We start from the raw sequence: 54835 nt of genomic DNA, 5'->3' as shown, positions 1-54835 counted from the left end.
GGCATCTACGTGGGCAAGCAGGCCTTCACCCACTACGACTTCGACAACTACGAGGACTACGACCGCGACTACGCGTTCGTCACCGTCTACAACGGCATCCAGTTCGACGGCGTGAAGCAGGTGGACCGCAAGGACTTCGAGCGCTTCAGCGGCCCGAAGCGCGCCTGGGGCGGCCACTACTACATCCTGCTGTCCAAGGACGCCGGCCGGCTCGGCGACGCCGTGGGCGGCCAGGGCTTCGCCTGGAACCAGCCGACGGGCAAGTTCGTCCGCACCTTCGGCTACCCGGCGGCCCCGCACCCCGACGGCAACAAGCCGTACAGCGGTGTCACGCCGAAGCACTGCTACGGCAAGACGACGGCCAAGACCGTGGGCGCGTCCTGGCTCAAGATCGAGGAGCACGTCGGCCTGAAGTGTGCCGTCACCCCCGGCTACGACGGCGGGCCGTGGCTGCTGAACTACAGCAACGCCAAGCGCCTCGGCTACGTGAACGGTGTCACCAGCACCTTCGCCGACCAGGACGGCAACGACCGCATCGACTACATCACCTCGCCCTACTTCGACGGCGAGACGGCGGCCGTGTACAAGGCGGCCACCAACTTCCCGTCGGGGAAGATCGTGGGGCCTAACGGGGAGCTCTACAAGTAAGCCCTCACCAGGGGAAAGAGGGCCCCGGCGTTGCTCCTTGCCGCCGGGGCCCTCACCTGTCCGCCCCCCGAATCGGCTTCCCAGGGAAGGCGCTCCGCGCCCACAAGGGCTCAGCCCCTTCCCGATCAGGCGCCTACCGGCGCACCCCACGCGCCTTCGGCGCCATGAAACTCCCGCGGTCACCGCTCACCCCACCGCGGACGGAATGCCCCACCCGCGTTCCTGACACTCCCACTGGAAGCTCGCTGGGCATCCGTCGCCGGCAGGGCTTCTTGGGAGCCCATGCCCGATGAACCCGCCCCGGCCACAACCGTCCTTGTGCTGCCTGTCGAATCTGCAGCGTTTCGGGGCGTGATTCGCCAGCCCTTGTGGCGCAAGATGTCGGTATGACCGAGGATCAGGACGAGCCCGCGACCGCTCCCGCCACGACGGCCCCGGAGGTCACGATCACCCTCGACCCCCACGTCAAGGCGTACGTCGACCGAGCGGTCGAGGACGGTGAGTTCGCATCCGTGTCCGCGGCCTTCAACGAGGCGATGCTGGAACGCATGCGCCGCCGCCCCCGCGTCCGCAGCTGGTGACCAGGCAAGGTAGAACGAGCGGGCCGCACGCACGGCCGGCCCGCTGACTACCGGACGGCGACGCGATCGCCCGCCGGGGCCGTCACCGGCAAACGAGCGGCCAGATAGCCCGCCAGCGTCCCCGTGTCGTCCGGCCCGCCGGTGTACGTGAGCACCCCCTCCGCTTTGACGTCGCCCGTAGCAGCGCGCGGTGGACGATCAGACGCTTGACGGGCACGACGAGTGTCTTCCCCTCCCGGCGCCACCGAGGCGGCGGTCTGCGTCCCCGGAGCGAGCACCCCAGCGCCAAGCCCCCCTACGCGGACCCGCGCGACACGAACGTCCCCCGTCCATGGACGACGACCAGCAGGCCGCGCTCCGCCAGATCCTTGACCGCGCGCCGGACCGTCACCCGGGAGACGCCGTACTGGCTCGCCAGCTCCAGCTCGGCGGGCAGCTTGGCGCCGGGGGCCAGCAGGCCGGAGGCGATGTCGGCCTCGACGTCCTCGGCCAGTTGCCGCCACACCAGGTTCGGCCCGACATGGTCGATGCGGTCGCTTTTGTCCACCAAGGCCATAGAAAAACGCTAAGGGATGCAGAACCTACGAGGACAAATGACTACCTCATTTGAGGTATGGAGAGGTCCTATCATGTCTAGTGCTTGTATCTTCCAAGCGATCCCCCCGCGGGCCGCTGACGAGACGAAAGGAAGCACTCATGACAGACCTGTACCGCGGCAACCTCGATGACGTGCCCTTCACCCAACTTCGCGGCGGCGGCCCACCGGGCGACCACGTGGAGACCTGCGTCCTGATCGCGCAGATCCCCGGCATCGACGACGCCTACGCACTCCGCGACTCCAAGAACCCCGACGCCGGAACGCTCCGCTTCACCGGCACCGAGCTGCGCGCCGCGGGAATCGCCACCATCTAGCAGAGACCGAGACAGCCGCCCCTGCCCGAAATCAAGGCCCAAGGACCGAAACGAGCAGGGGCGGCCCCGCCGACCACAGGGGAGCACCATGCACTGGCACGCCTACCTGTGGACCGGCAACGGCGCCGAGCGCGGGAGAGAGGCCGAACGCCGCCCCGGCTCCCCCGACTTCCCCACCTCGCCGCTTCCCCCGATGCGTACGGGCGACTGGCTGGCCAAGCAGGCGGCGCGCGTCGCGGCCACGTTCGAGGTCCCCGAACCGGCACGTCTCCCATCCATGCCCGATCAACCGCCCCCACGGACGAAGGCCCCCTTCAGCCCCATAGCACCCGATGTCTAGCATGGGCCCCATGCTGATCGACGCGGTGACCGAGATCCTTCGCGAGACCGCCGAGATCGCGATCCTTCCCCGGTTCCGCGCCCTCGCCGCCGGTGACGTCTCGGAGAAGACACCGGGCGAAGTGGTCACCGTGGCCGACCGCGAGGCCGAGGAGCTGATCAGCCGCCGCCTCCGCGACCTCCTGGACGCCCCCGTGGTCGGCGAGGAGGCGGCCTCCGCCGACCCCGCGCTCCTGTCCGCCCTGCACGACGCCCCCACCGCCTGGCTGGTCGACCCCCTGGACGGCACGGCCAACTTCGTCGCGGGCCGCCCCGAGTACGCGGTGATGGCAGCCCTGGTCCGGTCGGGCGAGACGGTCGCGTCCTGGATCGTGCGGCCGGCCGAGGACGACGTCTACGTCGCCGAGCTCGGCTCCGGAGCCTGGCGGAACGGCATCCCCGTCCACCGCGCCGCGCCTCCCGCCGACCCCGCCCGGCTGCGCGGCGCCGTCCTCACCCGCTTCCTGGACGATGACGCCAAGGCCCACGTGGCGGCGGCCGAACCCCGCTTCGCCGCCCTCACCCCGGGGACGAAGTGCGCCGGCGTGGACTATCCCCGCCTCCTGAACGGCGACCAGGACTTCCTGCTGTTCCACCGGACGCTTCCCTGGGACCACGCGCCGGGCGTCCTGCTGCTGACGGAGGCCGGCGGCGCCGCCCGCCACCTCGACGCCACCCCGTACAGCCCGTCCGTCCCCAAACTGGGCCTGCTCAACGCAGCCGACGCAGCCTCCTGGCGGACGGTCCGCACCATCCTTCTCCCCTGACGCTTCAGGGTCGCGGCTGCCGCCGCCCCTCGCTTCGCCATGCCCAAAAGCGACAAACACCCCAAAGAGCCGCATAGCACGCAGGGCATGTTGGGTCCGAACCCCCTACGAAAACGGGCAGATTGTCGAAACCTGAGGGTTCCTGAGTCGAACCTGAAGATCACCTGTGAGCGGCGGGCCGATTTAGACGGATGGGGCCCCAATCTGGTTCCTGTGATCTGGATCACATTCATCCGGTCACACAGCGCAACGAGCCGCTAACGGAACTTTCGTCCCGACCGCCGAATCCCCTACAGGTCCAGCGAAAACATCACCTTCCGGTAACGTCACGCCGAAGCCTCTGACAGATAACAGCACGATAACGGCGAAAAGGCCCCTTACCGATCCCCTCAGAACGGCTTTCACCTGCGGAGATCACTGGCTATGTTCCTTGCTATCCCTTTACTGACGCATGGGACGCATGTTGCGACCCACGACAGACCAAGGAGCAGTTCCCTTGAAGCGCATCCTCATCCCCGCCGGTGGCGCCATCCTGGCTACCGGCCTCCTGGCCGCCGGCCTCGCCGGTACGGCCTCGGCCGACAGCGACATCTCCACCGACGCGATGGCGGCGAGCGCGGCCAACGCGAAGGCGATCGCCGGTTTCTGGGCCGAGAACAACGGTGCCGCCCTCCGGGCCGCCACCGAGTCCAACGTCTGGGACAAGGCGGACGTCGCCAAGCTGCAGAGCAAGGGCGGCTACAGCGCCGACACCAAGCCGGGCACCACTGCCCCGATTGGTGAGGAGAAGAAGACCACCGCCAAGACGCAGAACGTCAACATGCCGAAGACCATCGGCAAGGTGTTCTTCGTCAACGGCAAGGGCGAGAAGAAGTGGTGCTCCGCCACCTCGCTCCAGTCGAAGTACCGCAACCTGGTCGCCACGGCCGGTCACTGCGTCTACGACACCGGCGCCAACGCCGACGTCATGTCCAAGTGGGTCTTCGTCCCCGGTTACTACCAGGGCAAGGCTCCGTGGGGCATCTACGTGGGCAAGCAGGCCTTCACCCACTACGACTTCGACGTGTACGAGGACTACGACCGCGACTACGCGTTCGTGACCGTGTACAACGGCGTCTCCCTCTCGACCAGCGCGGTCCAGGAGAAGCAGGTCCTCAAGTCGGAGTTCGACAAGTACGAGGGCAAGAAGGACGTCAAGTCCACCGAGCTCAAGGACATCCCCGGCGGCAAGACCGCCGAGCAGCAGTACAAGGAGGGCCTGGACAAGTACGGCCCCAACGGTGGCTTCCGCGCCGAGACCACCACGACCGAGGAGGCCTCCGGCGGTAACTTCACCGACGCGATCCCCACGGTCGACAAGGTCGAGGTGACCGAGGGCCAGTACAACGCCGCCCCCGCCGCCAACGAGAACCCCCGCCTGTGGAAGAACGGCGACAAGGGTGCCATCAAGAACACCCCGCTCACCGAGGCTCAGTACAAGCAGAAGCTTGACGAGAAGGCTGCGGGCAAGGTTCTCGGCAAGGTCTACAAGGACAGCCAGGGCGACTACTGGCTGACCCAGTACTACGTCGTCCAGTGGTACAAGGTCACCAAGACGACCCGGTACTACCACGACTCGTTCTTCATCTACACCGGTGGAGACGTCGCGGCCAAGGACGCCGGTCGCCTCGGCGACAACGTCGGCGGCCAGGGCTTCGCCTGGAACCAGCCCACGGGCAAGTACGTCCGCGTGTTCGGCTACCCGGCCGCCCCGCACCCCGACGGCCACAAGAACTACACCGGCATCACGCCGAAGTGGTGCTACGGCAAGACCACCAAGAAGCTGGTCGGTTCGGCCGCCAAGAAGATCGAGGAGCACGTGGCGCTCAAGTGCGCCATGACCGAGGGCGCCGACGGTGGTCCTTGGCTCCTCAACTACAGCAACTCCAAGCGCCTCGGTTACGTGAACGGTGTCACCAGCACCTTCAACGACCAGGACGGCAACAACCGCGTGGACTACATCTCCTCGCCGTACTTCGACGGTGAGACGAACGTCGTCTACAAGGCCGCTGCCAACGTTTGGTCCGGCAAGATCGTCTGATTGACGGCTTCCGACGGGCGGTCCTGACCGCTCGTACGAACCGTCAGCAACCGAAGGGCTCGGCATCCGCCGGGCCCTTCGGCCTTTCCGGGCCGGAAAGTGAAGGCGTTTGGACGCATGCGACGCCGAAACGGTGCCATCAGGCCGATGTGATCTGCGTCACACCGCTATCGCGGACCCGATCAAGGCCGAGCGGCGACCCCGCAACCGCCACCCACCCCTCGTTCATGTTGATCAGGGCAAACGCCCTCAAGCTCGACTTCCCCTGACTCCTGCGCCACAACGCCCTAAACATCACAGAACGATAACGCCCGGCTTGTCGCATCTTTTCCTCTCAAAGCGGCTACCCGACTTCAAGATCGACACTGTATGTTCCTGGCTATCCCTTTACTGACGCATGGGACGCAAGAGGCGTTCCACGACAGCGCAAGGAGTTACCTTGAAGCGCATCCTCCTCCCCGCCGGTGGCGCCATTCTGGCCACTGGTCTGCTGGCCGCCGGCCTCGCCGGTGCCGCTCAGGCCGACCCGGACGTCGACGCCGCCGCTCTGGCTGCCAGCCAGCAGAAGGCTGCTGAGATCATCAACTTCTGGACCAAGTCCGACAACGCTGCCCTGCGGCAGGCCACGGCCTACTACTGGGACAACAAGGACGTCAAGAAGATCGTGCAGAAGGGCGGGTACGTCGCTGACGGCAAGCCCGGCTCCACCCCGCCGATCGGCGCCGAGAAGACCGTCACGGTCAAGTCCCAGAACGTGAACCTGCCGAAGTCCATCGGCAAGGTCTTCTTCGAGGGTCGCGACGGCAAGCTGTACTGGTGCTCCGGCACCTCCATCCAGTCGAACTACCGCAACCTGGTTGCGACGGCTGGTCACTGCGTGTACGACATCGCCGCCAACGACGAGGTCGTCTCCCGCTGGGTGTTCGTCCCGGGTTACTACCAGGGCAAGACCCCGTGGGGCATCTACGTGGGCAAGCAGGCCTTCACGCACTACGACTTCTCGAACTACGAGGACTTCGACCGCGACTACGCGTTCGTCACCGTTTACAACGGTGTCAACCTCAACTACAGCAAGGTTGAGTCGCACCAGGTCACCAAGGCCGAGTACGACAAGTTCGAGGGCAAGAAGGAAGTCAAGTCCACCGAGCTCAAGGACATCCCCGGTGGGAAGACCGCTGAGCAGCAGTACAAGGAGGGCCTGGACAAGTACGGCCCCAACGGTGGCTTCCGCGCCGAGAACGTGACCTCCAAGGAGCCGGCTGGCGGCAACTTCGAGGACTCCGTTCCCACCGTGGACGAGGTCGAGGTGACGGAGGGCCAGTACGCTGCCGCCCCCGCCGCCAACGAGAACCCCGGCCTGTGGAAGAACGGCGACAAGGGCGCCACCAAGAACACCCCGCTCACCGAGGCTCAGTACAAGCAGAAGCTTGACGAGAAGGCTCAGGGCAAGGTGCTCGGCAAGGTCTGGAAGGACAACCTGGGCGACTACTGGCTGACCCAGTACTACGTCATCCAGTGGTACAAGGTCAGCAGCGCGACCAAGTACTTCCACGACTCGTTCTTCATCTACCCGGGTGGGGACCTGTCCCTGACCGACACGGGTCGCCTCGGCGACAACGTCGGTGGCCAGGGCTTCGCGTGGAACCAGCCCACCGGTAAGTACGTCCGTACCTTCGGCTACCCCTACGCCAAGCACCCCGACGGCTCGAAGCCCTACTCCGGCGTTACGCCGAAGTGGTGCTACGGCAAGACCGGCGCGAAGGCGACCAAGGTCCCGAGCCTGAAGATCGAAGAGCACATCTCGCTGAAGTGCGCCGTCACCGGCGGCTACAACGGCGCCCCGTGGCTCCTCAAGTACAGCAACGCCAAGCGCATGGGCTACGTCAACGGCGTGACCAGCGTTCTGTACGACACGGACAACAACGACCGCTGGGACTACATGTCCTCGCCGTACTTCGACGGTGAGACCAACTCGGTCTACGCCGCCGCGGCGAACGTGTGGTCGGGCACCATCCTTCCGAAGGCCGACAGCTGATCTTCGGACGGATACCGGGCTGAGGGTCCAAACCTCCGCTCAACCTAGCTTCACCCGAAGGGCTCGGCATTTGCCGGGCCCTTCGGCCTTTTCTGGCGAAAACTGAGACGATCCCTTACCAGAGTGACAAGAGGGTCGATAGGGTTTTGACGCCCTTCTTGACAACTTCGTGGAGCCTCCCTTGAAGCGCCTGCTCATCCCCCTCGCCGCCGCCGGCTTGAGCGCCGCACTCCTTGCCCAGCCGTCCAGTGCCGCCCCTGACTGGGTCACCGACAACCTGATGCCCAAGCCCGCCGACGCGTACGGCACCGCCAAGTTCTGGCTGGGCGCGAACGGCGCGGCCCTGCGCAAGGCGACGCAGTACAACTGGGACGCCAAGAACGTCTCCAAGCTGGTCGCCACGCAGAGCAAGGACGGCGTCCCCGACGGCAAGCCCGGCCTGACCGCTCCCACCGGCACGCCGAAGCCCACGGCCAGCAAGAACGTCAACCTGCCCAAGACCATCGGCAAGGTGTTCTTCGTCGACCACGCGGGCCGCTACCGCTGGTGCTCGGCCACCTCCATCCAGGCTCGCAACCGCAACCTCGTGGCGACCGCCGGCCACTGCGTGTACGAGACCGGCAAGGACGTCTACGCCAAGTGGATCTTCGTGCCCGGCTACTACCAGGGCAAGGCTCCTTGGGGCGTCTACGTCGGCGCCTACGCCTTCACGTCCTACGACCTCGACACCTACGACGACTACGACGGCGACTTCGCCTTCGTCGCGGTCCACAACGGCTTCTCCCTGGTCGCCGAACAGGCCGAGGGCAAGCAGGTGCTGAAGTCGGAGTTCGACAAGTTCGACGGCAAGAAGGACGTCAAGTCCACCGAGCTCAAGGACATCCCCGGCGGCAAGACCGCCGAGCAGCAGTACAAGGAGGGCCTGGACAAGTACGGCCCCAACGGCGGCTTCCGCGCCGACAACGTGACCTCCAAGGACGCGGCAGGCGGCAACTTCGAGGACTCCGTCCCCACCGTGGACGAGGTCGAGGTGACCGAGGGCCAGTACGCTGCCGCCCCCGCCGCCAACGAGAACCCCGCCCTGTGGAAGAACGGCGACAAGGGCGCCACCAAGAACACCGCCCTCACCGAGGCTCAGTACAAGCAGAAGCTTGACGAGAAGGCTCAGGGCAAGGTGCTCGGCAAGGTCTGGAAGGACAACCTGGGCGACTACTGGCTGACCCAGTACTACGTCGTCCAGTGGTACAAGGTCAGCAGCTCGACCAAGTACTTCCACGACGCGTACTTCATCTTCCCGGACAACGCCAAGGCCAAGGACATGGGCCGGCTCGGCGACGTCGTCGGCGGGCAGGGCTTCGCGTGGAACCAGCCGCGCGGCCAGAAGGTCACCGTCTTCGGCTACCCCGCCGCCCCCCACCCCGACGGCGACAAGCCCTACACCGGCGTGACCCCCAAGTGGTGCTCCGGCAAGACGGGCACCAAGACGTACCAGGTCAACACCTTCCGGGTGGAGGAGCACCAGGTGCTCAAGTGCTCCATGACCCCCGGCGCCGACGGCGGCCCCTGGCTCATGAAGTACGACAACGGCAAGCGCACCGGTTACGTCAACGGCGTGACGAGCATGTTCCACGACCAGGACGGCAACGACCGGATCGACTTCATCAGCTCCGCCTACTTCGACGGCGAGGTGGCCGACGTCTACAACAAGGCCAACTACGCCGAGACCAAGAGCATCGTCGGCCCGAACGGCGAACTGCTCGACTAGCGACGCCGAAGCCCCGGGACCGCCGAAGAGACGGCCCGGGGCTTCTCCCGTCCCGGAAACCACCGGAACCGGTCCCGGAGCCGTCACACGGACGTGAGCTCGCGCGTACGCTCCCGCAGCGCCATCACGGCCCGCTCGTTCTTGTAGGGCTCCAGCCGCCGCCGCAGGTCCGCCGCGTACGACCGGGACCGCGCCGACTGCAGCTCGCCCGCCAGCGCCAGCGCGTTGCCCGCCGCCTGGCACGCCTCCTCCAGCTCGCCGCACTCCAGCAGCCCGGCCGCCAGCAGGGACAGGTTGAACATGCGCCCCCGCACGTACCGGGTGTCCATGTCGAGGGAGCGCCGCGCCAGGCGCACCGTGCGCTCGCCCTCCCCCAGGTCGCGGAAGCAGTGGGCGAACTTGGCCGACAGGTAGGCCTCGTCGAAGTAGCTGAGCCAGCGCGGCTCCTCGGTGGGCCTGCGGGCGTCGAAGGCCAGCTCGGCCTGGTGCAGGGAGGCCCCGCAGGACCTGGGGTCGCCGAGGCCCGCGTGCGCGTGGGCCTCCAGGACCTGCGCGGAGGACAGCAGGGTCTGGACGCCGGCCCGCCGGGCGGCGAGCTGGGCCGCCCTGGCCAGGTCGAGGGCGTGGGCCGGCTGGCCCATGTAGATGGCCTGGTGGGCCATGCCGGCCAGGATCTCGCCGCCCAGGGTGTGGTCGTCGGCGCCCCTGGCCAGGCGGAGGGCCTGGATGAGGTAGCGCTGGGCCAGGCCGTGCTGCTCCATGTCGTAGGCCATCCAGCCGGCCAGGCGGGTCAGCTCGGCGGCCGCGGCGGCCAGCTGCTTGCCGGTGGACTCCCCGTAGCTGCCGTCCTTGAGCAGGGGGGAGACGGCGGTGTCGAGGTACTTCACGACGGACGAGCGGACCCGGCCGCTGCCGAAGCGGTTGTCGAGCTCGCCGAAGGACCGGGTCACCTCGTGGATCGCGGCGATGTCGGCCCTGCCCACCCGGCGCGCCCCGGTGCCGCTGGGACGCCCTTCTGGAGGCGCCGTCAGCCAGCGTATGGCTCCGACGGATCCTGCTCCGATCGCGAAGGTGGAGTCGATCAGAAACCTCCGTCTCTCCACGTCGGCCCGCCACAACGCCGTCACGGTCGCGACCCCCTCCTGCCACGTGTGGGTGAACTCCTGACCGAGATCGAGGGGCGTGATGTTGGTCGGCATGCCCAGGTCCTCCGAGCTCACCGGGCGGCCGAGCCGCAGCGCGAATATCTCCGTGAGCAGGCACGGGACGGGATCCCGTGGCTTCTGACCCCCGATCCACCGCAGCACAGAGCTGTGGTCGTACTTCAGACCCGGGGTGCCGCGCGCGGCTCCCAGGTCGTTGAGGCGCCTGGCCAGTCCCTTGTGGGAGAAACCCGCCTCGGCGATGAGCTGCTGGAGCAGTCGGTTAGGCTCGCGTTCCATCGCTCTCCTCGTCACAGGAGTCGGCGCCCACATCCTTACAGAGAGCTATTTTTATAGCACGTTGCGTAAAGGCTTTTCGGCAGTTCCCAAAGGTCACGCGAACTCCATCGCAATCCCTTCGCCAGTCCTGCTGGGGATCAGGATCTGGATCCGGCTCACCTGGACGGGGAACTCACCTACCCATGCCGCGGGCGGGAAACCGCAATGCCTGCTGACCTGGGCGGAAGCGGGAGAACGAGCGAGCGGGGGCCGATCGGCCCCCGCTCGTGACGGTGGATCAGGCGCGCGCGACGCCGTCGGCGCGGGCCTGGGCGGCCACGGCGGCGGTCACCGCGGGGGCCACCCGCCGGTCGAACGGGCTCGGGATGACGTACGTGGCCGACAGGTCGTCGCCGACGACGGCGGCCAGCGCCTCGGCGGCGGCCACCTTCATGTTCTCGGTGATCGTCGTGGCCCGCACGTCGAGGGCGCCGCGGAAGACCCCCGGGAAGGCCAGGACGTTGTTGATCTGGTTGGGGAAGTCGGAGCGCCCGGTGGCGACCACCCTGGCGTGCCTGGCGGCCACCTCGGGGTGGACCTCCGGGGTCGGGTTGGACAGCGCGAAGACGATGGCGTCGGGCGCCATGGACGCGATGGCCGCCTCGGAGACGGTCGAGCCGGACAGCCCGAGGAAGACGTCGGCGCCGGCCAGGGCCTCCTCGGTGGAGCCGGTGTGGCCGGCCCGGTTGGTCTCGCGGGCCAGGGCCTCCTTGACCGGGTTGAGCCCTTCGCGGCCCTCGTAGATCATGCCCTTGGAGTCGGCGACCGCGATGTCGCCGATGCCGGCGCCCAGCAGGATGCGGGTGACGGCGACGCCGGACGCGCCCGCGCCGGCCACGACGGCGCGCAGGTCGCCGAGCGCGCGGCCGGTCAGGCGGGCGGCGTTGCGCAGGGCGGCCAGGGCGACGATGGCGGTGCCGTGCTGGTCGTCGTGGAAGACCGGGATGTCGAGCAGGTCGCGCAGCCGGTCCTCGACCTCGAAGCAGCGCGGGGCGCTGATGTCCTCCAGGTTGACGCCGCCGAACGACGGCGCGAGGCGCACGACGGTCTCGACCAGCGCGTCGACGTCGGTGCAGTCGAGGCAGATCGGGACGGCGTCGACGTTTCCGAACTCCTTGAACAGCAGCGCCTTGCCCTCCATGACCGGCATGGCGGCCGACGGCCCGATGTCGCCCAGGCCGAGCACGGCGGTGCCGTCGGTGACGACGGCGACCACGTTGGAGACCCAGGTGTAGTCGTTGACCAGCGAAGGCGTCTCGGCGATGGCGGTGCAGACCCGGGCGACGCCGGGCGTGTAGGCGAGCGACAGGTCGTCGGCGTCGCGGACGGGAATGGTCGAGCGGACCTCCAGCTTGCCCCCGCGGTGGAGCGCGAAGGCCGGATCGAGGTCGAGCGGTTCGACGGAAGCAGAAGCGGGCGTGGCAGACACAGCGACCCCTGTATTCATCGGAGCGGAAGAGACCTTCGGCGTACGAGCGCGAGTGGGCTGGCTTCGGTAGCTGCCAAGCTCCCCCTCGTCGGTCGTCTCTGAGGGGTTACGGGGGTCACCCGTCTCCCCATAGTGCCACATGGTGAGATGGTCGATGGTGTCGGAGCCGACGCCGTTCCGTTGACGCATCGTTAAACGCGGGATGACGGACCGCAGCTAAACCCCATTTAAACTGCACAAAACGCAAGTTACGTGGCATAACTCTTTCGAGGAGGCCGTACATGGCCCTCAGCCCCAAGGGCCGCCGTGGCTACGCTGTCGGCGCGCTCGCCCTGACCGCCGCTCTCGCCCTCAGCGCCTGTGGCAGCGACACCGGAGGCTCCTCCGGCAGCACGACCGGCGCGAGCGCCTCCGCGGCCGGCGGCGTGAAGCTCGTCCAGCCCGGCAAGCTCACGGTCTGCACGAACATCCCGTACGAGCCGTTCCAGTTCAAGGACGACAGCGGCAAGATCGTCGGGTTCGACGTGGACATCGTCGACCTCGCCGCGAAGAAGCTCGGCGTGACCCAGAACATCGTGGACATCGACTTCGCGGTGATCAAGAGTGGCGCCGCCATGGCCGCGGGCAAGTGCGACGTGGCCGCCGCCGGCATGACGATCACCGACGAGCGCAAGCAGAACATCGACTTCTCCGAGCCCTACTTCGACGCCACCCAGGCGCTGCTGGCCAAGAAGGGCTCGGGCGCCAAGTCCCTTGAGGACGTCAAGGCCAAGAACCTCAAGCTGGGCGCGCAGGCCAGCACGACCGGCCTCGACTACGTCAAGAAGCAGGGCCTCAACCCCACCGAGTACGCCGACTCGGCCAAGGAGCTGCTGGCCCTGCAGGCCGGGCAGGCCGACGTGATCGTCCAGGACCTTCCCGTGGTGCTGACCTGGCTGAAGAAGCCCGAGATCGCCGAGAAGTTCGAGCTGATCGCCAGCCTGGACACCGGCGAGCAGTACGGCATCGGCCTGAAGAAGGGCGCCGACCCGACCCTGCTCAAGACGATCAACGAAGAGATCACCAAGGCCAAGCAGGACGGGAACTACGAGAAGATCTACGTGAAGTGGTTCGGCAAGAAGCCCGGCGAGCTGGGCTGATCCATGGCCGACCAGCCGAAGACCGCTGAGCCCGGCCGGGCCGGGCTCAGCCCTCGGAAGAAACAGCGGATCACGCGGGCCGTCCAGTACGTCGTGCTGGCCGCCGTGCTCGTCGCTGTCGTCCTGTACGCCGACTGGGCCAGCCTCGCCCAGAACTTCGCCAAGGTCGACGTGGCCAAGCAGGCGCTGCCCGACCTGTTCACGATCGCGCTGCGCAACACGATCATCTACACGGTGGGCGGTTTCGTCTTCGCGTTCGTGCTCGGGCTGCTGCTCGCGCTCATGCGGTTGTCGCAGGTGCGGCCGTACCGGTGGATCGCGACCGTCTACATCGAGATCTTCCGCGGCCTGCCGGCGCTGCTCATCTTCCTGATGATCACCTTCCTGCCGCTCGCGCTGCCCGGGTTCGAGGTGCCGTTCGGCACGTACGGACAGGGCATCCTGGGCCTCGGCCTGGTGGGCGCCGCCTACCAGGCGGAGGTCTTCCGGGCGGGCCTGCAGGCGGTCCCCAAGGGCCAGACGGAGGCCGCCAGGTCGCTCGGCATGTCCGCGACCCGGGCGCAGGTGACGGTGGTCATCCCGCAGGCCATCCGCATGGTGATCCCGCCGACCACCAACCAGTTCGTGTCCCTGCTCAAGGACTCCTCGCTGGTGCTGTTCCTGGGCGTCTCCGGCGAGTACGTCGAGCTGGCCAAGTTCGGCAACGACCTGGCCTCCCAGTACGCCAACGCCACGCCCATCATGGTCGCCGGCGTGACGTACCTGATCGTCACGATCCCGCTGGGCTACCTCGCGTCCCGGCTTGAGGGGCGTAAGCGGAGGAGCCAATGACGCACGCCATCGAGCTACGAGAGCTGCACAAGTACTTCGGCCAGAACGAAGTGCTCAAGGGCATCGACATGACGGTCGAGCCGGGCCAGGTGGTGTGCGTCATCGGGCCGTCCGGCTCGGGCAAGTCCACGCTGCTGCGCTGCGTGAACCTGCTGGAGGAGCCCACCAAGGGCAAGGTGTTCGTGCAGGGCGTGGAGGTGACCGACCCCGACGTGGACATCGACGCCGTAAGACGCCGCATCGGGATGGTCTTCCAGCAGTTCAACCTGTTCCCGCACATGACCGCGCTGCAGAACGTCATGATCGCCCAGCAGCGCGTGCTGAAGCGCGGCAGGCGGGAGGCCGAGGTCGTGGCCCGGGAGAACCTGGAGAAGGTGGGCGTCGGCGCCAAGTGCGACTCCTACCCGACCCAGCTGTCCGGCGGGCAGCAGCAGCGGGTGGCCATCGCCAGGGCGCTGGCCATGAACCCCGACCTGATGCTGTTCGACGAGCCCACCTCGGCGCTCGACCCCGAGCTGGTCGGCGACGTGCTCACGGTCATGCGCAAGCTGGCCGAGGAGGGCATGACCATGCTCGTGGTCACCCACGAGATGGGCTTCGCCCGCCAGGTGGCCGACCGGGTGGTCTTCATGGACGGCGGCGTCGTCGTCGAGGACGGCGACCCCGCCCAGGTGATCGGCGACCCGCGGCACGAGCGCACCCGCGCGTTCCTGCACCGGGTGCTGCACCCGGAGGAGTGAGCCGTCCGGGCCCCCGGAGGTGCCGGGGGCCCGGCGACTCGTGTAATACTCCCGCATGGACCTGACCTCTTACGCAGAGTGGGCGGTCCGCCTGATCAACGATCCCGCCCCTCCCCCGGAGCTGACCGCCCTGCGCGCCGAGCTGGCCGCCGTGTTCGACGTCGCGGGCGACGCGCGCGCGGTGGCCGAGCGTCTCAACGCCCTGCTCGTGCGCTATCCGGTGCACCCGCGGCTGTCGGACCACGACGGCCAGGGCTGGCACCTCCACCTGGCCGAGGACTCCGCCGCCAGCGCGGTGATGGGCCTGGCGGCGGTCGTCGCCGAGGTGGGCGCCGACCGGCTGGGCCGCTGCCACGAGCCGCGCTGCGCCCGCGCCTTCCTCGACACCTCCTCCAACCGCTCCCGCCGCTACTGCTCGCCCCGCTGCGCCACGCGCGCCAATGTGGCGGCCTACCGGCGCCGCAGGAACGCCCAGGAGGGCTGAGGGGGCCTCTGAGGGGTCATCTGCGGCGCACCAGCGGCCAGTAGCGCAACACGACGCGCCCGACGATCTCCTCGACCGGCCCGAAGTCCCAGCTGTCGCGACGCCCGCCGGCGCGCTGGTTGTCGCTCTCCAGCCACCAGCCGCCCTCGCCGTGCCACTGGGCGCGTTTCACGATGAGCTGATCGGGGTCGCCGGGCAGCCGGGCCACGACGAGGTCACCCGGATGGACGGCGGCCCCCCGGCGGACGAGGAGCCAGTCGCCGGGGACCAGCGCCGGACGCATCGAATCGCCCTCGACACGCACTCTCATGGGCAGAGACCCCCTACTCCACAGGCGTTGGGACCCGAGTAAGGTCGGTTGTGGACCAAGCTGATTCAGCATCAAGGAAGGACTTTCTGATGCTCGCACGACTGCTACGACCCAAGCATGTCGCTTCCGCCCACTGCGACCTGCCCTGTGGGGTCTACGACCCCGCCCAGGCCCGGATCGAGGCCGAGTCGGTCAAGGCGATCATGGAGAAGTACGAGGCCAGCGACGACCCGGTCTTCCGCACCCGCGCGCTCATCATCAAGGAGCAGCGGGCCGAGCTGGTCAAGCACCACCTGTGGGTGCTCTGGACCGACTACTTCAAGCCGCCGCACCTGGAGCAGTACCCCCAGCTGCACCAGCTCTTCTGGGAGGCCACCAAGCTGGCGGGCGCCGCGGCCGCCAAGGGCACCGTCGACGGCGGCAAGGCCGACGAGCTCCTGGCCAAGATCGACGAGATCTCCAAGATCTTCTGGGAGACCAAGGCCGCCTAAACGGCATAAAAGGCTCTGTGCGGTCCAGACCGCACAGAGCCTTTTCCGTTGATGGCGAGTCTGAATCCGCCAAGGACCTCCCGGGGGCGGTAAGTTGCAGTTGGCGTCGGAAACGCGAGGAGGAACGTGACCGAGGAAACCGAGACGCGTGCGGAGGGTGTAGCGGGCATCCGCGACGTGGTGAGCATCAGGCTCCCCGCCGCGAGCGCTTACCTGTCGGTGCTGCGCACGGCCACCGCCGGCCTGGCCGCCCGGCTTGACTTCACCCTGGACGAGATCGAAGATCTGCGCATCGCGGTCGACGAGGCGTGCGCCATGTTGCTGAGCGAGGCGGTTCCGGGCACCGACCTGACCGCCGAGTTCGAGCTGACCGGCGACGTGATGAAGGTCAGCGTCGAGGTGGCCACCGTCGGCAGCTCCGCCCCCAAGCGCGACGACTTCGCCTGGATGGTGCTGACCGCCCTGGCCGACGACGTCGACGCCGTGACCGACTCCCCCGACCGCATGGCGATCGTCCTGCGTAAGCGCCGAGGCGCAGCGAGGCCGGCGTGACGGAAAGGACTGGAGCCATGGCCACCAGCGAACACGCCGTGCCCGACAGGGTTCGCGCCCGCTTGCTCTTCGCCGAGCTGGCCGAGCTGGGTCCCGAGGAACCGCGACGCCAGCGCATCAGGGACGAGCTGGTCGAGCTTCACCTTCCGCTGGTCGAATACCTGGCCCGCCGCTTCCGCAACCGCGGCGAGTGGCTCGACGACCTCACCCAGGTCGCCACGATCGGCCTGATCAAGTCGATCGACCGGTTCGATCTCAAGCGCGGGGTGGAGTTCTCCACCTACGCCACGCCCACCATCGTCGGCGAGATCAAGCGGCACTTCCGCGACAAGGGCTGGGCGGTCCGGGTGCCGCGCCGCCTGCAGGAGCTGAAGCTCTCGCTGACCAAGGCGATCAGCGACCTGTCGCAGCGCGAGGGCCGCGCGCCCACGGTCGCCGAGCTGGCCGCCTACCTCAAGATGACCGAGGAGGAGGTGCTGGAGGGCCTGGAGTCGGCCAACGCCTACTCCACGGTGTCCCTCGACGCGCCCGACTCCGGCGACGACGACGCCCCCGCGGTGTCCGACTCGCTGGGCATCGTGGACGAGTCGCTGGAGGGCGTCGAGTACCGCGAGTCGCTCAAGCCGCTGCTCGAACGACTGCCGCCGCGCGAGAAGCGCATCCTGCTGCTGCGGTTCTTCGGGAACATGACGCAGTCGCAGATCGCGACCGAGCTCGGCATCTCGCAGATGCACGTGTCCCGGTTGCTGGCCCGTACTCTCGCCCAGTTGCGCGAAGGGCTGACCGCGGAGGACTAACCGTCCCCGTAGAGCGCATGGGTGGTGGGGGGCGCGAACAGCGCCCCCAGCCCGGTCAGGGCCAGCACGATCAGCGGCACGCCGATCAGCGGCTGAGCTGACTGGATGAGCGTGCCCCCGACGGGCAGCAGGAAGATCTGCGTCACCACGCCGGGCGACCTCCCCCACCGCTCCGCCCGCAGCAGGCCGCCCCAGGCGACCCAGAGCAGCCCGGCCCCGATCAGCAGCCCGAAGGCCGACTCCGCGATGGCCGTGGTGAGACTGTCAGGGGTGCTCACCACCGTCTCCACCGCGACGTAGATCCCGAGCCCGAGCGCGATGAGCCCCTCCAGGGCCACGACGACGGCGGCGACGAGCAAACTCCACGGACGCTTCGACACAGCCAAACCCTATCCGCCCCCGGGGCCGGTCCCGCCGGGGATGTTCCCCCACCCCGAGCGGGTGGGCGATCAGCGACTACGCTGGCGATATGCGCGCAATGTTGCTGGTCAATCCCAAGGCCACCACCACCAACGCCCGCACGAGGGACGTGTTGATCCGCGCGCTGGGCGCGGCCGTGGAGCTGTCGGTGGAGGAGACCGGCTACCGGGGGCACGCCGCGACGCTGGCGGCCACGGCCCGCGCCAAGGGCTTCGACGTGGTCGCGGTGCTCGGCGGCGACGGCACGATCAACGAGACCGTCAACGGCCTGCTCAACCCGGTCGACGGCCACGACGTCCCGCCGGCCGACGATCCGAGCTCCGGCCGTCCCGGCCTCATCGTGATCCCCGGCGGCAGCGCGAACGTGTTCGCCCGTTCCCTCGGGCTGCCGAACGACCCGGTCGAGGCCACCGGCGCGGTCCTGGAGGCGCTGAGAGAGGGCCGGCGCCGGACCGTGGGCCTGGGCCACGCGCTCTGGGAGGGAGAGAGCCGGTACTTCACGTTCTGCGCGGGCATGGGGTACGACGCCGAGGTCGTACGGGCCGTGGAGGGCCTGCGCGGCACCGGGAGGAAGGCCACTCCCGCCCGGTATGTGAACACCGCTCTGCGGCACTATCTGGCCACGGACAAACGGCACGCTCCGATGACCCTGACCGGGCCTGGCATCCCGGCGGCCGACGGCGTGTTCATGGCGATCATCTCCAACACCTCGCCGTGGACGTACCTGGGGGCCAAGCCGGTGACGCCGACGCCGTGGGCGAGCTTCGAGACCGGGCTCGACCTGCTCGGGCTGAGGCGGATGGGGCCCGTCCAGATCGCCGGGCTGATCCGGCAGATCCTCACGGAGAGTGACGCCGTCCCGTCCGGCAAACACCTCGTCCAGCTGCACGACGAGGCCGAGTTCACCCTCGCCGCCGACCGTCCCGTGGCCTTCCAGCTGGACGGGGACTACCTGGGCGAACGCGAATCCGTAACGTTCCGGTCTACCCCGAACGCGTTACAAGTTCTGGTCTAGCTGGTTACATTCGGTCATTGTGTGACGCATCCGACATCCATAACCGCCAAAACTTCGCCCCAACCCTCTTGCGTGCACTCTGCGTGGCTGGAAGGCTCAAGACTGACGTCGGAACGTAGGACCTTTAACAACCCCAAGGCCCTCCGGCCGTCAGGCGGACAACCCCCGGTCCAACACCTGGATCCGGGTAATTGTTCGCGCGAGTTAGTGAAACTCTTCACAAAGTAGTAGCCGCACGGAGCCGACCAAAGGTTCCATCTACTAAGGAGTGGACGCATGGACTGGCGCCACCGAGCTGCCTGCCGTGACGTGGACCCCGAGCTGTTCTTCCCGATCGGCAACACCGGCCCTGCCCTGATGCAGATCGAAGAGGCCAAGCAGGTCTGCCGGTCCTGCCCGGCCGTCGACGCCTGCCTGAAGTGGGCGCTGGAGTCCGGACAGGACGCCGGCGTCTGGGGCGGTCTGAGCGAGGACGAGCGCCGCGCCCTCAAGCGCCGCACCGCCCGCGCCCGCGCCCGCGCCTCAGCCTGATCTGCCCAGCCTGATCTGCCCCGTCTGATCCACCTCCGATCGACCCTGCTTTCCCCGCAGGAGCCGCCCAGCTTGGCGTGATCGACGTTTCCGCCAAGACCCCGTCGCGTCGTGCACGCGGCGGCCAGGCTCGCACGGACCGGGCGCCGCCCTTGACGACGGTCGCCCGGCCCGGCGGACTCTTCAGGCGGACGGCAGCGGGATCGACAACCCGACGTGCGTGCCGCCGCCCTCCCGCGGCTCGATCGTCAGCTTGCCCGACAGCTCCCCCTCCACCAGCGTGCGGACGATCTGCAGCCCCAGACTGGTGGACTTGTCGAGGTCGAAGTCCGCGGGAAGGCCGCGCCCGTCGTCCCAGACGGTGACGTTCAGCCGGTCGGGGGCGGGCTCGACCAGCACCTCCATCCGCTTGGGACGCCCGTGCTGCAACGCGTTCTGCAGCAGCTCGGTCAGCGCCATGGCCAGCGGCGTGGCGATGAGCGAGGGCAGCACGCCGAACGCGCCCACCCGGCGCGGCGTGACCGCCGCCTCGGCCGCCGACACCTCGCCCGCCATCGCGATCACCCGGTCGGCGATCTCGTCGAAGTCGACGAACTCCTCCGGCGCGTGCGACAGCGTCTCGTGCACGATGGCGATCGAGCCGACGCGGCGCACGGCCTCCTCCAGCGCCTCGCGGCCCTCGGGCACCTGCAGGCGCCGCGCCTGGAGCCGCAGCAGCGCGGCGACCGTCTGGAGGTTGTTCTTCACGCGGTGGTGGATCTCGCGGATCGTGGCGTCCTTGGTCATCAGCTCGCGCTCGCGCCGCCGCAGCTCGGTGACGTCCCTTATGAGGACGAGCGCGCCGATGCGGCCGCCGCCGACGATCAGCGGGATGGCTCTGAGCTGCACGATCGTGCCGCCCGACTCGACCTCGGTCTCCTTGGCCGCCCGCCCGCTGGCCACGATCATCAGGTCTTCGTTGATCGGCTCGTCGGAGTAGCACAGCGTCGCCGTCACCCGGCCCAGCTCGGCGCCGACCAGGTCGGCGTGCAGGCCCAGCCGCCGGTAGGCCGACAACGCGTTGGGCGAGGCGTACGTGACCCGCCCGGCCCGGTCGAGCCGCAGCAGGCCGTCGCCGACGCGCGGCGAGCGCACCAGGATCGGCTCCTCCCCCGAGAACGGGAAACGCCCCTCGGCCACCATCTGCGCCAGGTCCGACGCGCTCTGCAGGTAGGTCAGCTCCAGCCGGGACGGGGTGCGCGCCGAGGACAGGTTCGTGGAGCGCTGGATCACCCCGAGGAAGCGGCCCTCGCCGTTGTCGACCGCCCGGCGCACCGGGATCGTCTCCTCGCGCACCGGGACGCCCGTGGACCAGTCGGGATCGCCCTCGCGGCAGATGCGGCGCTCGTTCCAGGCGGTGTCGATGAGGTGGCGCTCGCCCTTGGCGGCCACGCTGCCGACGATGTCGTCGTGGTAGACGGTGGGGCCGGTGGTGGGGCGCATCTGGGCGATGGCGATCCAGCCGTTCTCACCGAGCAGCGGCGCCCACAGGATGAGGTCGGCGAAGGACAGGTCGGCCAGCAGCTGCCAGTCGGAGACCAGCGAGTGCAGCCAGTCGAGGTCCGCCTCGTCGAGTGCGGTGTGGCGGGCGACGAGGTCGCTGAGAGTCGGCACGAGTGCATCATGCGTGCTTTCGCCGCCAACAGCCAAACCGACCCCCTGATCGAATGCGCAGCTCCTGCCCGGTGAAGCCGCCGCACGCGGGCGGCACGGGTGCGTCGCCGTGCACCCGGCGCGACTTTCGGGGAATCTCGTACTGTGAGAACCGTCACACGGCGGGATCGCCCGATCCCCATGACGGCGCTTCACGGGCATTGCCGGAGGTGATCGACACGGGCGGGTGGCTCCTCGACGACGCGGGCCTGACACCGGCCTCGGTTGCGATCGCGCACGCAGCTGTGGATATCCTTCACAATCAGTCTGAGCTGCCCGGATTCGCGCGTACTTGGCGGTGTGCGCGCTCCGTGCGGATATGCCGTCCTCCCAGGTGGTTGACCGCTCGGGCCGATATGAGTTCCGATGATCTCGCGGTGATCAGACACGCCCTCACCGCCGTGCCAGAAGTGAAGGTGAGAGCGTGACCGACGACGGCCCCCGCGTTCCCAAGTACTACGACGTGAAACGCAGTCTTCTGGAGCTCACCAAGAGCCTGCCCGCGGGCACCGCCCTGCCTCCCGAGCGCACGCTGGCCGTGCGGTTCGAGACCTCGCGCACCACCGTCCGCCAGGCGCTGACCGAGCTGGTCGTGGAGGGCAGGCTGCTGCGCATCCAGGGCAAGGGCACGTTCGTGGCCCAGCCGAAGGTGGCGCAGGTGCTCCAGCTCACCTCCTACATCGGCGACCTGCGCACCGCCGGCCTTGAGCCGGACACGAAGATCCTGGAGATCGGCTACATCACCGCGGACGAGGCCCTGGCGCGGCGGCTGGCCATCAACCCCGGCGGCCGGGTGCTGCGCATCCACCGGCTCCGGCTGGCCAACGGCGAGCCGGTCTCGATCGACACCACCCACCTGTCCGCGCGGCGCTTCCCCCGCCTGCGGCGGGAGCTGGAGGTGCACGCCTCCCTGTACGAGACGCTGCACAACGCCTACAACGTACGGCTCACGGACGCCGAGGAGATCATCGAGACCGTGCTCGCCACCCCGTACGACGCCAAGGCCCTGGGCGTGGACGTCGGCCTGCCGATGCTGCTGCTGACCCGCCACGCCTTCGACGCCGACGGCCACCCGGTGGAGTGGGCGCAGTCCCTCTACCGCGGCGACCGGTACAAGTTCGTCACGCGCCTGCGGCGTCCCTGACCGGGATGGCGGGCGGCGGCTTCTAGGCTGGGACGATGAGCGTTCTCGTCGTGTCCGGCACCGACTTCGGCGTGGGCAAGACCGTCGTGACGGCCGCCGTGGCCGCCCTGGCCAGGGAGCGGGGGGCGTCCGTCGCCGTGGTGAAGCCGGCGCAGACCGGCGGCGGGCGCGACCTCGACGAGGTGATCCGGCTTTCCGGGGTGAGCACCACGTTCGAGCTGGCGCGCTTCGGCGAGCCGCTCTCGCCGGCCGCCGCCGCGCGGGTGGCCGGGGTGCCGCCGGTGTCGCTGACGGCCGCCGCCCGGTTCGTCGAGGAGCTGGCCGAGAGCAACCGGCTGGTCGTCGTGGAGGGCACCGGCGGCTTGCTGGTGCGCTTCGACGAGGACGGCGCGACGATCGCCGACCTGGCCCGGCTGGTGGGCGCGCAGGTGCTGGTCGTGGCGGGGGCCGGGATCGGGGCGCTCAACCACACGGCGCTGACCCTGGAGGCGCTGGCGCACCGGGGGCTCGACCCGGCGGGCGTGGTGATCGGGCGCTGGCCGCCGGAGACCGGGATCATCGAGCGGAGCAACGTCGCCGACCTGGAGATGCTGGCCGCGCGGCCGCTGGCGGGAGTGCTGCCCGACGGGGCCGGGCGACTCGGCCGCGAGGCGTTCGCCCGAATGGCGCGCGAGGGGCTGGGCGCCACGCTGGGCGGTTCCTTCGACCCGTCCGCCTTCAAGCGGCGGGTGGGGGTGCTCTAGCAGGCGGCCTCGGGCAGGCGGCAGACCTTGACGGTCATCCGGCGGGCCTGGTCGATCAGCCCGCGGAAGCCCTTGAGCGGCAGGCTCTCGGTGGGCCAGGCCGACTCGCCGGCGATGTAGAGGGCCGCGCCGCGCCTGACCGCGACCGCGTGCTCGCCGCTCTCGAAGAACCGGCCGCCGGCGCGCAGGCCGTCGTCGCCCATGTCCAGGGGCTTGGTGAAGTAGCGGTGGCGGTTGACGCCCTTGCCCACGTCGGCGCAGCGCCTGAGGTCCGCGCGCAGGACGCGCAGGGCGGCCTTGGCGTGCCGGACGCTCCGGTAGACGACGAGCTGCTCGTACTTCATCTCGTCCTCGCTGGAGTACAGGACGGCCCGCGCCATCAGCCGGCCGCCGTCCCGCCGCCGGTGCGACAGGCACGGGTCGAGCTGGAGCGGCAGCGTGGCGGAGTTCTTGACGGTGTAGGTCTCCCACTGCTTGGCGGGCGGGTGCTTCTCCAGGAACAACATGCCGTGCGGTAACCCGCCCAGGACCGTGGACGCGGCCGCCAGCGCGGCGACCCCTGCTGCGAACATCCGAACCTCCCCTTGGTCTGTTGGGGAGTGAGATGTTCGGTGCGCGGCAATTGTTCGAGGGTGGGGTTAGCTCTACCGTCCACCGGCACACCAGGCCCATTTCGTAGGGGTCTGGTGGGTCAATACCTTTGACGCATGAAAGTCCCCCGTCCCTGGTCGACGCGTGCCTGGCTCGACACGTCCCACGTGATGATCGGGCTGCCGGTCGCCGTGGTGCTCGGCGGGCTCACGCTGCTGCTGGCCGTGGCCCCGCCGCTGCTGCGGCGCGGCGTCCCGGTGTTCACCCGGGTGCAGCGGTCCAGGTTCGCGGCCTTCCTCGACGTCCGCATCCCGCCCCCGGTGGCGCCGGCCGGCTGGCGCAGGGCGGCCACCTGGCGGCAGATCGCCTACCACCTGCTGTCGCCCTTCGTGGGCGCGGCGGCGGCCTTCCTCGTCGCGCTGGCGTGGGGCGGGGCCGTGGTGGGGCTGCTGTCGTTCGTGCCGCCGCGGGTGCAGGCGCCGCCGCTGGTGTTCCTCGTCGATCTGCGCGATCCGGTCATCGTGGGGATCTCCACGGCGACCGGCCTGGCGCTGCTGCTGCTCGCCCCGGTCCTGGCCAGGGGCATGGCGGCGCTCGACCTGTCGGTGGCGCGCACGCTGCTCGGGCCCAGCCGCACCGAGCTGGGGCAGCGCATCGAGACGCTGACCGAGAGCCGGGCCGGCGTGATCGACGCCGCCGACGCCGAGCGCCGCAGGATCGAGCGCGACCTGCACGACGGCGCCCAGCAGCGCCTGGTCTCGCTCGCCATGAACCTCGGCCTGGCCAGGGCCACCCTCACCGACCTGCCCGAGCCCGCCCGTGAGGCGATCGAGCGGGCCCACGAGGAGGCCAAGCAGGCGCTCAAGGAGCTGCGCGACTTCGTCCGCGGCCTGCATCCGGCCGTGCTCAACGACCAGGGGCTCGACGCGGCGCTGTCCGGCGTCGCGGCCCGCGCCCCTCTCCCCGTACGCCTGCGCGTCGACATCGACCGGCGCGCGTCCCCGACCATCGAGGCGGTGGCCTTCTTCATCGTGTCCGAAGCACTGACCAACATCGCCAAACACGCCGCCGCGACCAGGGCCGAGGTGACGGTCCGGCGCGAGCGCGACCGCCTGCACGTGCTCGTCCACGACGACGGCTGCGGCGGCGCCCGGCTGGACGGCGGCACCGGCCTGCGCGGCCTGGCCCAGCGCATCGACTCCGTGGACGGGACGCTGCGCCTGTCCAGCCCGTTCGGCGGGCCGACCACGATCGAGGTGGAGCTGCCGTGCGAGTAGTGCTGGCCGAGGACTCCGTCCTGCTGCGCGAGGGGCTGATCAGGCTGCTCGACGCGTCCGGCATGCGGGTGGTGGCGGCCGTGGACGAGGCCGAGGGCCTGCTGCGGGCCGTCGAGGAGCACCAGCCGGAGTTGGTGATCACCGACGTCCGGATGCCGCCCACGCACACCGACGAGGGGCTGCGCGCCGCTCTCGTGCTGCGCCGCCAGCATCCCGGCCTGGCCGTGCTGGTGCTCTCCCAGTACGTCGAGGAACGTTACGCCGCCCGCCTGCTGTCCACGGCGGCCGGCGGCGTCGGCTACCTGCTCAAGGACCGGGTGGCCGATGTGGCCGAGTTCATCGACGCCCTGCGCCGGGTCGCCGGCGGCGGCACCGCCCTCGACCCCGAGGTCGTCGCCCAGCTCCTGCTGCGCGGCGACAGCGACCCGCTGGAACGGCTGACGCCCCGTGAGCACGAGGTGCTCAAGCTCATGGCCGAGGGCCGCTCGAACGCCGGCATCGGCCAGGCCCTCGTGCTCAGCGAGGGGGCCGTGGGCAAGCACATCGGCAACATCTTCACCAAGCTCGACCTGTCCCCCGCGGAGGGCGATCACCGCCGGGTCCTCGCCGTCCTGCAGTTCCTCAAGATCAGGAGCATGCCGTGAGGGCCATCTGGCTGACGGCGGGAACCGTGGCGACGGTGACCGCCCTGCTGCTGTCCGTCCTGCTGGTCTGGAACGGGTTCGCCCGCGCCACCGCGCCGCAGGAGACGCGGGCCAGGACGGTCCCGTTCGCGCTGGACACGCTGAAGGTCACCACGGGCAGCGGCGAGGTGAACGTCGAGATCGTGCCGGGCCCCGCGGGAGAGCTGACGATCTCCCGGTCCGTGAACTGGACCTCGATCGACCGGCCGGTGATCACCGAGGACTGGAACGGCGACACCCTGCGGCTGGACATCCGGTGCGGCACCGCACCCCGGCCGGACGGTCCGGTGTGCCGGGCGGACTACACGCTGCTGGTGCCCTACGAGACCGGGGTCGAGGCCCGGACGACCGTCGGCGACCTCGGGGTCCACAGCGTGGTCGGCGCCGTGCGGCTGACGACCGTGTCGGGGAACGTGCGGGCCGAGGGGGTCACCGGCGAGGTCTGGGCCAGGTCCGGTTCCGGGTCCGTCTTCGGCGACGCGATGCTCGGCGGCCAGGCCGACGTCGAGACCGGCTCGGGCGACGTACGGCTGGACTTCGCCAACCCGCCGCTCACGGTCAGGGCCGTCGCGCGGGCCACCGGCGACGTCGACCTGCGGCTGCCGCCGGAGACCTACGACGTGACGACCGAGGGCCGCCGCACCGAGGTGGAGGTCGACGCGGTGAAGGGCGCGCCGCGGAAGATCGAGGCGCGGGCGCCGCTGGGCTCGGTCCGGGTCTGCTGCGGACAGGGCTAGGACGCGGCCGGACGCAACTCTTGAGATCTGTTTACTCTTATCACTGGTTGGTAAGTTCCCGGCATGGAGTCTGCGAAGCACGCCGGTGACGTCGCCGTCGCCGTGTCCAAGGCCTACGGCGTCGAGACCATGTTCACCCTCTCGGGAGGCCACGTCTTCCCGCTGTACGACGGCGCGGTCCACGAGGGCATGCGCATCCTCGACGTGCGCCACGAACAGAGCGCGGTCTTCGCCGCCGAGGCGACGGCCCGGCTGACCAGGAAGCCCGGCCTGGCCGTGCTGACCGCCGGGCCCGGCATCACCAACGGCGTCAGCGGCATCGCGACCGCGCACTTCAACGGCTCGCCGGTGGTCGTCATGGGCGGCCGCGCCCCGCAGTCGCGCTGGGGCAGCGGCGCCCTCCAGGAGATGGACCACCCGCCGCTGCTCGGCCCGATCACCAAGCTGTCGTTCACCGCCTCCGGCGCCGACTCGATCGGCCAGGACGTCGAGTCGGCCTTCCGCACCGCCGTCGCGCCCCAGCGCGGCCCGGTCTTCCTCGACTTCTACATGGACCACCTGTTCGCCCCCTCGCCCGCCCACGAGGTGCACACGCAGTCGCCCTCGCCGCTGGAGCCCGACCCCGCCGACCTGGCCGCCATCGCCCGGCTGCTGTCCGAGGCCGAGCGCCCGGTGCTGGTCTACGGCTCCGACGTGTGGATGGACCGGGCCGAGGAGGCCGCGCGCGACTTCGCCGAGACCTGGCGGCTGCCGGTCATCCCCAACGGCCAGGGCCGCGGCATCCTGCCCGCCGGGCACGAACTGCTCGTCACCCGCGCCCGCAGCGTGGCCTTCTCCCAGGCCGACCTGGTCATCGTGATCGGCGCCCCGCTCGACTTCCGGCTCGGCTACGGCAAGTTCGGCGGCAAGGACGGCGCGCCCCTGGCCCGCGTCGTGCACATCGCCGACGCGCCCTCGCAGCTCGCCACCCACATGCAGCCCGCCGCCAAGGCCGCGGGCGACCTGTCGGTGGTGTTGTGGAGCCTCGGCGCGGCCTGCGGCGACGCGGGCGTCAAGCCCAGCTCGTACGCCTCCTGGGCCTCCACGCTGGCCGAGGCCGCCGCCGCGGCGATCGAGGACGACGCCGAGCTGCTGGCCGCCGACACCGACCCGATCCACCCCATGCGCATCTACGGCGAGCTGGGCAAGGTCCTGGCCGACGACGCCGTGGTGATCGGCGACGGCGGCGACTTCGTCTCCTACGCCGGCAAGTACGTCGAGCCGAAGCAGCCGGGCAACTGGCTCGACCCCGGCCCGTACGGGTGCCTCGGCACCGGGCTCGGCTACTCCATCGCCGCCCGCCTGGCCCGCCCCTCCTCGCAGGTCGTGCTCCTGCTCGGCGACGGCGCCGCCGGCTTCTCCCTGATGGACGTCGACACCCTCGTCCGCCACCGGCTGCCGGTCGTCATGATCTGCGGCAACAACGGCATGTGGGGCCTGGAGAAGCACCCCATGCGGTTCCTGTACGGCTACGACGTGGCCGCCGACCTCCAGCCGCAGTGCCGCTACGACCAGGTCGTGACCGCGCTGGGCGGCGGCGGCGAGCTGGTCACCAAGCCGTCGGAGATCGGGCCGGCGCTGCGCAGGGCGTTCGACTCCGGCATCCCGTACATGGTGAACATCGCCACCGACCCGCAGATCGCCTATCCCCGCAACACCACGGGGATCTGACCCCCTACGACTTCGGCGTCGCCGTGGGGGACGGCGACGGCGACGGCGTCGTGCAGATGCCGTCGATGACGTAGAGCGTGACCACCTTCGTCTCCGGGACCACCGTGCCGCCGGCCGGCACCGTCTTGGTGATCCTGCGGCAGGCGGGGTCGTCGGTGGTCACGGACGAGTCGCGGACGCGCACCTGCAGCCCCGCCGCCTCGACCATCTCCTGCCCCTTGAGGAAGGGCTGCCCGGCGACCTTGGGCACCGTGATGTTCTTGACCGTCGGCGTCGGCGTGCTCGACGGCGACTTGGTCGGTTCCTTCGTGGTGGTCGGGGTGGTGGTGGGCGTGGTCGTCGGCTCCTCGGTCTCCGTCGGCTCCTCGGTCTCGACGCGCGTGGGCGGCCTGGTGGTGGGCGTCGTGGGCGGCTTCGTGGGAGGCGTCGTCGAAGGCTTGGGCTTCTTGGAACCGGTCTTCGTCGGGCCGGGGATGTCGTCGCTGTTGCCGTCGTGGGTAGCCGTGACGGTCGGCGTCGGCGCGCCGGGCACCATGCCCGTCAGCGCGACCGCCCCCGCCCCCACGCCGAGCACCACCGCGACCGCGAGGCCGACGACCAGGCCGGTCCTGCGCGGCGCCTTGGCGGCGCGGCGGCCGCCCGGCCGGCGCTCGCCGACGGCGGCGGTGGTCTCCTCCGACGACGCGGGCAGGTGCGCCCCCGTCTGGAACCCGCCGGCTCCGGCCGGCGGCTGTCCTCCCGGGTAGGCGGGCGGCTGGCCCGGCTGGTGGGCGCCCGTCGGCTGGGAGTGGCCCGCCTGGTAGGCGCCGGTCTGGTACGACTCGGGCGGCGCGGCCATCGTGGCGCCCGTGGCAGGCGGCGCGATCTCGGCCACCGGCGTGATCGCCTGGCCCTGACCGGCCGCGCGGGCCGCCTCGCTCATGGCCTTCGCCGTCGGGAAACGCCGGGCGGGGTCCTTCGACAGCGCCACCTCCACCAGCGTCCGGATCTGCGGCGGGATGTCGGCGGGCAGCGGCGGCGGGGCCTCGCGGATGTGCTTGAGCGCGATCGTGACCGCGCTGTCACCGTCGAACGGCCGCTGTCCCACCAGGCATTCGTAGGCGACCACGCCGAGCGCGTAGATGTCCACGGCCGGGGTGACGGGCGCGCCCTCGGCCTGCTCTGGCGCGCAGTAGGCGGCCGTGCCGAGCACCATGCCGGCGTCGGTCAGCCGGTTGGCCAGGTCGGAACGGGCGATGCCGAAGTCGGTGAGCACCAGCGTGCCGTCGCGCTGGACGAGCAGGTTGCCCGGTTTCACGTCGCGGTGCACGATTCCCTGGTCGTGCACCGCCTGCAGGGCCGAGGCGGCCTGCGCGATGAGCTCCATGGCCGCCTGCGGCGGGATCCGGCCGAGCCGGGCCAGCAGCCGGTCGAGCGGCTCCCCGTCCACGAACTTCATCACGAGGTAGACGGTGTCGCCGCTCACCCCGTAGTCGTAGACGTCGACCACGCCGGAATGGTTGATCGTGGCCATCGCCCTGGCTTCCCCCTGGAACCTGGCGACGAACCCCCGATCATCCATGCGGCCTGGGAGCAGCACCTTGACGGCGACGGTGCGGGCGAGCACGATGTCCTCGCCTCGCCACACCTCGCCCATGCCGCCGGCGCCGATGCGGGTATCCAGTCGATACCGCCCCGCCAGCGTCGTGCCTTGGGCAACCATGACTCCCCCGCTACCCCCCTACATCGGTAACCTCGCCCACCCCGCGGTTCTCCAACAAAGCGAACTTTTGTCGCGGTGAGGTAACACAGTGGTCACGGAAACTCCGAGAGTGTACCTGTCTCAGGAGCCCCATATGCCACTCATATGCCGCAAGCCGTACAAACCCTATCCTGGAGCCTTATGGGCGGCGTTGTCCGCGTTTCCAGGAGATCAGAACCGCCCTCGGTAGGCTGACCCCCATGACGCTCTCACCTGGCCTCCGCTCGCAACTGCTCACCATGGTCGAGAGATCCGACACAGCCGAGCGAGCCGGCAGCGGCGACGTGCCCGTGCTGGCCACGCCCAGGCTGCTCGCGCTGGCCGAACGGGCCACCGTCGAGGCCGTGCGCCCGCACCTGGCCGAGGGCGAGACGTCCGTCGGCACCCGGGTCGAGCTCGAACACCTGGCCGCCAGCGCCGTCGGCGACCACGTCCAGCTCACCGCCGAGCTCACCGCCGTGGACGGCCGGCGCCTGGTCTTCGCCTTCGAGGCCCGCGACCGGCAGGGCACGCTCGTGGGCCGCGGCACGGTCGAGCGGACGGTCGTCGACCGCGCCAGGTTCCTGGCCCGCCTCAGTCGATGACGGCGATCAGGTCGCCCTCCTGGATCACGTCGCCCTCGGCCACCTTGAGCTGCGACACCACGCCCGCGTCCTCGGCGAGCACGGGGATCTCCATCTTCATCGACTCAAGGATGACCAGCGTGTCCCCCTCGGAGACCGCCTCGCCCTCCCGGACGACCACTTTCCACACGTTCGCCACCATCTCGGCGCGTACCTCGGCCACCGGCGCTCTCCTCTTCCGACGTCACCAACAATGTCGACCGGGTCAGGCCCGCATTCGCCCGACCAGACCCGTGTCGTAGTCTCCCGCGACGAATGCCGGGTTCTCCAGCAGCTCGGCGCAGAAGGGCAGATTGCTCCTCGGACCCTCGACGGTGAACTCCGCGACCGCCTTGCGGCCCAGCTCCAGCGCCTCGGTCCGGTCGGCCCCGAGCACGCACAGCTTGGCCATCAGCGGGTCGTAGAACATGGTCACGGTGTCGCCCGCCGCGTAGCCGGAGTCGACGCGGATGCCGTCGCCGGCGGGCTCGTCCCAGGTGGTGATCCGGCCGGGACCGGGCAGGAAACGCTTGGGGTCCTCGGCGTAGACCCGGAACTCGATCGCGTGCCCCTGCGGCGCCACCGTGATCTCCGGGCTCTCCCCGGCGGCCACGCGGAGCTGCAGCTCCACCAGGTCGAGGCCGGTGACCAGCTCGGTGACCGGGTGCTCGACCTGCAGCCTGGTGTTCATCTCCAGGAACACGAAGTCCTGGGCGTCGGCGTCGACCAGGCACTCGACCGTGCCCGCGCCGAGATAGCCGACGACCTCGCCGGCCCGCACGGCCGCGGCCAGCATGCGTTCGCGCAGCTCGGGCCCGATGCCGGGGGACGGCGACTCCTCGACGACCTTCTGGTGGCGGCGCTGCACCGAGCAGTCGCGCTCGCCCAGGGCCAGCACCCGGCCGTCGGGCAGGCCGAGGATCTGCACCTCGACGTGGCGGGCACGTTCGACGTAACGCTCCAGCAGGACCGCGGGCCCGGCCAGCGCGTCGCCCGCGCCGCCCGCCGCGGCCGCCGCGGCGAACCTGGCCGCCGCCCTGGCCGCCTGCTCGAACGCCTTGGCCAGCCCGGCGTCGTCACGGGCCACGCTCATGCCGATCCCGCCACCGCCGCCGGCGGTCTTGACCATGACCGGGTAGCCGATCAGCTCGGCCGCGTCGAGCGCCGCGACCAGGTCGGTGACCGGTTCCCTGGTGCCCGCGGCGACGGGCACGCCCGCCTGCTCCATGAGGTTCCTGGCGTTGATCTTGTCGCCCATGCGGTCGATGGACTCCGGCGACGGCCCGATCCACACGAGCCCGGCCTCGATCACCGCCCGCGCGAACGCGGCGTTCTCCGACAGGAAGCCGTAACCGGGATGAACCGCGCCCGCTCCCGTGGCGCGGGCCGCGTCCAGCACCCGGGCGGGGTCGAGATAGCTCTGCGCGGGGTCGGCCGGGCCGATCAGCACCGCCTCGTCGGCCTCGCGCACGAACGGCAGCCCGGCGTCGGCCTCGGAGTGCACGGCGACGGCACGCAGGCCCATGCGCCTGACCGTACGGATGATCCGCCGGGCGATCTCCCCCCGGTTGGCGATCAGAACGGGTCCGAGCGTCTCAGCAGTCACGCGGACAACCCTATGACCGGCGTCGGCTCGTCCCTTTCCTCGTGAAGTACCGATCAGCGGAGAATGATCTGTAGGAACCCCACAAAGGCGGGCAATCGGCTACACGCGGCCTCTGCCGACCACCCGGGCCAGGGCGTCGAGCGCGGCGGCGTCGTACGCACTGCCCGCCGTGAGCCCGATGCGCTCCAGCGCCGCCCCCGACCGGTCGCGATCGGTGGACGGCCCCACCAGGTCGTCGTAGGCGTTGGCGACCCTGATGATCCGGCTGGACAGCGGCGGGTCGTCGGCGATCTCGTCGCACTGCCTCCGGACCACCTCGGCCACCCGGTCGAGCACGCCCGTCTGCCTGATCACCTCGGCCCCCAGCTCGGCGATGCGCCGCGCCTGCTCCGGATCGGCCAGCACGGTGGCGCCGCCCGGGATGGGGTCGCGCAGCGAGAGCTGGCCGATGTCGTGCATGAGGGCCGCGTACTCCAGCTCCAGCAGCTCGGGCTCGGCCATGCCCAGCTCCCGGCCGACCGCCACGGCCAGCCGGGACACCCGGCGCGAGTGGCCTGGCTCGACGTAGCCGCCGACCTCGGTGACCCGCGACAGGGCGCGGACGGTCTGCAGGTAGGTGGCGCGGATGCCGGCGTACTTGCGGAAGGCCACCTGCGTGACCAGCAGCGGCGCGGCGAACACCAGCAACGCCACCAGATCCATGCTGTGCGTGGCGAGCGCGAGCAGCACGCCGGAGGCGGCCACCGCGGCGCCCAGCGGGAACGCCATGTTGATCTCGTCGCGCACCGCCACCCGGAACGCCGTGCGCAGCCGCTCGGCCCGCAGCAGTGCCGCGATCAGCACGTCGACCAGCAGCGTCACCGTGATCAGCGAGACCATCACCACGAGCGCCGGCCACCAGGTGTGGGCGCCCGGCGGCGGCTTGGTGAGCTGGTAGAGCGGGTCGGCCAGCGGGCGGAAGGCGAAGGCCAGCAGCGCGCCGGTGAGCAGGCGGCGGGCCATCGCGTCGAGCCGCGGCGGCCGGCCGACGGCCAGGTGGGGCAGCGCGCCCGCGATCATCCCTGCCGCGATCACGGCCACGACCTGCAGCGCGGAGTGGCGCAACTGGTTCTGGCTGAGGTCGAGCAGCAGGGTGTAGCCGAGCGCCGCGGCGGCGCCGATGGGCGCGACCTCCCGGTTGCCCGGCATGGTCAGCCGGGCCAGCTCGCCGACCGCGATCAACGCGCCGAACCCGATGGCGATCTCGGGACGGTCAAGCCCCACGGCCGCCGTGTGCGCCACGCCCGCGACGGCGACCAGCCCGGCCGCGCAGATCAGCAACAACTGGCCGGAGTCGAGCCGGCGCAGGACGGTCGCCTGCGCCCGGTCGGCGCGCCGGACGCGCTCTGTGGTGGTCATGGCCCGCTCACGACCTGGATCGGCATCGTCGGGTCGTCGTGGTCCTTGATCGTCGCCTCGGCGGCGTCGGGCGGCGGCGCCTCGACCCGGCGCGGCGGCTGCCAGGGATTGCGTTCCAGCGCCCGGATGAACGCGGCCACCATGACCGGGTCGAAGTGCGTGCCGGAGCACTTGCGCAGCTCCTCCACGGCCACCTCGACCGGGCGCGCCCCCCGGTAGGAACGGTCGGAGGTCATCGAGTCGAACGCGTCGGCCACCGCGATCACCTTGGCGAACTCGGGGATCTCGTCGCCGGCCAGGCCCATCGGGTAGCCGGTGCCGTCGTGGCGCTCGTGGTGGTGCATGATCCCGGCGTAGGCCTCGTCGAGGAAGCCGATGCCGCGGACGATCTCCAGCCCGCGCATCGGATGGAGCTGGATCGCGGCGAGCTCCCCCTCGGTGAGCGGGCCGTCCTTCTGCAGCACCTTCGTGGGCACGCCCAGCTTGCCGACGTCGTGGAGCATGCCGGCGTAGCGGATGGCGCGCAGGCGTTCGAGCCGCATGCCGATCTCCTCGGCGATCATGCTGGAGGCGAGCGAGACCCGCGTGCAGTGGCCCCGGGTGTAGTAGTCCTTGGTCTCGACGGCCTGGCACAGCGCGGCGATGGTGGCGTCGTACGAGCGCTGCTGGGCGTGGTACTGGCCGAACGCCCACCGGGCCACGAACAGCGGCATCAGCACCAGCACCGCCGAGATGGACTGCACGGTCGCCCACAACCCGGCCACCAGCAGCCCGAACGTGCCGTAACCGAGATAGGACAGCAGGAACTGGACCATGCCGCGCAGCGGCACCTCCGTGGCCCGCACGCTGGTCGCCAGGCTGATCATGGTCAGCGTGAGCACGATGTTGAGCGGCACGAACACGGCGGTCGCGGCGGCGTAGGGGCCGATGAGGCTGTCGAACTCGTTGACCCGCGGCACCCCGACCGCGCCGTGCAGCCACTCGTAGACCCAGCCGGAGGCGTAGCCGCAGACGGCGAACTGCGCGCCGTTGAACAGCCGCTTGATCAGCGGCAGCCCCGGGCGCACGCTGACCGCGGCGGTGAGCCCCACCAGTGCCGCGCCCTCCGGCCCGATCAGCACGACCGCGGCCAGCGACGCCGAGAAGCTCACCGACACCGCGAACTGCTCCACGTTGAGCAGCGTCGGCATCGACTCGCACACCAGGAAGAGCAGCCCGAGCACCAGCAGGATGTCGAGTTTCTCCGGCGCCACGAGCGGGCCGGAGACGATCGCGCTGTGCCCGATGAGCGCGGCCGCCGCCGCGATCACGGCGACCAGGTAGACCCTCGCGGGCCAGGGCAGGTCACGCATTGCGGCCCCCTACGGCGGTCAGGTCCAGGAAACCCCTGGCGGAAGCGCGCCGATGCCGGCCAGGGCCACCATCGAGGTGAGCACGATGACGGCGGCGAGCGACCGGGTGAACCTGTCCTTCAACATCCCACATGCCTCCACGTCGACTTCTGGAGCTCACGCTACAGAAGAGGACGTCACCGTAAGGGCCGAGCGGGAAATCGCAAGCAAAGTGTAATCAAGCAACTACCTGGCGCGACTCCGCGCCCAGGCCACGGTGCTCTTCACGCCGGTCGGCAGGTCGGTGCGCGGCTCCCAGCGCAGCCCCTCGTGGGCGGGCACCGGATCGACGGCCATCGCCGGCAGGTCGCCGACGCGCGGCTGCGCGAAGCCCGGCTTGTCCTGGGCCCCGGCCGCGTCGGCGATCAGCGAGTGCAGGCGCCTGTCGGTGGTCTGGATGCCGGTGCCGAGATTGAAGCGGCGGCCGTTGCCCTCGCTGCCGCAGGCCCGGACGAAGCCGTCGACCACGTCGTCGACGTAGACGTAGTCGCGGGTCTGGGTGCCGTCACCGTAGAGGACGGTGGGGGTGCCGTTGAGCAGGGCGTCGGTGAAGATCGACACGACGCCGGCCTCGCCGTCGGGCGACTGGCGCGGGCCGTAGACGTTGGAGAGCACCAGCGTGGTGTACTCCAGGCCGTACAGGGCGCGGAAGGTCGCCAGGTAGATCTCGGCGCTCAGCTTGGAGGCCGCGTACGGCGAGCGCGGGTCGGTGGGCGCGTCGTCGGGCACGGGGATCGTGGCGGGCCGGCCGTAGACCGCCACCGACGAGGCGAACACCACCTTGCGCGTGGTGCCCTCCTTGGCCGCCGTCAGCACCGACGCGGTGCCCTCGACGTTGAGCCGGGCGTCGTGGACGGGGTCGGCGACGCTCCTGCGTACGCTGATCTGGGCGGCCAGGTGGCAGATGACCTCGGGCCGCAGCTCGGCCGCCAGCCCGATGATCGCCGGGTCGCGCACGTCGAGGACGTGCAGGCTGAAACGGTCGCTCTCGGCGGCGTTGACCAGGTTGTCCCTGCTGCCGGAGGACAGGTCGTCTACGGCGACGACCTCGTGTCCGTCCGCGAGCAGGCGGTCGACGAGATTCGACCCGATGAAACCGGCACCACCGGTGACTAGGACGCGCATGGCGTGAATCCTAGTCGGCCAGCTCCGACCTCACCTGCTCGATCCGCGCCAGCACCTTGGAACGCAGATCGGCGGGGACGGGGTCGCAACCGCAGTGCTTGGCCACGAGCGCCTTGACCGCCTTGTCGAGGTCGTACTCCTTCAGGCACGGGCTGCACTCGTCGAGATGCACGCGGATGTCGGAGACGTCACCGTCGGTCAGCTCGCCGTCGAGATAGGCGTAGACCTTGTCCAGCACCTCGCGACAGTCGGTGTCGTGCGGGTTGCCACAGCTCATTTCGATCCCTCCGAGGGGACCAGGCCGCGCTCGCGGGCGTAGTCCTCAAGGAGGCCCCGGAGCTGCCTGCGTCCCCGATGCAGCCTGGACATCACGGTGCCGATGGGAGTGCCCATGATGTCGGCGATCTCCTTGTAGGGGAAGCCTTCGACGTCGGCGAGGTAGACGGCGATCCTGAACTCTTCCGGCAGCGCCGCGAGCGCCTGCTTGATGTCGCCGTCGGGGAGGTGCTCCAGCGCCTCGACCTCGGCCGACTTCAGCCCGCTCGAGGTGTGGGACTCGGCGCGCGCGAGCTGCCAGTCCTCGATCTCCTCGGTGCCGGACTGCTTGGGCTCACGCTGCTTCTTGCGGTAGCTGTTGATGAACGTGTTCGTCAGGATCCGGTAGAGCCACGCCTTGAGGTTCGTGCCCTCCTGGAACTGGTGGAACGACGCGAACGCCTTGGCGAAGGTCTCCTGAAGCAGGTCCTCCGCGTCCGCTGGATTCCGGGTCATCCGGAGCGCGGCGGAGTAGAGCTGTTCGAGATACGGCATGACGTCGCGCTCGAACCGCTCGCTGCGCTGCTCCAGAGTCTCCGCGCCTGTCGCGGGCACCGGACCCACCCCCCTAAGATCACCGGTGGCCGGCTGTGGCGGTACACCGTACTCAGGGGAGAATACCCGCTGGCCGATGACCTCCTGGTCATCGGGGCGCGGTCTTTCCAATGTGAGCATGCTCGTCGCAACACGCCCGCGCCCTTGTCTGTTCCCGCAAGATAGAAGGTACAGAGGACCCGGTGCGGGGAACGTCCATACGTACCGGCTGGTAGCCCTTTTTCCGGAACTCAGGAGTCGCGTGTGCTGCCCATTCCGGCCGAGGAACTGAACGGCTCTGGGACGCTCGGGCCGTACTGGACCTTCTACCGCGCCGTCGCCGCCGAGCAACTGAACCGCTGGCTCCCCGGCGAACCGTCGGTGATCCTCGATCTGTCCGGCGGCCGCGGACGCTGGTCCGGCCAGGCCGCGAGGGCGGGACACCGGGTGATCGAGGTGCTCGACTTCCGCCGGACCGTGGACGCGCAGTCCCGTTTGCGGGACGCCGACCGGGTTCGGCACGTACGCGCCGATGACCTGGCGTTTCTTCCCGATGAGAGCGTCGACGCGGTGGTCGCCGAGGAACGCGCGATGTCGATCGAGCTCATGGCCGAATCGGCGATGAGCGACGTGGCCAGGGTGCTGCGTCCGGGCGGGCGGGCGCTGGTGTGCGTCGACTCGCTGGTGCTCGGCATGGCGATCCTGGCCGAGCAGGAGCAGTGGCAGCACCTGCGGCAGACCGGCGAGGTCATGCTGGTGCCCTGGCCCGACGGCAGCATCACGCGCTGCTTCAGCAGCGGCCAGCTCCGCGAGCTGCTGATGGGGGCCGGGCTGGAGGTGGAGTGGATGCGGCCGCGCACGGTGTTGTCGCCGTCCACGGTGGACCACGTGCTCGGGTCCGACGGGCGGGCCCTGACCTGGCTCGTGCGCACCGAGCTCGACGCCCATCCCGACGACGACGACACGGTGGGCATCCACCTGGTGGCCAGCGCCCGCAAGAGCTGACTGCCCCGCCGGCCGGTTTCCGGGGGCCGCGGGTCGGTTTTCGGGGGCGGCCGGCCGTTCCCAGGGCCGCCGTTCTCCTCGTCCGGCGGCCTCCGGTTCCTCCGCGGTCAGCGGCGGCGTTCGCGTCTTCCCTGGCACGGCACGCAGCGGGCGGCCTCCGGGCGGGCCTCCAGCCGGCCCTCGGGCACCGGCTCGTCGCAGTCGACGCACCTGCCGTACGCGCCTTCGTCCAGGCGTCTGATCGCCTCGGTCACCGCGCGGCGTTGCGCGGTCGCCACGGTGAGCATGGCCTGCGCGCGGTCGGCGTCGGTGAGGTCGGAGCCCGCGTCGGCCGCCGAGTGCTCACGGATCGCGACGGGGTCGCCCTGGAGGACCCCGATCGAACGGTCCAGCTCCGCGAGCATGTCTTCGAGCCGCTGACGAGCGGTCGTGACGTCCACGAATCCGCACCTCCGGGTGCAAGGGGGGAAGCCCGCGGCTGGGACTCCCCGGTTGTCCCGCCCGGCGCAATTAGGGGCATGTCGTGGCGGTGACACCGAGTGAACGGTCGCATCGCTTTCCTCACCGAATGCCCACTTACCATGCTTCTTACACCTTTAGAAAAGGCCGGCTTCCTCCTCGTCGGGGAGCGGTTTGATGAGATCCGGCCCATTGTTCCGGACATTATTGACATCAGTAGAAACGGGATATGCCGCCAGCCTCCCGGCCTCCGCGGGCACCAGGAGTCGTGAGGCGCGCTCGGTGTCGGTGAGGGCCGGGTCGAGCCAGTCGGCCCAGCGGTCGCGCTCGATCATCATGGGCATCCTGTCGTGGATGCGGCCGAGCTGGTCCTCGGCGTCCGTGGTGATGACCGTGCAGGTCACCAGCCACTTGAGCGGGTCGTCGTCGTCGCGGGTGCGGTCCTTCCAGAACTCGTACAGGCCCGCCATGGCCAGCACGCCGCCGTCGGCCGGGTGGATGAAGTACGGCTGCTTCTTCTTCTCGCCCTCGACGGCCATCCACTCGAAGTAGCCGTCGGCCGGGATCAGGCATCTGCGCTTGGCGAACGCCTGCCGGAACGACGGCTTCTCGGCCAGCGTCTCGGCCCTGGCGTTGATCAGCCGGGAGCCGATCGACGGATCCTTGGCCCAGACGGGCACGAGGCCCCACCTGACGATCCTGAGCTGCCGGACCGCGTGCTCGTCCTCCTTGGAGGACCGGCTCATGACCGCGTAGACGTTCTTGGTGGGGGCGACGTTGAAGTCGGCGCCCAGCTCCTTGTCGGGCTCGCCGTCGAGCTCGACCTGGAACTCCTCCAGCAGCTCGTGCTTCTTGCGCGCCGAGGCGTATCTACCGCACATGTCCCCACATTGCCATACGCCGGGGTGTCGCTCGCGGCTTCGCCTCCGGCCGGGGCGGCCCGGCTCGGATCGGCTCGGCGAAAGGGCGACGCGTCCGGCCGGGGCGTCTCGGCCCCGCGGAAGGGCGACGCGTCGTCCACAGGCCGTGAACGGGCCGTACCAGGGCCAGTAGGCTTTGGACATGCCCGCTCAGCACTGGCCCGCGCCGACGGCCGACACGCCCGTCAACGCCTCCGTCCGCCTGCCCGGCTCCAAGTCCGTCACCAACCGGGCGCTGCTGCTCGCCGCGCTGGCCGACGGTCCGGGCGTCGTCCGCCAGGCGCTGCGCAGCCGCGACGCCGACCTCATGGTGTCGGCCCTGCGCGCGCTCGGCGCCACGCTGACGGCCGTGCGCGAGACCACCGACGCGGTCGACTGGGAGGTGACGCCGGGCCCGGTCCGCGGCGGCGCGCGCATCGACGCCGGGCTCGCGGGCACGGTCATGCGGTTCGTCCCGCCGATGGCGGCGCTGGCCGACGGCCCGGTCTTCTTCGACGGCGACCCCTACGCCCGCAGGCGTCCGATGGGCCCGATCCTCGACGCCCTGCGCGCGCTCGGGGCGCGCATCGACAACGACGCGCTCCCGTTCACCATCACCGGGCCGCTGACCGGCGGCGAGGTCACGATCGACGCCTCCGGCTCCTCGCAGTTCGTCTCGGGGCTGATGCTGACGGCGGCGCGGTTCGCGAAGGGCGTGACGATCCGGCACGTCGGCCCGCCGGTGCCCTCCCAGCCGCACATCGAGATGACCGTCCACATGCTGCGGGAGGCCGGGGTCAAGGTCGACGACACCGAGCGCGACGTGTGGCGGGTCGAGCCGGGCCCGATCGCGGCCAGGGACATGACGGTCGAGCCCGACCTGTCCAACGCGGCGCCGTTCCTGGCCGCCGCGCTGGTCACGGGCGGCACGGTCACGGTCCCCGGCTGGCCGGCGGAGACCACCCAGCCGGGCGACGCGCTGCGCGGCCTGCTCACCACCATGGGCGCCACGGTGACCCGCGACGGCGACGACCTGGTCGTCACCGGCACGGGCGAGGTCAAGGGCCTCGACGCCGACCTCCATGAGGTGGGCGAGCTGACCCCCACGATCGCCGCGCTGGCCGCCCTGGCCACCACGCCGAGCCGCATCCGCGGGGTCGGCCACCTGCGCGGCCACGAGACCGACCGGCTGGCCGCGCTGGCCACCGAGATCAACGCCCTCGGCGGCGACGCGGAGGAGACGGCCGACGGCCTGCTCATCCGTCCCCGCCCGCTGCACGGCGGCGTGTTCCACAGCTACGACGACCACCGCATGGCCACGGCCGGGGCCGTGATCGGCCTCGCCGTGCCGGGTGTGGAGGTGGAGAACATCGCGACGACCGCCAAGACGTTGCCCGAGTTCGTCCAGATGTGGGCGGCGATGCTGGAGGCCCGATGAGCGGCGATGATCGCGCGTTTCGCGGCAGGCGGCGGGGGCACTTCGCAGGAGGGTCCGGCGTGAGAGGAAGCGAGCGCATGGGAGCGGACCGCTGAGAAAGCGGGAATACGACGAGGACGACGTACGGGTCAGGCCGGGCAAGGGCTCGCGCCCGCGCACCCGCATCCGTCCCGCGCACGAGGACGCCGTGGAGGGCTTCGTGGTCGCCGTCGACCGGGGCCGCTACACCACCCTGGTCGAGCCCGACCGCGGCCACAAGCGCAAGCAGCAGCAGCGCCGGCTCGTGGTCGCCATGAAGGCCCGCGAGCTGGGCCGCAAGGGCATCGTGGTCGGCGACCGGGTGGCCCTGGTCGGCGACGTGTCGGGCCTGCCCGACACGCTGGCCAGGGTGGTCCGGGTGGAGCCGCGCACCTCGATGTTGCGCCGCTCGGCCGACGACACCGACGACACCGACGGCATCGAGCGCCCGGTCGTGGCCAACGCCGACCAGCTCGTGATCGTCACGGCGCTGGCCGACCCGCCGCCCCGGCCCCGGATGATCGACCGGATCCTGGTGGCGGCGTTCGACGCCGAGATCGACGCCCTGCTCTGCCTGACCAAGTCCGACCTCGCCCCACCCGACGAGCTGGTCGCCCTGTACGAGCCGCTGGGCGTGCCGCACATCGTGGTCCACAAGGGCGGCTCCCTCGACGAGCTGCGCGACCACCTGGCCGGTCGCATCAGCGTGCTGGTGGGCCATTCGGGCGTGGGCAAGTCCACCCTGGTCAACGCCCTGGTGCCCGATGCCAACCGCGCGGTCTCGCACGTCAACGCGGTCACCGGCCGCGGCCGGCACACCTCCACCTCGGCCGTCGCGCTGGAGCTGCCCGAGGGCGGCTGGATCATCGACACGCCGGGGGTGCGCAGCTTCGGCCTGGCCCACGTGTCGGTCGAGACCGTGCTGGCCGCCTTCCCCGACCTGGTGGAGGGCACGGTCACCTGCCCGAAGGGCTGCACCCATCTCGGCGACGGCTGCGCGCTCGACGCCTGGGCGGCCGCGGGCAACGCCGACCCGGCCCGCCTGGAGTCGCTGCGCCGCCTGCTGTCCAGCCGCGAGGGCGCCCCCGACGAGCCCGCCGCCTGATCACCGGCCGTTCAGCGGCGGTTGGGGCGCAGCGTCCAGGTGACGGTGAGGCTGGAGACCAGGGTGCCGGCCGCGTCGCGCACGTCGACCAGCACGTCGAAGACGGGCCGCTCGCCGGCGTCCAGCTTGCCGACGACCTCCTCCCTCGATGCGGCCACGCGCGCCTCGGCCCGCACCTCCCCCAGGGCCACCTTCCGGAACTCGATGGTCGCCGTCGTGGGCAGCGGCACGCTGCGGCTGAGCTGGTCGCCGAACCTGGACAGCACCGCCGCGCCCGACGCCGACTCGGCCAGGGTGAACAGCGTGCCCGCGTGCGGCCCGGCCACGTGGTTGTGCAGTTCGGGCCGGTCGGGCAGCCGGCATTCCGCCCGGCCGTCCTCGACCGAGTCGAACACGATCCCCAACGTCCGGGCGAAGGGAACGGTTTCGAGAAGGAAGGCACCTACATCAGTGGACATAGGAGACATGTTACTGGTCAGTAGGTGAAAAGGGAGTTACCAGAAAAGGGTCGCCGGTGACTGATGTCCGGCACGACCGACGCGATAGCGTGGCTGACCGTGCAGGGTTACAACGACGATCTACGCCTCGCTCACGTCATGGCGGACGCCGCCGACGACCTGACCATGCGGCGCTTCAAGGCGGTCGACCTCAAGGTCGAGACCAAGCCCGACCTGACGCCGGTCAGCGACGCCGACCGCGCCGTCGAGGAGGCCATCCGCGGCACGCTGCGCCGGGCCCGGCCGCGCGACGCGGTGGTGGGCGAGGAGTTCGGCAAGACCGGGTGGGGAGCCCGGTCGTGGATCATCGACCCCATCGACGGCACCAAGAACTACGTGCGCGGCGTGCCCGTCTGGGCCACGCTGATCGCGCTCATGGAGTACGGCAAGGTCGTCGTCGGCCTGGTGTCGGCCCCCGCGCTCGGCCGTCGCTGGTGGGCGGCCACCGGCGGCGGCGCCTGGACCGGCAGGAGCCTGGCGAAGGCCACCAGGATGAGCGTCTCCTCGGTCACCGCGCTGGAGGACGCCTCCTTCTCCTACTCCAGCTTCGGCGGCTGGGAGGAGCTCGGCAAGCTGGACAACTTCCTCGACCTCGGCCGCGCCTGCTGGCGCACCCGAGCGTACGGCGACTTCTGGTCGCACATGATGGTCGCCGAGGGCTCGGCCGACATCTCCGCCGAGCCGGAGCTGTCGCCCTGGGACATGGCGGCCCTGACCGTGATCGTCGAGGAGGCCGGCGGCGTCTGGACCGACCTCGCCGGCGTGCGCGGCCTGGAGGGCGGCAGCCTGGTCTGCACGAACGGCGCCCTCCACGACGAGGTGCTGAACCGGCTCAACGGCACCACGATCACCTCCTGAGCCCGCTTCAGGCCGTCTCGAAGTCGGTGCACAACCATCGATGGCCGTGCCGCTCCAGCCGTACGGCCAGGACGTGGCTGCGCTCGCCGCAGTGCACCAGCACGCACATCTCGACGGCCCCGTCCCTCGGCTCCTTGACGTGCGGGCTCCCGACGAACGGCGGCCGATCGGCGGAGATCATCCGCCCGGCCCTGACGAGGTCGCGGTAGGCCCCGCCGGTGAGCCGGTCGGCCACCGACTCCGGCGGACGGCGGCCCGTCAGCACCTCGGCCAGCGCCTGCCCGAGCTGACGCAGCCTGCGTTCGTCGGGACGGGCTCCGGGCGGGCCCCAGACCAGCGGGGTCAGGGCCAGTGCGCCGTGCGTGGAGTCGTCCGCCATGCGCCCTCCAATTGACTCAGGGGGAAGAAGGAAACGCCTTAATGAGTTTTCGGCCGGGGCCGCCGGATACGAAATCCGCCAACTTTACCCGGCCGCCGTCCTCTTTCCTCCCCTTGGGCGGAGAAATGCATCGCGAGGCTGGATCCCCTATTTCTTTATCGGTTGTTCAGAGCGACAACACCCGGGCGACCGCATTCATCAACGAGTCGCGGTAGGAGGCTCCGTACAGCACCACGTGCACCAGCAGCGGATGGAGCTGGTGCAGCGGCACCCGCGCCCGCCACCCCGGCGCGAGCGGGAACTCCTCCTGGTACGCCCCCATCACCCGATCCAGGTACGGCAGCCCGAACAGGGCCAGCATGGCCAGATCCGTCTCCCGGTGCCCGCCGTGGGCCGCCGGATCGACGAGCACCCCGGTGCCGCCGGACCACAACACGTTCCCGCTCCACAGATCCCCATGGACGCGGGCGGGCGGCTCCGGCGGCCCGGCCACCTCGGCGAACCGCGCCACGGCCCGCTCGACCAGCGTCACGTCCGCGGCCGGCAGCCGCGCCCGGCGCAGGAACGGCAACACCCGCCGGGAGGCGTAGAAGGACGGCCAGTCACCGTCGGGCGAGTTGTCCATGGGCAGCTCGGCGATGAACCCCGGCCAGGGCGCGCCGAACCCCGCCGCCCCGGCGCGGTGCAGACGGGCCAGGTCACGGCCGAACCGCAGGGCCGCCTCGGCGGTGGGCGCCTCCTGCGGCACCCACGACAACACCAGCCGGTCGGGTCCGGCCTCCAGGACCTCGGGCACGGTGATCGCCTCGCCCAGCCAGCGCAACCCGGCGGCCTCGGAGGCGAACATGTCGGAGGCGGGACCGATCTTGGCGAACACCTGCCGCCCGTCCTCCAGCACGCCGCGCTGGAGCCGCCGGCCGTGGGAGGAGCCGAGGTCCTCAGTCGATCTCATCGGCGATGTGCGCGGCCACGCCCTTGGAGGCCGTCTCCAGCATGGTCAGCACCTCCTCGAAACCCTCGCGGCCACCGTAATAGGGGTCGGGCACCTCGGCGCCGTCCGGCGCGCCGGGGTCGAACGAGCGGAACAGGCGCACCTCGACGCCGGCGGGCGCCAGGCGGCGCAGGTTGGCCGCGTTGTCGCGGTCCATCGCCAGCACCAGGTCGTAGCGGTCGAACCAGTCCCGCGTGAACTGCCTGGCGCGATGGGCGGCGCCGTCGTAGCCGTGCTCGGCCAGGATGCCCAGCGCCCGCTCGTCCATCGGATCGCCGGCGTGCCAGCCGCCGGTGCCCGCGCTCTCGACGACGACCCGGCCGCCGAGCCCGCGCTCCTCCAGGGTCCGGCGGAGCACCACCTCCGCCATCGGGGAACGGCAGATGTTGCCCATGCACACGAGACACACGCGATAGCTCATGCATCCCATCTTCGCTGGTCACATTGATGGAGACGACCAGGCGCGTTCACCGAACGTTCACCCTTGTTGGGGGGTCTGAGTCACTTTGCCTGCATAACTTCATGGACGACTAAGGACCAAGTGAGGGGAACCCAACCGTGAAGTATGCAGGCCGGCTCGCCGCCGTCGCCGTCGTCGGCGCGCTCTCGCTCGCTGCGTGCGGCACAGACAACAACAGCTCCGGGGGCACGACCGGCACCAGCTCCGCCAGTGCTCCCGCCGCGGGCAACGACAACGGCCTGAGCGGCACCATCAACGCCGCCGGCTCGTCGGCCCAGGCCAACGCGATCGACCAGTGGAAGAAGGACTTCCAGGCCAAGAACTCGGGCGTGAGCCTGAACTACCAGCCGAGCGGTTCGGGTGCCGGTGTGCAGTCGTTCATCGCGGGCACGGTCGACTTCGCGGGTTCGGACTCCGCTCTCAAGGACGACAAGGGCGAGCCCGCCCAGGCCGACGCCCGGTGCAAGACCGGCAAGGCCATCAACATCCCGATGGTGACCGGCCCGGTCGCGGTGGTCTACAACCTCCCCGGCGTGGACGGCCTGCAGCTGTCGCCCAAGACCATCGGCGGCATCTTCGACAGCAAGATCACCAAGTGGGACGACGCGGCCATCAAGGCCGACAACCCCGACGCCAAGCTCCCGTCCACGCCGATCTCGGCCTTCCACCGCTCGGACGAGTCGGGCACCAGCGACAACTTCACCAAGTTCCTCAAGGCGACCGCCGGCTGGCCGTACGAGCCCGCCAAGGCGTGGCCCGCCGAGGCCAAGGGCCAGGGCGCCAAGGGCTCGGACCAGGTCGCGGCCAGCGTCAAGAGCACCGAGGGCTCCATCGGCTACGTCGAGCTCTCCTTCGCCGAGAACTCCCAGCTCAGCAAGGCCAAGGTGGCCAACGGCTCCGGCGAGTTCGTCGAGCTGACCGCCGACAGCGCGGCCAAGACGGTCGAGACCGCCGAGATCACCGGCACCGGCAACGACCTGAAGCTGAGCATCGACTACGCCACCAAGACGGCGGGCGCGTACCCGATCGTGCTGGTGACGTACGAGATCACCTGCGAGAAGGGCCTCGCGCCCGAGCAGGCCAAGATCGTCAAGGAGTTCCTCACCTACACCTCCAGCGACGAGGGCCAGGCCGCGCTGAAGGACCTCGGCTACGCCCCGCTCGCGGGCGAGCTGCTCACCAAGGTCCGCACCGCCGTCGGCGCGATCTCCTAGCACAGCATGACGACCAACGTTCGTACCCGTGGGGGCGGGCCGGCCACGCGCCGGTCCGCCTCGCGGCGCAGCCATGGTGAAGGCCCCTTCAAGTTCGTCTCCACCGGTGCCGGCGTCCTGCTGCTGGGGATCATGGCGGCCATCGCCGTGTTCCTCATCAGCGAGGCCGTCCCGGCCCTGCAGGCGAACAAGGGCAACTTCTTCACCGACCTGATCTGGGAGCCCAACGGCAGCCAGGTCTTCGGCATCGGCGCGCTGGCCTTCGGCACCGTCCTCAGCTCGGCGATCGCGCTGGTCATCGCCACCCCCATCGCGGTGGGCGTGGCGCTGTTCATCTCCCACTACGCGCCCCGCCGCCTGGCCGGGCCGCTCGGCTACCTGGTCGACCTGCTGGCCGCCGTGCCCAGCGTCGTCTACGGCCTGTGGGGCGTGACGTTCCTGGTGCCGCTGCTGCGCACGCCGTCGCAGTGGCTCAACGAGCACCTGGGCTGGTTCCCGCTGTTCTCCGGCGAGGGGGCCATCGGCGGCAAGACCATGCTCGCCGGCGGCATCGTCCTGGCGATCATGATCCTGCCGATCATCGCGGCCATCTCGCGCGAGGTCTTCCTCCAGGCCCCGAAGATGAACGAGGAGGCGGCCCTGGCGCTCGGCGCCACCCGCTGGGAGATGATCAGGATGGCCGTGCTGCCGTTCGGCCGGCCCGGCGTCATCAGCGCCGCCATGCTCGGCCTCGGCCGCGCGATGGGCGAGACCATCGCGGTCGCGCTGATCTTCCCCGCCACCTTCGACATCAGCTTCGAGATCCTCACCCCGCACGCCAACAGCATCGCGGCCAACATCGCCAACGGCTTCGGCGAGGCCACCCAGGTCGGCCGGGGCGCGCTGATCGCCTCCGGTCTGGTGCTGTTCGTCATCACGCTGCTGGTCAACATGGGCGCACGCATGGTGATCAACCGGCGCAAGGAGTTCAGGGCGGTGGGGGCATGACCATCCAGCACATCTCGACCGGCCGCCGGATCAAGGACAGGTTCGTCCAGGGGCTGGTCTACCTGGCGTTCGCGCTGGCCGTGGTGCCGCTCATCTCGGTCCTCTGGCTGGTGATCTCGAACGGCCTGGCCCGCTTCGACCTGGAGTTCCTCACCCACTCGATGCGGAACATCGGCGCCCGCGACGTCGGCGGCGGCGCCTACCACGCCATCGTCGGCACCTTGGAGCAGGTCCTGCTGGCCTCGCTCATCTCGGTCCCGATCGGCCTGTTCACCGCCATCTACCTGGTCGAGTACGGCCAAGGCGGCCGCCTGAGCCGGGCCATCAGCTTCTTCGTGGACGTCATGACCGGCGTCCCTTCAGTCGTTTCCGGCCTGTTCATCCTGGCCTTCTGGGTGCTCTTCCTGGGCAACCCGTTCTCCGGCTTCGCCGGCGCGCTGGCGCTGTCGATCCTGATGATGCCGACCGTGGTCAGATCGGCCGAGGAAATGCTCCGGCTGGTGCCCAACGACCTGCGCGAAGCCTCGTACGCGCTGGGCGTGGCCAAGTGGCGCACGATCCTGAAGGTCGTGCTGCCGACCGCGTTCACCGGCATCGTCACCGGCGTCATGCTGGCCGTCGCCCGCGTGGCCGGCGAGACCGCGCCGCTGCTGCTCACGGTGTTCTTCACCGACTCCATCAACAACGATCCGTTCAGCGGGCCGCAGATGGGCCTTCCGCTCTTCGTCTTCGACCAGGCGGCCCGTCCCAACGACACCGCCATCGACCGCGCCTGGGCCGGAGCCCTCACGCTGATCCTGATCGTCATGCTGCTCAACCTGGTGGCGCGCCTGATCGCCTGGTGGCGCAGGCCCGCCAGGGGCCGATAGGGGGTAACCGCCACAATGTCCAAGCAGATCCAGGTCTCGGGCCTCGACGCGTACTACGGGTCGCACAAGGCGATCGAGGACGTGTCGATGACCATCGAGCCGCGCTCGATCACCGCGTTCATCGGCCCGTCCGGATGCGGCAAGTCGACGTTCCTGCGCACGCTCAACCGCATGCACGAGGTGATCCCCGGCGCCCGCGTCGAGGGCAAGGTCATGCTCGACGGCGAAGACCTGTACGCCCCCACCGTCGAACCCGTCTCGGTCCGGCGCATGGTCGGCATGGTCTTCCAGCGCCCCAACCCGTTCCCCACGATGTCGATCTACGAGAACGTGGCCGCCGGGCTCCGCCTCAACGGCCGGGTCGGCAAGTCCACCCTCGACGGCATCGTGGAGGAGTCGCTGAAGGGCGCCAACCTCTGGAACGAGGTCAAGGACCGGCTGAACAAGCCCGGCGCCGGCCTGTCCGGCGGTCAGCAGCAGCGTCTGTGCATCGCCCGCGCGATCGCGGTCAAGCCGCAGGTCCTGCTCATGGACGAGCCGTGCTCGGCGCTCGACCCGATCTCGACGCTGGCCATCGAGGACCTGATGGCCCAGCTCAAGGAAGAGTTCACGATCGTGATCGTGACCCACAACATGCAGCAGGCCGCCCGGGTCAGCGACCGGACCGCGTTCTTCAACCTGGCCGCCCAGGGCAAGCCCGGCAAGGTCATCGAGATGGACGAGACCTCCCGCATGTTCACCAACCCTTCGGAGAAGGCAACAGAGGACTACATCACGGGACGCTTCGGCTGATGACCCCACAGCAGGCGGCATCCACGATGAACGGGGACACGCGGACCAAGCCCGTACTGCTCATCGCCGACCCCGACGACGCCGTGGTCGACGACCTGGCCACGGCGCTGGAACGCGAGGGCGTGGCCGTCACCGGCGCGCCGGACGGCGCCCAAGGGCTGCTCCAGGCAGGAGCGCTGCAGCCGGACGTGGTGCTCGTGTCGGCCACGCTCCCGGTCATCGACGCGGTCGACTTCGTCCGCGCGGTACGGCTCGCGCGAGCCGTGCCCGTCCTGCTCGGCGTCGGCGAGGGGAACGCCGAGCAGGCCGTACGCGCGCTCGCGGCGGGGGCGGCGGCCTGCGTGGCCCGGCCGTACCGGGTGCCGGAACTGCTGCCGTTCATCCAGGCGTCCTCCCCCGAGTCCCGCAAGGTCCTGGCCGTCGGCGGCGTCGAACTGGACGTCCAGGCCTACCAGGTACGCGTCGAGGGCCGCGCCGTGCACCTCCCGCTGCGCGAGTTCGAGCTGCTGCAGTACCTGATGCGCAACGCCGACCGCACGGTCACCCGCGAGCAGATCATGCGGCACGTGTGGCACGCCGCCGCGACCACGTCCACGAACACGATCGCGGTGCACGTCAAACGGCTGCGGGCGCGCCTCGGCGACAACGACGACCAGCTCATCCAGACCGTGCGCGGCGTCGGCTACCGGCTGGTCACGCCCGGCACCTCCGGAAGTCCCGCATGATCCGCGCGGCGACGCCCTCGACGGTCGCGATGCCGTCCCCCACCTCGGCGCTGCCCTCGGTGAGGACGGCGACCGCGTAGTCGTGGCCGCGGCCCCGGATCAGCCCCACGCTGACCGTGGCCCAGCGCCCGTTGGAGACGCGCTTCAGCCAGCCGTTCTTCAGACGCACGCGCTCGCCCGCGCAGGCCGCGGCGGAGACGCCCCAGTCCTGGCCGCGGACGACCGCGCCCATCAGTTTGAGCACTTGCGCGCGCTCCTTCGCCTTGAGCGGGCTCTTCCCGGACACCAGCGCCTTCATCAGGCGGACCTGGTCGTCCACCGACGTCTCGGTGATGCCCCAGCAGTAGAGGTCGACGCAGTCTCCCGGGACGCCCCTGGTATGCCTGAGCCCGAACCTCCTGCCGGCCTCGGTGAAGCCCGCCGCGCCGCCGATGCGCAACCACAGGCGGTCGGCCGCGTGGTTGTCGCTGTAGCGGATCATGAGCTCGGCGTCGCGCCTGACGGGCTCGGGCAGCCTGCGCCACGGTTTCCCGAGCAGCAGCGCCATCAGGATCTGGACCTTGGCCGTGCTGGCGGTGATCAGCCGTTCGCCCGGGTGGTAGCGGTAGACGCGGCCGGTCGTCAGATCCTTGACCATGGCCGTGACCGGGCCCGGCCGGCCCGCCAGGAAGCGGTCGAGCCGCTCGGTGATCTTCTTGGCCGGGACGGGCTTCACGGCCTCCGTCCTGGCCTGGACGGTTCTCACGGCCTCCGTCCTGGCCTGGACGGTTCTCACGGCCTTCGCCTTCTTGGCCAGGACCGTTACGGCGATCGCCGGGGGGCCGAGGTGGTGCGGCATGCGTACCGGCCCGGGCGCGGCGCGCACAGTCACCGGCTCCGGGGCCGCGTCCGCTCTCCCCTGCCCCGGCGCCGCCACCTGTGCGCTCACCGTCCCCGGCGCCGCGTGCGTCGGCAGTGCCGTCCCCGCGGCTGTGCCCGGGGCGAGCAGCGGCGGCAGGAGGGCGAGCGCGATGGCCAGCCGTGGAAGCGTCCTCACGCTGCCCGCGATCATGCGGTGAATTATCACGAAAAATGGCAACACCGCGCTACGAGTCGCCGGAAAACATCTTCACCTACTCACCACTCCACAAAGAACCCGACCACCCCGAAGACTCGCGATGTGGCCACTGGTACGATTCCTCTCTTTCGGGGTTTGTCAGCACTCTCGGGGCAAAAGTGACAACGGGGCCGAGTTTTCCGCAGTATCAGGGGCAACAGCAGCAGCAACAGTGGCCGGCCATGCAGCCGCCACCACCACCACCTCCATCCAATCCTCCTTCTCCGCCCAGGCGCCGGACCGGCTTCTGGGTCACCATGGGCATCGTCTCGCTCGTGGTGGCGATCGCCGTGGGCGCCGGCGTCGGCCTCGTCCTGCGCGGCCGCATCAACGGCGTCCAGGACCCGTTACGCCGCCAGGAGGCGTCGGGCAAGAGCGACCCGAACGCCGTGATCGTCACCGACCAGGAGATCGAGAAGCTGGTCTACGAGCACGGCAAGGCGCTGAGCAGCGGGAACGCAGACGCGTTCACCTCGATCTTCGACAAGGGCAACGCGGCGCTCGTCCGCGACCAGCGAAAGGTGTTCACGAACCTGCGCAAGGTGCCGCTCAGTGAGGCGTCGTACAAGGTGATGCGTCGCGAGGGCCGCGCCGAGGACAGCTTCGGGCGGGCCCTGAAGTTCACCCAGGACGTCGCGTTCGTCCACCGGTTCGCCGGCATCGACCTGCGGCCGGTCTCGGAGTGGTACCGCTGGACGCTGGAGAAGGCGTCCAAGGACGCGCCACTGGTCGTCACCAAGGTGGACGGCGCGCCGCCACCCATGGTGAGCGAGGGCAGCAAGTCCGTGTACTACCCGGGCCCGTGGGACATCTGGCCCGACATCACCGTGGTCCGCGCGGGCGCCAGCATCGTCCTGGCCCGTCCCCAGGACGCGGCCATGGCCAGGCGCGTCGCCCCGGTGGTCGCCAACGCGGCGAAGAAGAACCTGGACTTCTGGAAACGCAACGGCGACGCCACCGCGCCCGTGCCGGCCGGGTTCGCGGTCGCGCTGGTCGAGGGGCAGAACCAGCTCGGCAACCTGTTCCGCAAGGAGAAGGCGCACGAAGCGGGCGTGTCCATCCCCATGCTCGCCTGGGCCTCCCTGGGCGACGACGTCAAGGTCGGCGGCACCCGGGTGGTCATGGACACCACCACGTCCTTCTTCCGATCGTCCGAGGGCATCCTGGAGATCAGCACGCACGAGCTGGCCCACTCCCTGCTGGCCGGGCTGGACAGCGCTGACTTCTCCCTCTTCGGCAAGCCCAACTGGGTCATCGAGGGCTTCGCCGAGTACTCCGCCAACCGCGGCCACCCCATCAACCAGAACATCCGCTTCCAGGAAGGCCGCGCCTACCTGGCCGGCCGCCTCAGCACCCGCTTCTCGGGCCAGCTCCCCGACAACCCGTCGTGGGACGCCAACGGCATGACGAACGTGCACTACCTGATGGGACACCTGGCCATGCGCTACATCGCCCAGCGGTACGGCGAGCAGAAGCTGACCAGCGCGGTGATCGCGGCCTACCGGGCCAAGGGCGACGACAGCGAGGCGGCACTGTTCAAGGTGCTGGGCGTGAGCAAGGCGGACTTCGAACGGCAGTGGGCGTCGTACGTCCGCGGGCAGCTGGCCTGAACGGGGAGCAACCATGACCGACCACTCCAACACCCCACCCGGCCCGTACGGCTCCCCACCCCCCAACCCGTACGGCCAGCCGGCTCCCAACGCCGGCTCCTACCCTCCGCCCGCGCAGCCGTGGCCCCAGAGCCCGGCCGCGTACCCCCCGCAGGGCACGGCCCCGGCCGCCTACCCACCCGCGGGCTACCCGCAACCGCCCGCCAATCCTTACGCTCCTTCTCCCGGCGCGTATGCCCCGCCAACGGGCAACCCAGCCGCATACCCACCGCCACCAGGCAACCAACCCACCTACCCACCCCCCACGGGCAACCAGCCCCCATACCCACCACCCGCAGGCAACCAGCCCACCTACCCGCCGAACCCTCCCTCCCCCGGCGCACCCTCGCCCTACGGCCAACCCCCGCAGCCCCCCGCACCCGGCAGCGGCACACCGTACGGCGGCCAGCCCGCACCCCCGCAGCAGCGCCCCCGGCCCAAGTGGAAGACCGCCCTGCTGGCCACCGGCGCGGCCGTGGTCCTCCTCTCCGTCAGCACGGGCACCGCCTGGTTCGTCGCCACCACCGGAACGACCGGCGGCGGCATCACCGCATTCGGCGACGGGGGCGGCGACGGGGCAGAATGGGACGTCCCCCTCCCCAACGCCGGAAGCTGGGACTTCACCACCGCCCTGGCCTTCGGCAGCTGGCTGACCGACAAGGTCGTCATCCGCGCCCAGAAGGACGGCGTCCTCGCCTACGACCTGGCGTCCGGAAAGCGTTCCTGGGGCATCCCCTCGCCGGGCGCCCAGCTCTGCGGCGCCACCCCGGACCTGTCCGGCGGCAAGGCCGCCATCGCGTACGGCAGCAGCAACTCGTGCGACCACCTGGCCGGCATCGACGCCACCACGGGCAAGCTCACCTGGAAGATCAAGATCCCGGCCGAGAAGTCCACCCTCGCCAACTCCATCAACGTCCCCCGCATCATGAGCGCCGACGGCGTGGCCGTCACCGAGCTGGACGACGCGGTGGTCGCCTACCGCCTCTCCGACGGCCACAAAATGTGGAGCGCCGCCGCGTCCCCCGACGACGGCTGCCACATCAAGGACATCAACACCGCCCCCACGCGGGTCGCCGTCATCCTCGACTGCACCTTCCGAGGCGGCACCCGCCTCCAGTACCTCGACCCGAAGACCGGCAAGATCACCAAGCAGGCCACGCTGGGCGAGCTCAGCCTCATGACCAGCCTTCTGTCAGCCTCTCCTGCCATCATCCGCAGCGAGTCCGGCGGCCAGAACAACTTCACGGTCTACTCCGACGCCGCCACCAAGGTGACTGAGTTCAAGACCCCCGAGGTGGACATGCTCGCCATGAACACCGTGGCCATGGTCAACGGCCTGTTCGAACAACACCGCTACACCATCCACGGCGACCGCCTCTACCTGGCCACGTTCCCGGAGAACCTCCCGCAGAGCATGCGCTCCCGCAACAAGGCCCTCGCCTACGACCTGAAGACCGGCAAGCAGCTGTGGGAATCGTCCGGCACCCATGACACGATCCTCACCTACGTCCGCGCCGACGACCAGGGCCTGCTGGCCGTCGAAACCGGCGACCGCCGCGACCTGGCCCCCCGCCTCATCCGCCTGGACGCCGCCACCGGCAAAGCCACCGAACTGGCCACCCTCCCCCAGAAGTACGGCACCGAGGCCGAAAAGGCCCGCGTCTTCGAACGCAACGGCGTAGTGATCACCGTCCCCTGGACCTCAGTAGCCACGAGATACGCCGTCACCTACGTCAACACCAAATCCTGACCCCCAACAACAGAAGGGCCCCACGCACCCAGCGTGAGGCCCTTCTCCCGTCTCCCACCTTCACAACCACACCCCAGCCTTGCACCGCGTCAGGTGGCGGGGTGCGTGTGTGAGGCGCGGTTGGTGGGCCTGTGAGTGACTCTGCGGGGGAGAACGATCCGGGGCGCCCCAACCCACTGCTCCCACCAGCAGGGCCACCCAGCGCCACTCCATGAATCGACGGCGCATCAAGGCCAGCCAGCCTCCTGGCCGGGCGCCTGACCAGGAGGCTGAGAGATCCCGAGAGCCCGGGGAAGCCTGGGACGCGGTGACAGTCCGGGGCATGCCTGGCGTATGCCGGAGATACATCAGGTGCCGGAGGGCATGACGCACCCACACTCGCCTCAATACCTCCGCCCAGTCCCCATCGGCTCTACGTAGGCGGGGACCGGTCTGAAACGCGGAGATGTGCTGGGCGTGCGGGCTGACGACACCTGAAGTCTGTCTGCGGTCGCGGGATCAGCGCCACCGCGCGCAGGCGGTTTACGGCCGGCACTCAGCGGAGGCGTAGGGCCGCCCCCAAGGACGGCGCTTGAGGAACGTCAGCTCAGGGGCCGGAAACGAGCCTCACGGGTCTCCTGCGAGGCGGCGCCGGATACGCCCCCTCAGCCTCCTTCGAAGCGGGGCGGGACACGAGCCCTCAGTCTCCAAAACGGGCCGGCTCGGACTGACCAGAAGCAGAACCCACTAGGACCCGCCGAAAGCCGTACCGCGCCTCAGAACAGCGCACCCTCCAGCCGCAAGCCGATTTACCGTCCCACCGGTCCGCCGAGGCCCGCCATCAGCCTGTCCCCTGAGCCGGTGCCCACCCCCAGCACCCGACACAAGGAAATACCCCCGGAAATGCAGAAAGGGCCCCGACCGAAGTCGGAGCCCTTCCCAAAGATTGTCCGGCGGTGACCTACTCTCCCACACCCTCCCGAGTGCAGT

General features: G+C 70.1%; 57 protein-coding genes (1 of these 57 cut by a window edge). 35 read left to right on the top strand and 22 right to left on the bottom strand.

The genetic code is table 11. From position 1 onward, the window contains the following. Positions 1-648, top strand: the 3' portion of a protein-coding gene (locus tag ACIBK9_RS41665; RefSeq protein WP_358288941.1) for a hypothetical protein. The gene continues 513 nt to the left of window position 1, outside the view; the window shows 648 of its 1161 coding nt (coding positions 514-1161); its start codon lies beyond the left edge, outside the window; its stop codon occupies positions 646-648. 386 nt (positions 649-1034) lie between these two features. Further along, entirely contained in the window at positions 1035-1229 is a 195-nt protein-coding gene (locus tag ACIBK9_RS41660; RefSeq protein ID WP_358288944.1) for a hypothetical protein, read from the top strand. A gap of 295 nt (positions 1230-1524) precedes the next feature. Here the strand turns inward: ACIBK9_RS41660 and ACIBK9_RS41655 are convergent, their stop codons facing one another. Then, complete coding sequence (locus ACIBK9_RS41655) at positions 1525-1785, bottom strand: GntR family transcriptional regulator (protein ID WP_364330826.1); 261 nt, start codon at positions 1783-1785, stop codon at positions 1525-1527. A gap of 140 nt (positions 1786-1925) precedes the next feature. Between ACIBK9_RS41655 and ACIBK9_RS41650 the strand changes: the two genes are divergently transcribed. From ACIBK9_RS41650 to ACIBK9_RS41625, 6 genes are all read left to right on the top strand, one after another. Further along, the gene (locus tag ACIBK9_RS41650) at positions 1926-2141 is read left to right on the top strand and encodes a DUF397 domain-containing protein (protein WP_358288950.1); all 216 of its coding nucleotides are present in this window, start codon (positions 1926-1928) and stop codon (positions 2139-2141) included. Positions 2142-2229: 88 nt separating this feature from the next. Continuing rightward, positions 2230-2481, top strand: coding sequence for a hypothetical protein (locus ACIBK9_RS41645; protein WP_397164412.1), 252 nt, complete (start codon positions 2230-2232; stop codon positions 2479-2481). 10 nt (positions 2482-2491) lie between these two features. Further along, on the top strand, positions 2492-3286 hold the full coding sequence (locus ACIBK9_RS41640) for an inositol monophosphatase family protein (protein WP_397164410.1): 795 nt from the start codon (positions 2492-2494) through the stop codon (positions 3284-3286). Between the two features lie 496 nt (positions 3287-3782). Continuing rightward, positions 3783-5366: a trypsin-like serine peptidase gene (locus ACIBK9_RS41635; RefSeq protein ID WP_397164408.1), complete on the top strand. Its 1584-nt coding sequence runs from the start codon at positions 3783-3785 to the stop codon at positions 5364-5366. A gap of 439 nt (positions 5367-5805) precedes the next feature. Next, positions 5806-7401, top strand: a complete 1596-nt coding sequence (locus ACIBK9_RS41630) for a hypothetical protein (protein WP_397164406.1) — start codon at positions 5806-5808, stop codon at positions 7399-7401. 181 nt (positions 7402-7582) lie between these two features. Next, entirely contained in the window at positions 7583-9166 is a 1584-nt protein-coding gene (locus ACIBK9_RS41625; RefSeq protein WP_397164404.1) for a hypothetical protein, read from the top strand. A gap of 83 nt (positions 9167-9249) precedes the next feature. On the opposite strand, the gene ACIBK9_RS41620 is transcribed toward ACIBK9_RS41625, so the two are convergent. Together ACIBK9_RS41620 and ACIBK9_RS41615 are read right to left on the bottom strand one after the other, a co-directional pair. Then, entirely contained in the window at positions 9250-10608 is a 1359-nt protein-coding gene (locus ACIBK9_RS41620; protein WP_358288963.1) for a hypothetical protein, read from the bottom strand. Positions 10609-10885: 277 nt separating this feature from the next. Then, a complete protein-coding gene (locus tag ACIBK9_RS41615) occupies positions 10886-12094 on the bottom strand; it encodes an NADP-dependent malic enzyme (protein ID WP_352352337.1) in 1209 nt (402 codons plus the stop codon). Between the two features lie 263 nt (positions 12095-12357). On the opposite strand from ACIBK9_RS41615, the gene ACIBK9_RS41610 reads away from it, so the two are divergent. From ACIBK9_RS41610 to ACIBK9_RS41595, 4 genes are read left to right on the top strand one after another with little or no spacing between them, the layout of a single operon-like run. Next, positions 12358-13215, top strand: coding sequence for an ABC transporter substrate-binding protein (locus ACIBK9_RS41610; protein WP_397164402.1), 858 nt, complete (start codon positions 12358-12360; stop codon positions 13213-13215). A 3-nt stretch (positions 13216-13218) separates the two neighbouring features. Beyond that, positions 13219-14046: an amino acid ABC transporter permease gene (locus tag ACIBK9_RS41605; RefSeq protein ID WP_358288969.1), complete on the top strand. Its 828-nt coding sequence runs from the start codon at positions 13219-13221 to the stop codon at positions 14044-14046. Beyond that, complete coding sequence (locus ACIBK9_RS41600) at positions 14043-14786, top strand: amino acid ABC transporter ATP-binding protein (protein WP_352352340.1); 744 nt, start codon at positions 14043-14045, stop codon at positions 14784-14786. Before ACIBK9_RS41605 ends, ACIBK9_RS41600 begins: the two co-directional genes overlap by 4 nt. Before the next feature lie 55 nt (positions 14787-14841). Continuing rightward, positions 14842-15270 carry a CGNR zinc finger domain-containing protein gene (locus ACIBK9_RS41595; RefSeq protein ID WP_397164400.1) on the top strand — a complete coding sequence of 143 codons (429 nt, stop codon included), beginning with the start codon at positions 14842-14844 and terminating at the stop codon, positions 15268-15270. 16 nt (positions 15271-15286) lie between these two features. Here ACIBK9_RS41595 and ACIBK9_RS41590 read toward each other — a convergent pair whose 3' ends face one another. Beyond that, positions 15287-15580, bottom strand: a complete 294-nt coding sequence (locus ACIBK9_RS41590; protein WP_352331378.1) for a S24 family peptidase — start codon at positions 15578-15580, stop codon at positions 15287-15289. 89 nt (positions 15581-15669) lie between these two features. On the opposite strand from ACIBK9_RS41590, the gene sodN reads away from it, so the two are divergent. From sodN to ACIBK9_RS41575, 3 genes are all read left to right on the top strand, one after another. Further along, a complete protein-coding gene (gene sodN, locus ACIBK9_RS41585) occupies positions 15670-16071 on the top strand; it encodes a superoxide dismutase, Ni (RefSeq protein ID WP_352331376.1) in 402 nt (133 codons plus the stop codon). Between the two features lie 126 nt (positions 16072-16197). Next, complete coding sequence (locus ACIBK9_RS41580) at positions 16198-16623, top strand: anti-sigma factor (protein ID WP_352352342.1); 426 nt, start codon at positions 16198-16200, stop codon at positions 16621-16623. 17 nt (positions 16624-16640) lie between these two features. Then, on the top strand, positions 16641-17420 hold the full coding sequence (locus tag ACIBK9_RS41575; protein WP_352352343.1) for an RNA polymerase sigma factor SigF: 780 nt from the start codon (positions 16641-16643) through the stop codon (positions 17418-17420). Here ACIBK9_RS41575 and ACIBK9_RS41570 read toward each other — a convergent pair. Further along, entirely contained in the window at positions 17417-17800 is a 384-nt protein-coding gene (locus ACIBK9_RS41570) for a hypothetical protein (protein ID WP_387671255.1), read from the bottom strand. The genes ACIBK9_RS41575 and ACIBK9_RS41570 overlap by 4 nt on opposite strands. A gap of 89 nt (positions 17801-17889) precedes the next feature. Between ACIBK9_RS41570 and ACIBK9_RS41565 the strand changes: the two genes are divergently transcribed. Next, positions 17890-18855: a diacylglycerol kinase family protein gene (locus ACIBK9_RS41565; RefSeq protein WP_358288977.1), complete on the top strand. Its 966-nt coding sequence runs from the start codon at positions 17890-17892 to the stop codon at positions 18853-18855. Between the two features lie 276 nt (positions 18856-19131). Beyond that, positions 19132-19386: a WhiB family transcriptional regulator gene (locus ACIBK9_RS41560; protein ID WP_113705541.1), complete on the top strand. Its 255-nt coding sequence runs from the start codon at positions 19132-19134 to the stop codon at positions 19384-19386. A 183-nt stretch (positions 19387-19569) separates the two neighbouring features. Here the strand turns inward: ACIBK9_RS41560 and ACIBK9_RS41555 are convergent, their stop codons facing one another. After that, positions 19570-21039 carry a histidine kinase N-terminal domain-containing protein gene (locus ACIBK9_RS41555; RefSeq protein ID WP_357985039.1) on the bottom strand — a complete coding sequence of 490 codons (1470 nt, stop codon included), beginning with the start codon at positions 21037-21039 and terminating at the stop codon, positions 19570-19572. A gap of 463 nt (positions 21040-21502) precedes the next feature. Here ACIBK9_RS41555 and ACIBK9_RS41550 point away from each other — a divergent pair, with 463 nt between their 5' ends. Continuing rightward, positions 21503-22222: a GntR family transcriptional regulator gene (locus tag ACIBK9_RS41550; protein WP_125648113.1), complete on the top strand. Its 720-nt coding sequence runs from the start codon at positions 21503-21505 to the stop codon at positions 22220-22222. 35 nt (positions 22223-22257) lie between these two features. Beyond that, positions 22258-22965, top strand: a complete 708-nt coding sequence (gene bioD, locus ACIBK9_RS41545) for a dethiobiotin synthase (RefSeq protein WP_397164397.1) — start codon at positions 22258-22260, stop codon at positions 22963-22965. Here bioD and ACIBK9_RS41540 read toward each other — a convergent pair. Further along, complete coding sequence (locus ACIBK9_RS41540) at positions 22962-23537, bottom strand: hypothetical protein (RefSeq protein ID WP_397164395.1); 576 nt, start codon at positions 23535-23537, stop codon at positions 22962-22964. The genes bioD and ACIBK9_RS41540 overlap by 4 nt on opposite strands. 135 nt (positions 23538-23672) lie before the next feature. Between ACIBK9_RS41540 and ACIBK9_RS41535 the strand changes: the two genes are divergently transcribed. The 4 genes from ACIBK9_RS41535 to ACIBK9_RS41520 all read left to right on the top strand — a co-directional run bounded on the left by ACIBK9_RS41535 (position 23673) and on the right by ACIBK9_RS41520 (position 27963). Then, positions 23673-24833, top strand: a complete 1161-nt coding sequence (locus ACIBK9_RS41535) for a histidine kinase (RefSeq protein ID WP_397164393.1) — start codon at positions 23673-23675, stop codon at positions 24831-24833. Next, on the top strand, positions 24824-25477 hold the full coding sequence (locus tag ACIBK9_RS41530; protein WP_397164391.1) for a response regulator: 654 nt from the start codon (positions 24824-24826) through the stop codon (positions 25475-25477). Before ACIBK9_RS41535 ends, ACIBK9_RS41530 begins: the two co-directional genes overlap by 10 nt. Then, complete coding sequence (locus tag ACIBK9_RS41525; RefSeq protein WP_397164390.1) at positions 25474-26253, top strand: DUF4097 family beta strand repeat-containing protein; 780 nt, start codon at positions 25474-25476, stop codon at positions 26251-26253. The genes ACIBK9_RS41530 and ACIBK9_RS41525 overlap by 4 nt, the downstream gene beginning before the upstream one ends. 63 nt (positions 26254-26316) lie before the next feature. Further along, complete coding sequence (locus ACIBK9_RS41520) at positions 26317-27963, top strand: acetolactate synthase (RefSeq protein WP_397164388.1); 1647 nt, start codon at positions 26317-26319, stop codon at positions 27961-27963. A 4-nt stretch (positions 27964-27967) separates the two neighbouring features. Here ACIBK9_RS41520 and ACIBK9_RS41515 read toward each other — a convergent pair whose 3' ends face one another. Further along, positions 27968-29665: a serine/threonine protein kinase gene (locus tag ACIBK9_RS41515; RefSeq protein WP_397164386.1), complete on the bottom strand. Its 1698-nt coding sequence runs from the start codon at positions 29663-29665 to the stop codon at positions 27968-27970. A gap of 239 nt (positions 29666-29904) precedes the next feature. Here ACIBK9_RS41515 and ACIBK9_RS41510 point away from each other — a divergent pair, with 239 nt between their 5' ends. After that, on the top strand, positions 29905-30288 hold the full coding sequence (locus tag ACIBK9_RS41510; RefSeq protein WP_358288998.1) for a thioesterase family protein: 384 nt from the start codon (positions 29905-29907) through the stop codon (positions 30286-30288). On the opposite strand, the gene ACIBK9_RS41505 is transcribed toward ACIBK9_RS41510, so the two are convergent. The 7 genes from ACIBK9_RS41505 to ACIBK9_RS41475 all read right to left on the bottom strand — a co-directional run bounded on the left by ACIBK9_RS41505 (position 30278) and on the right by ACIBK9_RS41475 (position 36816). Continuing rightward, on the bottom strand, positions 30278-30490 hold the full coding sequence (locus ACIBK9_RS41505) for a biotin/lipoyl-binding carrier protein (protein WP_358289001.1): 213 nt from the start codon (positions 30488-30490) through the stop codon (positions 30278-30280). The genes ACIBK9_RS41510 and ACIBK9_RS41505 overlap by 11 nt on opposite strands. A 42-nt stretch (positions 30491-30532) precedes the next feature. After that, entirely contained in the window at positions 30533-31912 is a 1380-nt protein-coding gene (locus tag ACIBK9_RS41500) for an acetyl/propionyl/methylcrotonyl-CoA carboxylase subunit alpha (RefSeq protein ID WP_397164385.1), read from the bottom strand. A 99-nt stretch (positions 31913-32011) separates the two neighbouring features. After that, positions 32012-33310 (bottom strand): HD-GYP domain-containing protein, encoded by a 1299-nt coding sequence (locus ACIBK9_RS41495; protein WP_397164383.1) that lies wholly within the window; start codon positions 33308-33310, stop codon positions 32012-32014. Further along, positions 33307-34662, bottom strand: a complete 1356-nt coding sequence (locus tag ACIBK9_RS41490) for an HD-GYP domain-containing protein (protein ID WP_358289004.1) — start codon at positions 34660-34662, stop codon at positions 33307-33309. Before ACIBK9_RS41490 ends, ACIBK9_RS41495 begins: the two co-directional genes overlap by 4 nt. 225 nt (positions 34663-34887) lie before the next feature. After that, a complete protein-coding gene (locus tag ACIBK9_RS41485; RefSeq protein ID WP_397164381.1) occupies positions 34888-35826 on the bottom strand; it encodes an NAD-dependent epimerase/dehydratase family protein in 939 nt (312 codons plus the stop codon). Between the two features lie 10 nt (positions 35827-35836). Beyond that, on the bottom strand, positions 35837-36103 hold the full coding sequence (rsrA, locus tag ACIBK9_RS41480) for a mycothiol system anti-sigma-R factor (protein ID WP_352322878.1): 267 nt from the start codon (positions 36101-36103) through the stop codon (positions 35837-35839). Next, complete coding sequence (locus tag ACIBK9_RS41475) at positions 36100-36816, bottom strand: sigma-70 family RNA polymerase sigma factor (protein ID WP_387654924.1); 717 nt, start codon at positions 36814-36816, stop codon at positions 36100-36102. Before ACIBK9_RS41475 ends, rsrA begins: the two co-directional genes overlap by 4 nt. Before the next feature lie 123 nt (positions 36817-36939). Between ACIBK9_RS41475 and ACIBK9_RS41470 the strand changes: the two genes are divergently transcribed. Then, positions 36940-37680: a methyltransferase domain-containing protein gene (locus tag ACIBK9_RS41470; protein WP_352322877.1), complete on the top strand. Its 741-nt coding sequence runs from the start codon at positions 36940-36942 to the stop codon at positions 37678-37680. 107 nt (positions 37681-37787) lie between these two features. On the opposite strand, the gene ACIBK9_RS41465 is transcribed toward ACIBK9_RS41470, so the two are convergent. Together ACIBK9_RS41465 and ACIBK9_RS41460 are read right to left on the bottom strand one after the other, a co-directional pair. Continuing rightward, a complete protein-coding gene (locus ACIBK9_RS41465; RefSeq protein WP_364330906.1) occupies positions 37788-38120 on the bottom strand; it encodes a TraR/DksA C4-type zinc finger protein in 333 nt (110 codons plus the stop codon). A 156-nt stretch (positions 38121-38276) separates the two neighbouring features. After that, positions 38277-39020: an SOS response-associated peptidase gene (locus ACIBK9_RS41460; RefSeq protein WP_358289013.1), complete on the bottom strand. Its 744-nt coding sequence runs from the start codon at positions 39018-39020 to the stop codon at positions 38277-38279. A 181-nt stretch (positions 39021-39201) separates the two neighbouring features. Between ACIBK9_RS41460 and aroA the strand changes: the two genes are divergently transcribed. Further along, positions 39202-40476: a 3-phosphoshikimate 1-carboxyvinyltransferase gene (gene aroA / locus ACIBK9_RS41455; RefSeq protein WP_358289015.1), complete on the top strand. Its 1275-nt coding sequence runs from the start codon at positions 39202-39204 to the stop codon at positions 40474-40476. A 91-nt stretch (positions 40477-40567) separates the two neighbouring features. Then, entirely contained in the window at positions 40568-41599 is a 1032-nt protein-coding gene (gene rsgA, locus ACIBK9_RS41450; protein ID WP_358289078.1) for a ribosome small subunit-dependent GTPase A, read from the top strand. A gap of 11 nt (positions 41600-41610) precedes the next feature. Here rsgA and ACIBK9_RS41445 read toward each other — a convergent pair whose 3' ends face one another. Beyond that, complete coding sequence (locus tag ACIBK9_RS41445; RefSeq protein WP_358289017.1) at positions 41611-42066, bottom strand: DUF4442 domain-containing protein; 456 nt, start codon at positions 42064-42066, stop codon at positions 41611-41613. Positions 42067-42120: 54 nt separating this feature from the next. Between ACIBK9_RS41445 and hisN the strand changes: the two genes are divergently transcribed. Further along, on the top strand, positions 42121-42954 hold the full coding sequence (gene hisN / locus ACIBK9_RS41440) for a histidinol-phosphatase (protein WP_397164378.1): 834 nt from the start codon (positions 42121-42123) through the stop codon (positions 42952-42954). Positions 42955-42961: 7 nt separating this feature from the next. Here the strand turns inward: hisN and ACIBK9_RS41435 are convergent, their stop codons facing one another. From ACIBK9_RS41435 to ACIBK9_RS41425, 3 genes are all read right to left on the bottom strand, one after another. Next, positions 42962-43333 carry an Rv3235 family protein gene (locus ACIBK9_RS41435; RefSeq protein ID WP_352366048.1) on the bottom strand — a complete coding sequence of 124 codons (372 nt, stop codon included), beginning with the start codon at positions 43331-43333 and terminating at the stop codon, positions 42962-42964. Between the two features lie 166 nt (positions 43334-43499). After that, positions 43500-44285 carry a fructosamine kinase family protein gene (locus tag ACIBK9_RS41430; RefSeq protein WP_397164376.1) on the bottom strand — a complete coding sequence of 262 codons (786 nt, stop codon included), beginning with the start codon at positions 44283-44285 and terminating at the stop codon, positions 43500-43502. After that, entirely contained in the window at positions 44272-44745 is a 474-nt protein-coding gene (locus tag ACIBK9_RS41425) for a low molecular weight protein-tyrosine-phosphatase (RefSeq protein ID WP_387671284.1), read from the bottom strand. The genes ACIBK9_RS41430 and ACIBK9_RS41425 overlap by 14 nt, the downstream gene beginning before the upstream one ends. Before the next feature lie 137 nt (positions 44746-44882). On the opposite strand from ACIBK9_RS41425, the gene pstS reads away from it, so the two are divergent. From pstS to ACIBK9_RS41400, 5 genes are read left to right on the top strand one after another with little or no spacing between them, the layout of a single operon-like run. Continuing rightward, positions 44883-45998 carry a phosphate ABC transporter substrate-binding protein PstS gene (gene pstS / locus ACIBK9_RS41420; protein WP_397164374.1) on the top strand — a complete coding sequence of 372 codons (1116 nt, stop codon included), beginning with the start codon at positions 44883-44885 and terminating at the stop codon, positions 45996-45998. A 6-nt stretch (positions 45999-46004) separates the two neighbouring features. Beyond that, positions 46005-46985: a phosphate ABC transporter permease subunit PstC gene (pstC, locus tag ACIBK9_RS41415; RefSeq protein WP_352322868.1), complete on the top strand. Its 981-nt coding sequence runs from the start codon at positions 46005-46007 to the stop codon at positions 46983-46985. Next, a complete protein-coding gene (pstA, locus tag ACIBK9_RS41410; protein WP_358289030.1) occupies positions 46982-47854 on the top strand; it encodes a phosphate ABC transporter permease PstA in 873 nt (290 codons plus the stop codon). Before pstC ends, pstA begins: the two co-directional genes overlap by 4 nt. Positions 47855-47869: 15 nt before the next feature. Continuing rightward, the gene (pstB, locus tag ACIBK9_RS41405) at positions 47870-48646 is read left to right on the top strand and encodes a phosphate ABC transporter ATP-binding protein PstB (protein ID WP_352322866.1); all 777 of its coding nucleotides are present in this window, start codon (positions 47870-47872) and stop codon (positions 48644-48646) included. Continuing rightward, positions 48646-49371 (top strand): response regulator transcription factor, encoded by a 726-nt coding sequence (locus ACIBK9_RS41400; protein ID WP_358289033.1) that lies wholly within the window; start codon positions 48646-48648, stop codon positions 49369-49371. The genes pstB and ACIBK9_RS41400 overlap by 1 nt, the downstream gene beginning before the upstream one ends. Here ACIBK9_RS41400 and ACIBK9_RS41395 read toward each other — a convergent pair. Beyond that, a complete protein-coding gene (locus tag ACIBK9_RS41395; protein WP_397164372.1) occupies positions 49340-50407 on the bottom strand; it encodes a serine hydrolase in 1068 nt (355 codons plus the stop codon). The genes ACIBK9_RS41400 and ACIBK9_RS41395 overlap by 32 nt on opposite strands. Before the next feature lie 317 nt (positions 50408-50724). Here ACIBK9_RS41395 and ACIBK9_RS41390 point away from each other — a divergent pair, with 317 nt between their 5' ends. Together ACIBK9_RS41390 and ACIBK9_RS41385 are read left to right on the top strand one after the other, a co-directional pair. Beyond that, positions 50725-52077 carry a hypothetical protein gene (locus ACIBK9_RS41390; RefSeq protein ID WP_387671291.1) on the top strand — a complete coding sequence of 451 codons (1353 nt, stop codon included), beginning with the start codon at positions 50725-50727 and terminating at the stop codon, positions 52075-52077. 514 nt (positions 52078-52591) lie between these two features. Beyond that, positions 52592-53866 (top strand): PQQ-binding-like beta-propeller repeat protein, encoded by a 1275-nt coding sequence (locus ACIBK9_RS41385; protein WP_397164370.1) that lies wholly within the window; start codon positions 52592-52594, stop codon positions 53864-53866. The last annotated feature ends 969 nt before the right edge of the window (positions 53867-54835 follow it).

Origin of the sequence: Nonomuraea sp. NPDC050227 (assembly GCF_044459705.1) — a bacterium.
Classification (GTDB): domain Bacteria; phylum Actinomycetota; class Actinomycetes; order Streptosporangiales; family Streptosporangiaceae; genus Nonomuraea.
This window is presented reverse-complemented; position numbering and strand designations above follow the sequence as displayed.

What these genes read in the sequence shown, in the direction of transcription:
- ACIBK9_RS41650 (WP_358288950.1), top strand. Translation starts at nt 1,926, where the DNA reads ATGACAGACCTGTACCGCGGCAACCTCGATGACGTGCCCTTCACCCAA.
- sodN (WP_352331376.1), top strand. Translation starts at nt 15,670, where the DNA reads ATGCTCGCACGACTGCTACGACCCAAGCATGTCGCTTCCGCCCACTGC.
- pstB (WP_352322866.1), top strand. Translation starts at nt 47,870, where the DNA reads ATGTCCAAGCAGATCCAGGTCTCGGGCCTCGACGCGTACTACGGGTCG.
- ACIBK9_RS41495 (WP_397164383.1), bottom strand. Translation starts at nt 33,310, where the DNA reads ATGACCACCACAGAGCGCGTCCGGCGCGCCGACCGGGCGCAGGCGACC.
- ACIBK9_RS41540 (WP_397164395.1), bottom strand. Translation starts at nt 23,537, where the DNA reads ATGTTCGCAGCAGGGGTCGCCGCGCTGGCGGCCGCGTCCACGGTCCTG.
- ACIBK9_RS41640 (WP_397164410.1), top strand. Translation starts at nt 2,492, where the DNA reads ATGCTGATCGACGCGGTGACCGAGATCCTTCGCGAGACCGCCGAGATC.
- ACIBK9_RS41565 (WP_358288977.1), top strand. Translation starts at nt 17,890, where the DNA reads ATGCGCGCAATGTTGCTGGTCAATCCCAAGGCCACCACCACCAACGCC.
- aroA (WP_358289015.1), top strand. Translation starts at nt 39,202, where the DNA reads ATGCCCGCTCAGCACTGGCCCGCGCCGACGGCCGACACGCCCGTCAAC.
- ACIBK9_RS41535 (WP_397164393.1), top strand. Translation starts at nt 23,673, where the DNA reads ATGAAAGTCCCCCGTCCCTGGTCGACGCGTGCCTGGCTCGACACGTCC.
- ACIBK9_RS41490 (WP_358289004.1), bottom strand. Translation starts at nt 34,662, where the DNA reads ATGCGTGACCTGCCCTGGCCCGCGAGGGTCTACCTGGTCGCCGTGATC.
- hisN (WP_397164378.1), top strand. Translation starts at nt 42,121, where the DNA reads ATGTCCGGCACGACCGACGCGATAGCGTGGCTGACCGTGCAGGGTTAC.
- ACIBK9_RS41610 (WP_397164402.1), top strand. Translation starts at nt 12,358, where the DNA reads ATGGCCCTCAGCCCCAAGGGCCGCCGTGGCTACGCTGTCGGCGCGCTC.
- ACIBK9_RS41515 (WP_397164386.1), bottom strand. Translation starts at nt 29,665, where the DNA reads ATGGTTGCCCAAGGCACGACGCTGGCGGGGCGGTATCGACTGGATACC.
- ACIBK9_RS41615 (WP_352352337.1), bottom strand. Translation starts at nt 12,094, where the DNA reads ATGAATACAGGGGTCGCTGTGTCTGCCACGCCCGCTTCTGCTTCCGTC.
- ACIBK9_RS41400 (WP_358289033.1), top strand. Translation starts at nt 48,646, where the DNA reads ATGACCCCACAGCAGGCGGCATCCACGATGAACGGGGACACGCGGACC.
- ACIBK9_RS41485 (WP_397164381.1), bottom strand. Translation starts at nt 35,826, where the DNA reads ATGCGCGTCCTAGTCACCGGTGGTGCCGGTTTCATCGGGTCGAATCTC.
- ACIBK9_RS41460 (WP_358289013.1), bottom strand. Translation starts at nt 39,020, where the DNA reads ATGTGCGGTAGATACGCCTCGGCGCGCAAGAAGCACGAGCTGCTGGAG.
- ACIBK9_RS41590 (WP_352331378.1), bottom strand. Translation starts at nt 15,580, where the DNA reads ATGAGAGTGCGTGTCGAGGGCGATTCGATGCGTCCGGCGCTGGTCCCC.
- ACIBK9_RS41600 (WP_352352340.1), top strand. Translation starts at nt 14,043, where the DNA reads ATGACGCACGCCATCGAGCTACGAGAGCTGCACAAGTACTTCGGCCAG.
- ACIBK9_RS41390 (WP_387671291.1), top strand. Translation starts at nt 50,725, where the DNA reads ATGGGCATCGTCTCGCTCGTGGTGGCGATCGCCGTGGGCGCCGGCGTC.
- ACIBK9_RS41595 (WP_397164400.1), top strand. Translation starts at nt 14,842, where the DNA reads ATGGACCTGACCTCTTACGCAGAGTGGGCGGTCCGCCTGATCAACGAT.
- ACIBK9_RS41435 (WP_352366048.1), bottom strand. Translation starts at nt 43,333, where the DNA reads ATGGCGGACGACTCCACGCACGGCGCACTGGCCCTGACCCCGCTGGTC.
- ACIBK9_RS41655 (WP_364330826.1), bottom strand. Translation starts at nt 1,785, where the DNA reads ATGGCCTTGGTGGACAAAAGCGACCGCATCGACCATGTCGGGCCGAAC.
- ACIBK9_RS41475 (WP_387654924.1), bottom strand. Translation starts at nt 36,816, where the DNA reads ATGCTCACATTGGAAAGACCGCGCCCCGATGACCAGGAGGTCATCGGC.
- ACIBK9_RS41520 (WP_397164388.1), top strand. Translation starts at nt 26,317, where the DNA reads ATGGAGTCTGCGAAGCACGCCGGTGACGTCGCCGTCGCCGTGTCCAAG.
- bioD (WP_397164397.1), top strand. Translation starts at nt 22,258, where the DNA reads ATGAGCGTTCTCGTCGTGTCCGGCACCGACTTCGGCGTGGGCAAGACC.
- ACIBK9_RS41660 (WP_358288944.1), top strand. Translation starts at nt 1,035, where the DNA reads ATGACCGAGGATCAGGACGAGCCCGCGACCGCTCCCGCCACGACGGCC.
- rsrA (WP_352322878.1), bottom strand. Translation starts at nt 36,103, where the DNA reads ATGAGCTGTGGCAACCCGCACGACACCGACTGTCGCGAGGTGCTGGAC.
- pstA (WP_358289030.1), top strand. Translation starts at nt 46,982, where the DNA reads ATGACCATCCAGCACATCTCGACCGGCCGCCGGATCAAGGACAGGTTC.
- ACIBK9_RS41430 (WP_397164376.1), bottom strand. Translation starts at nt 44,285, where the DNA reads ATGAGATCGACTGAGGACCTCGGCTCCTCCCACGGCCGGCGGCTCCAG.
- ACIBK9_RS41560 (WP_113705541.1), top strand. Translation starts at nt 19,132, where the DNA reads ATGGACTGGCGCCACCGAGCTGCCTGCCGTGACGTGGACCCCGAGCTG.
- ACIBK9_RS41620 (WP_358288963.1), bottom strand. Translation starts at nt 10,608, where the DNA reads ATGGAACGCGAGCCTAACCGACTGCTCCAGCAGCTCATCGCCGAGGCG.
- ACIBK9_RS41510 (WP_358288998.1), top strand. Translation starts at nt 29,905, where the DNA reads ATGACGCTCTCACCTGGCCTCCGCTCGCAACTGCTCACCATGGTCGAG.
- ACIBK9_RS41645 (WP_397164412.1), top strand. Translation starts at nt 2,230, where the DNA reads ATGCACTGGCACGCCTACCTGTGGACCGGCAACGGCGCCGAGCGCGGG.
- ACIBK9_RS41605 (WP_358288969.1), top strand. Translation starts at nt 13,219, where the DNA reads ATGGCCGACCAGCCGAAGACCGCTGAGCCCGGCCGGGCCGGGCTCAGC.
- pstC (WP_352322868.1), top strand. Translation starts at nt 46,005, where the DNA reads ATGACGACCAACGTTCGTACCCGTGGGGGCGGGCCGGCCACGCGCCGG.
- ACIBK9_RS41575 (WP_352352343.1), top strand. Translation starts at nt 16,641, where the DNA reads ATGGCCACCAGCGAACACGCCGTGCCCGACAGGGTTCGCGCCCGCTTG.
- ACIBK9_RS41445 (WP_358289017.1), bottom strand. Translation starts at nt 42,066, where the DNA reads ATGTCTCCTATGTCCACTGATGTAGGTGCCTTCCTTCTCGAAACCGTT.
- ACIBK9_RS41425 (WP_387671284.1), bottom strand. Translation starts at nt 44,745, where the DNA reads ATGAGCTATCGCGTGTGTCTCGTGTGCATGGGCAACATCTGCCGTTCC.